Consider the following 53,100-nt stretch of genomic DNA (forward strand, 5'->3'; position numbering starts at 1 on the left):
GGCTGCTCGCGCCTGGCTGAAGCCTGCAAAGCGGACAACGGCAGGTGCTCTGCCCCGGAGCTGCCTCGCTTCCCGAAGTCAAGGCTCTGGCTATGGATGAGTTGTTTCCAATTGCATCAATTTTTCCGCGTTCCCGTAATACTCGAGGGGTGGGCCGTCCTGGGATGCAGGAAGCGGCCCCCTGACAGAACAGACACCATCCAGCCGAGGAGAACCATGCGCGCCAACCTTCCCGTCACCACCCAGGAATACCCCTTCCCGCGGGGCGAGACCCTGGTGTCCACCACCGACCTGCAGGGCCGCATCCTCTACTGCAATCCGATGTTCGTCGAGGTGAGCGGCTACGAGCGCGCCGAACTGCTGGGGCAGCCGCACAACATGATCCGCCACCCGGACATGCCGGAAGAGGCGTTCCGCGACATGTGGGAGACCATCGCCGCGGGGTGGCCATGGTCCGCTGCCGTGAAGAACCGCCGCAAGAACGGAGACTACTACTGGGTCATGGCCAACGTCACGCCGCTGATGGAGGACGGCCGCCCGGTGGGCTACATGTCGGTGCGCACCGAGGCCTCGCGCGAGCAGGTCGCGGGCGCAGAAGCGCTCTACGGACACATGCGCGCCGAGAAGCAGGCCGGCTGCATGGTGCATGCGCTGCAGCGCGGCCGCGTCGTGCGAAGGAACCTGTCCGGGCGCATTGCCCAGGCGCTGGATGTCGGCCTGGGCGGCCAGGTGGCCATGGCTTTCGCGGCCGTCTGGCTGGCCGCCTTCCTCGCCGGTCTCGTGGACCGGGTGTCCGGCATGTCCGCCGCGCTGGCCTGGCTGGCTGCCGCATGCGTGGCGCTGGGCGGGTTCGCATGGGTGCGCCGCGCTGCCGTGCGTCCGCTGGCCGCCATGGTGGGTGCGGCCAACCGCATGGCGGCCGGCGACCTCACGCAGAGCGTGTCCGTGACGCGCACCGGCCTGACCGGCGAGCTGCAGAGGGCGCTCGCGCAGCTCAACGTGAACCTGCTGTCCATCGTGCGCGATGCCCGCCAGGAGAGCGACAGGATGCGCCTGTCCAGCCGGGAGATCGCGCAGGGCAACCAGGACCTGTCCTCGCGCACCGAGAGCCAGGCGAGCAACCTGCAGCAGACGGCCGCCTCGATGGAGGAGATCACCGGCACCGTCAAGCAGACCGCAGACTCCGCACGCCAGGCCAGCGAACTCGCCCAGCAGGCCACGGGCGTGGCCGAGCGCACCAGCGGCGCGGTCGACGAGGTGGCCGCGACCATGCGGGAGATCCAGACCTCGTCCGGCCGCATCGGCGAGATCACCGGGCTGATCGACTCCATCGCTTTCCAGACCAACATCCTCGCGCTGAACGCGGCCGTGGAGGCGGCGCGCGCGGGCGAGCACGGCCGCGGCTTCGCCGTGGTGGCCGCGGAGGTGCGCAGCCTGTCGCAGCGCACCCAGTCCGCCGCCAAGGAAATCCGCCAGCTGATCGAGGAATCCGCGGCGCGGGTGGGCGAGGGCCATGCGTGTACCGACGGTGCCCGTCGGACCATGCAGGAATCGCTCGAACTGGTGCGCCGCGTCGGCGTGTTCATCGGGGAGATCCACAGCGCCTCGAACGAGCAACTTTCGGGCATCTCGCAGGTGAATGCGGCCGTGGCCCAGCTGGATACCATCACCCAGCAGAACGCGGCGCTGGTCGAGGAGAGCGCCGCCCTGGCCATCGAACTGGAGCGCCAGGCCCAGACCGTGTCGGAGTCGGTGCAGGTGTTCCGCCTGGACCGGGGGCCCCGCGCCGCCGCGCCCGATGCCGTGGCGCTGCGCAAGGCGGCCAAGGCCGGCAGGACCGGTGCCGCCGCGCTGCCCGCGCCGCATTGACGCCCGCTGTGGCAGCGGCTTTTTGCAACCTTGTGTATACCCCGCCCGGCCACGGCCGGGCGTCGCCCCGTTGCGGACCGCGCGGCTTGCATGGACACTGGCGCCAGGCCAGATGCCGTTCACCATCCAGCACCGGGAGGCTTCCATGACCGCCGTCGCAGACATCCTCAGATCCAAGGCCCGCCAGGAGGTCTTCACCATCGCGCCGTCCGACTCCATGCTCGACGCGCTGCGCCTGATGGCCGACAAGGGCATCGGTGCGCTGCTCGTGGTGGACGGCGGGCGCATCGCCGGCATCGTCACCGAGCGGGACTACGCGCGCAAGGTGGCGCTGCTGGGCCGCACTTCGGGCGACACCCGCGTGGCGGACGTGATGACCCGCGCAGTGCGCTTCGTGCGGCCCGTGCAGACCAGCGGCCAGTGCCTGGCGCTCATGAGCGAGAACCGCCTGCGGCACCTGCCCGTGGTGGAGGAAGATGGCACGCTCGTGGGCCTCATCTCGATCGGCGACCTCGTGAAGGACGTGATTTCCGAGCAGCAGTTCATCATCGAGCAGATGGAGCAGTACATCACCGGGGGCGGCCGGCCCGCATAGGCGCCTCGCCGGCGGCGCCCCGGAATACTGTGCTCCGCGTCAACGCGCAAGCGAGGTTCGCTGCTGGCCGAAGTGTCTTCCAAGTGCGGGAATGACCTGCAGGCCATAGAGCCGGTATGACGTCAGCAGGGCATTCCTGTCCAGGGTATTGCCCGTGAAGAAGCCCACCATGTGGCCAGCCCCCGTGCGGCGTGCCTGCTCGATGATCTGCTCCACGACATCGGCCGGCGACCCGGCGATGGTGTCCTGCTCCAGGATGGAGGGAATGCGCTGGCGCGCGATGTCGGCTTGTTCCAGCGCCTCGGCCCGGCCCGGTGCCACGAAAATGCACCGTCTTATCGCGAGCCGGGAAGACACTTCGTCTTCGGACCCGGCATGGATGGCGTTGCGGTATTCATCGAAGAGTGCGCAGACCTCGTCCACGGAGAGGAAGCCCGTACAGACCTTGTGTCCCTCGCGGGCGGCTTCCTGCGTGGCCCTGGCGCTGCGCACCGTCGCCCAGACCGGCGGGAAGGGCCTTTGCAGCGGCGAGGGAAGAGCGTGCAGGTTCCTCATCGTCCAGTAAGTGCCTGCGTGGTCCAGCGGGGCCGTGTCCATCGCTTTCCGGATGATCTGCCGGGCCTCATCGAACATCGGTTGCAGATGCTCCCGATCCATGCCCAGGGCAACCGCCTCGTCGGGATTGGATCCGCGTGCCAGGCCGACCTCCAGCCGTCCCCCGCTCAGGTGGTCGAGTACGCCGATCTCCTCCAGGACACGCCACGGCTGGCTGAGCGGAAGCACCCATCCCAGGATGCCGATCCTCAACCGCTTCGTCAGTGCCGCGGCCGCGGCTGCGACCAGGGCGGGCGCCGGAGAAACCCGTGCGCCGCCGAAATGGTGTTCGCTGAAGAAGATGCCTTCGTACCCGAGGGCTTCCGCATCGATCCAGCTCTTTCTTCGCCAGGCGAGTTCCGCCTGATAGTTGGCCGGGTCGAAAGCGGCAGGGTTTTCGTCAGTGGAAACGTTGAATTGTTCGAAGATCCAGGATTTCATCGTTGCAGGGTTTTCACTTCTTAAGGGAGATTCATGGGGCGCCGGGTGGGTGGCTGCCGGTCATGCACGCTTGCGCAATGGAGCGGAGACCCTGGAAACGCCGATGGGCCCGGGACGCGGGACAGATTTCCTGGCGGGGGCCGCGGGCTGTCCAGATGAGGCCTCTGCCGCGAGAAATGGGGCGAGATGGTGCAGTATTCTTTCCCGCGTGTCTGCAGGGTCGATCACTTCCGTGACGAGGCCTTTATCGGCCAGCCGGGCCGGTGCCGAGATCTCTTGGCGGAGCAGTTCCACCACCTGCCGCGTTTCAGGTGGAGCGTTTTCCAATATCGCTTCCATCGTTTTGACGCCAAAAACCCCAATGCCGGCGTGCGGATAGGCGAGGATCGCCACAGGGTCGAAGCCGGGCCCCTGCATGGCGTACAGTCCGCCGGTATAGGCTTTTCGCACGACGATGAGGATTTTGGGGACGGTGCTTCGGACATGGGCCGAAAACAATTCGGCCGCCGCGGAGAATATGCCGCTGCGCTCAGCTTCTCTGCCTATCATGAAGCCCGGCACATCCGCGAAGAAAACAATGGGAATGCGGAGCTTGTCCGCAATGCGGATGGCGCGGACCATTTTCCTGGCCGACGGTCCCTGGATGGCGCCCGACTGGTACCTGGGATTGTTGGCGATCAGCGCAATGGGATGTTTCCCCAGGGTCGCGAAACCGGTCAGGACTTCGGGTGCGTGGCGGGGGCTGATTTCCAGCAGGCTGCCTGCATCTGCGACCGCCTCGACCAGGTGGTGCGCGTCGTAGGGCCTGCCAGGGTCGCGAGGGATCAGACTGCCAATGTGCAGTGGTCTCGGCCCGGGACTCCTCGCGAGGCTGCGGGGTGCCTGCCGGCTGCCCAGGCTTATCAGCTTCCGCGTGCAGGCGAACAGCGTCTGCTCGTCATCGAAAACCAGCTGCACCGAACCGGCTTCGCTGTGCACTTGCGCGCCCCCCAGCGACTGCAGGTCGCATTCCTGTCCCAGCATGGCCCGGACCATGTCGGGACGGCCCATGCACAGGGCACCTTTGCGGGTCATCAGCACGACGTCGGCCAGCATGAGCGGCAACGCGAGGGGACCGGATGTCGGTCCCAGGATGGCGGAGACCATGAGATGGTGTTCTGCGAACCTTGCCAGGCAGGCACTGACACGTCCCATGCCGGAAGGCGACAGCAGCAGGGTAGAAAGATCTGCCGTGATCACGCGGGTGGTATCGAATCCGCCGTCCGGATCGCCCAGCTGATCCTGCACATAGAGCAGGGACGCTTCTGCCTGCGCCGCCTGCTTGATCGTGTGGGTGATATGCAGCGGGGTGTTCCGCTGCAGTCGATCTTCGAATTCGCAATCACGTCCCCGGTTCATTATCAGGAAAACGGTGCGTGAATCGATGAGGCCTTTGCCGCAGATGAAATGGCTTTCGATGGAAGGTTCCGTCTCTGTGAATGTTCCGGCATCGAAAATCAATCCTGTCCTGGTTGCGGCAATCGACAAGGGTTTCTCCTCGTATTTGTGCGGTATTGTTGGGTAAATAATTCTTGATGATTTCGATTTGAAAAAAATTTAATTTCTGCAGAGATTAATTATTTTGTATGCGGATGCGAAGTCACGGCGCTGCGTCCGACGTGCTGCCCGGGCATTTCCGACAGGGAATGGGCGGGATGCGGTGCTCCAATGCCAGAACTCGGCCGTGGCCCATCTGCTGTCGCGATGACCGAAGGCTTTATCCACCCGCCCCTGACCCGCCGCATGTCCGCCTTGCCCTCAAACACCTCCACACCAGAGCCCCGCGCTCACCATGCGGCGGCGCCCATCGAGGGCGCCGGCCCCATCGACGCCACGCCGGCCGCCCGTGCCGCCGCGGCCCGCAGCGTTCCGCCACCGGACACGCGCTCCCCTGCCGACCGCTACGAAGAGCTGTTCGTGGAAGTGCAGCGCCAGCGCGTGTTCGAGGATTCCAAGACCTTCGTGGACTGCGCGCCCCGCGTGCCGCCCGAAGACATCCTGGCCGCCTACCGTGCCGAGCGCGGCAGCCCCGGCTTCGACCTGGCCGGTTTCGTGCACCGCCACTTCGCCCCGCCGCGCAGCGGCTGCGAGCGCTCCACCGCGCCGCCGGGCCTGCCGCTGGCGGCGCACATCGACGCGCTGTGGGACGAACTGGCGCGGCACCCCTCCCACCATCCCCGGCGCGGGTCCCTGCTGGAACTTCCCCATGCCTACGTCGTGCCCGGCGGCCGCTTCGTGGAGATGTACTACTGGGATTCGTACTTCACCATGCTGGGCCTGGTGCCCAGCGGGCGCCCGCGGCTGCTGCATGCGATGACGGACAACTTCGCCTACCTCATCGACACCTACGGCCACGTGCCCAACGGCACGCGCACCTACTACCTGAGCCGCTCGCAGCCGCCGGTGTTCGCGCTGATGGCCGACCTGTGCGAATCCACGCGCGGGCAGGGCGCGCGCCGCTACCTGCCGCAGATGCTGCGTGAATACGCTTTCTGGATGGACGGCGCCGACGGGCTGGAGCCGGGCAGTGTCCACCGGCGCGCGGTGGCCCTGCCCGACGGCAGCGTGCTCAACCGCTACTGGGACGACCGCGACACGCCGCGGGAAGAATCCTGGCGCGAGGACATGGAGACCGCCGCCGCCTGCACCCGTCCGGCGAACGAGGTGTTCCGCAACCTGCGCGCGGCGGCGGAATCGGGCTGGGATTTCAGCTCGCGCTGGCTGGACGACCTGGACGCCGCCGCCACGCGCACCGCCTGCCTGGCGGGCATCTGCACCACGCGCATCCTGCCCGTGGACCTGAACGCGCTGCTGCATGCGAGCGAGACGATGATCGCCCGCCTGAGCCGCGAGGCGGGCGACACCGCCACCGCGAGCGAGTTCGACGGCCGCGCCGCGCGCCGTGCGGACGCGATGACCCGCTTCTTCTGGAACGACGAGGCCGGGGCCTTCCTGGACTACGACTGGGAGAAGCGCCTGCACCGGCCCGCCCTCACGGCCGCGACGGTGGTGCCTCTCTTCACGGGCACGGCCACGCTGGAGCAGGCGCACGCACTCGCTGCGACCGTGCGGCGGCGCCTGCTGGTGCGCGGCGGCCTCGCCACCACGGAAATCGCGAGCGGTGAGCAGTGGGACCGGCCCAACGGCTGGGCGCCGATGCAATGGATGGGCGCCGAGGGATTCGCGCGCTATGGCGACCGGGACGAAGGCTGCCGCCAGCTGGCCAGCGACATCCGCGAGCGCTGGCTCGCCACCGTGCGCCACGTGTACGACCAGGAAGGCCGGCTGGTGGAGAAATACGCGCTGTGCGAGAGCGACTGCGATGCGTCCGCGGGTGGCGACGGCGGCGAATACCCTCTGCAGGACGGCTTCGGCTGGACGAACGGCGTGGTGCGGGGCTGGCTGGATGATCCGGCGTGGAAGGGGCCAACCGCCGAGACCTGAGCCCACGGTTGAAAATACCCATCTTCGAGGAGATGTCAGAGTCGCACGGTCCAGAGGGTAGTCCTGCCATGTGGCTGACGGAGCAGACCTTGGGGTGCGCGTCTACTGCTCGTAGCCGCTGCTAGAGCTTCTGTCTGAGATCTGCGGGGTTCACCATTCTCGAGTGCTTTTCGCTTTGCTCGACATGGAGCACGATCCTGAGGGATCGGCATTCAAGTAATTGCTGGCTCGGCGCGTTTTCACCCGTGTCCTGGGCGTTCAGGCGGGCGGGCAGCATGGAAGCGAGAGTATGCAGAACCTTGGCCGCGACCGCATCGGCCAGCTTTCCGTATCCGGGTGCCGGTAGTCCTTCACTTCCACGAAATATGCATGCTTTTCGGGGGAGAGCGCGACGACATCCACCGCTTTCCTGGGAGCGTTGCCCACGGCGACTTCCGACTTGCTGTTCGTGGCAACGCTGAAGTCGATGTTCAACTCTGCGTCGGAGAAAAGCAGGGAGACATCGCACCGCTCTCGGCCCTGCCGCCTCCGGGCAAGGCGTCCCAGGCATTCCGGGCGGAACACATTGACGAGCTTGGTGGCAAGAAGGCTTTGCAGCGCAGATTTGGTCGGCGTCTCTGCAGTTGGTTTCCTGCCCTCGTCATGGCTGGCCGCCATGACGGAATAGGCGGCTTTCGGCAAATGCGTTTTGCCCGCGCCGTTCTCGCCAACGATCACATTCAGTTGAGCAGAGAAGTCCGGTTTCACGTCGGAAAACACCGTGAAATTTTTCAGATGCATCTGCTTCAGCATTGTTTTGCTCACCTGGCGTTGGGGTGGACGTAGCGCCTTTTTCTAGTTGAAGAGATGTCGTTCATGCCGATGGTAGCCAGTGCCCGGGCTTTCGATGCGACGTCCCTGCTTTCAGTCGTATCCTCTCTGGCGCAAGGGCAGGAGTGAGCGGCCGAGGCTCCCTCCGCGGCATATGCAGACATCGTCTGGCCATCGTCGCAGCACTCTGGCGGGCGTCCGGCACCTTCGCGGGGCTTTGTCATCCCCGCGCCATATGGGGATTCCATACTGGATGCATCTTGTTACATGCGTGGATCGCCCCTGCCATGACCGTCCGCTTGCGCATCACCCTGCTGATCGTTCTCGCCTTTCTCGCGCTGTGCTCCGTCGGAGGCTTCGCGCTCTACCGGTCGGCCGAGGGGGCCCGGCAGGTCAAGCGGGTGACCGAGGGCGTCGTGCCCAGCGCCATCCATTCCGTGGAGCTCATGGGCCAGCTCAAGGACGTGCAGATGGCTGCGCTGGGCATGGTGTCCGCGAACGACGCGGATACCGCGCAGAAGCTGCACGAGCAGCTGGTGGAGCGCAAGGCGGTGCTGCAGAAGGCACTGCAAAAGCAGCTGGAGGAGGCCGACAGCGATGCGCAGCGTGGCCTGGTGAAGGAAGCCGCCATGAGCCTGGAGAACTACTTCGCGGCCATCGACGACACCGCGCGCTTCAAGCTCGCCGGTCAGCAGGATGCGGCCGAGGCCTTCATGGCCGCCACGGTGGACCAGTACCTGCGCGAGCAGGGCCAGATGATCGAGGCCATCCAGGTGGAAAAGCGCCGCAGCAAGGACGAGGCCATCGGCTCGCTCAATGCGCAGCTGGAGCACACCACCGCCGCGCTGCTGGGCGTGGGCGCCGTGGCCCTCCTGGGCCTGGCCGCCGCGGGGACCATGCTGTATCGGCAGATCGTGCGTCCGATCCGCGAGATGGAGCTGAAGATGACGGAGATCGCCATGAGCCAGGATTTCTCGCACCGCCTGCCTGTCACCCGTATGGACGAGATCGGCCGCTCCCTCACGGCGTTCAACGCCATGGTGGAGAAAATCCAGGAAAGCTCCGAACTGGTGCGCCGCAAGACGGCCGACATCCAGGCCATGCTGCACACCATTCCCCAGGGCATTCTGACCCTGCAGGCCGGGCGCACCATCCACCCCGAGTACTCGGACCACCTCACGCGCATCCTGCAAGAGGGCGGCATTGCCGGCCGCACGCTCGATGCACTGCTGTTCGACCGCTCCGACCTGAGTGCCGATGCGCGTGCCCAGGCCCTCGCCGCGATCGACGCCTGCATCGGCGAGGACGAACTCAACTTCTCTTTCAATGCCCACCTGCTGCCGCAGGAATTGCAGGTGCGCTTCGATGGCGGCCGTGTGAAGGTGATCGAGCTGGGCTGGTCGCCCATCACGGCCGCCGACGGCACCGTGGAGCGCCTGCTGCTGAGCCTGCGAGACGTGACGGAGTTGCGCGAACTGGCGCGGGATGCCCAGGCGCGCAAGGAGGACCTGGCCATGGTCGGCGAACTGCTGGGCGTGGCGGCGGACAAGTTCCGGCAGTTCGCCGACAGCTCCGTGCGCCTACTGCAGGACAAGCGCGCGCTGCTGGAGACCGCGGCATCGCGGCCCGATGCGCGCCCGGATGCCCTCGCGGCGCTGTTCCGCCACATGCACACCGTCAAGGGAAACGCCCGCACCTACGGCCTCCTGCGCATCGCCGACGCGGCCCATGTGGCCGAGCAGCGCTACGCCGCGCTGCGGGACGACCCCGCCGGCTGGGACGATGCCGCCCTGCAGGCCACATTGCAGGCCGAACTGGAGGCGGTGGCAGGGGCCCTGCAATCCTACGTGCGCGTGAACGACGGCACCCTGGGGCGCGGCGCCGCTCCCGCGGCTGGCGATGCCCAGGCGGTGCGCCTGCCGCGCGCCCGCATCGATGCGTTGTGCGCGCGCATCGGCACCCTGGCGCAGGACCCCGGCTGCACGCCGGACCACCGCGCCGCGCTGCAGCGCATCGCCAACGCGCTCGCCGATGCCGACGCGGCCGGCCTGGACGAGGTGGTGGATGGCGTGGCCGCGTCCCTGCCGGCGCTGGCCCGGGACCTGGGCAAGGAGTCTCCGGAGGTCGTCCTGCAGTCCGGGGTGCCTGTGGCCGTGAAGCCGCAGGCCGCCGATGCGCTGCGCAATGCCTTCATGCACCTGTTGCGCAATGCGCTGGACCACGGCATCGAACCTGCGGCCGAGCGCGCGGCGCACGGCAAGCCCGCCGCGGGCCGCATCCGCATCGACACTGCACTGGACGCGCAGGAGCTGGAGATCCGGCTCGCCGACGACGGGCGCGGCCTGGACCTGGACCGCATCCAGGCCAGGGCCCGCGCGCAGGGGCTGATCGCGGAAGACGCCGCCCCGGCGCCCGAGGACGTGGCCCAGCTGATCTTCGCGCCGGGCTTTTCCACGGCCAGCGAGGTGACGGCCGTGTCCGGCCGCGGCGTGGGGATGGATGCGGTCAAGGCCTTCGTGGAGTCGCTGGGCGGCCGCATCCAGCTGGTGCTGGCCGGCGGTGCCCCGCGCGCGGCCACGCCGTTCGAGACCGTGCTGCGCCTGCCTGCCCATTGGGCGGTGGCGGCCTGAGGCGGGAGCAGGAGCGACATGATGGACGGATGGATGCAATTCCTGGCAGGCTGCGTGCTGGGTGGTGGATGTGTGGCGGCCGCGGCGGCCTGGCTGGCCGCGCGCAACCGCTCGGCGCTGGAGCAGGCGCGGCGGCAGGCCCTGGACGGGGCAGCGGCCGGGGAGGCCGCGGCGCGCGAGGCGGCCCGGGCGCTGGAGGCGCGCGGTGCGCAGCTGGAGGCCGAACTGGCCCAGGCCCGGCGGCAGCTCGACGATGCCGCTGCCGAATGGGAGCGCCGGCTGGAGGGTGAAGGGCGCGACTCCGAACACCGCCTGCGGGAGCGCACGGACCACACGCTCGGCCATGCACGCGAGCAGGCCGAGGCGCTGCGCGAACTGCAGGGCATCGGCAAGACCTTCGAGCGGTGGCACGCGGACATGAGCACCCTCGTGTCCCACAACCGCAGCCTGCACGACAAGAACGATGCCTTCTCGCAGATCGTGCGCAAGATGGTGATCGTGGCGCTCAACGCCTCCATAGAGGCCGCGCGCGCCGGTGTCGCGGGCCGCGGCTTCGATGTGGTGGCGATGGAGATGCGCGAGCTCTCGGCCAGCGCCGAGCGCCTATCGCGCGACTACCGCACCAGCCTCTACGAAAACGACCTGATCGCCACCACCACCTTCCAGGACATGCAGGCCGGCGGCAAGATGGTGATCAACGCCGCCATGGGACTGGAGCTGGCCAACCGACGCATCCAGGCCGCACTGGACGGGGCCGCGATGGTGGAGGGCGCATGAGCGCTCCGGCCTCGTTCCTCGGGCCCCGCGCCCGCGACAGCCTGGACCGCATGATGGTCTCGGCCCTGCACCAGAGCGTGGCGCGCGGCAGCGGCGTGGCCGTGCAGCCGGTGGACGCGCTGCCGGCCACCGGCGGCGCCACCCACATGGCCGTGCTCTCGATCGCCTCGTTCTCCTTCCGCGTTGTCGCGGCGCTGCATTTCGCGCACGGACCGGCCTGGCGCGCGTGGGTGGCGGCAACGGCCGGGCTGGATGCCGATGCCATGGGCGAGCAGGCCTTCCTCGACCGGATCTGCGAGATGGGCAACCTCTGCTGCGGCGCGATCAACCGCGACCTGGGCGCGTTCCAGGCCTTCCTGGGCCTGTCCACGCCGCAGATCCTCGATGCGCGCTGCGCGCCGTACTTCACGCGCGCGGGCTTCGAGCACGTGCGCCATTTCCGCATGGACGTGCGGCCCGACCTGGCGCTGCATGCATCGCTTTGCGCGCGCGCCTACGTCCCGCAGGATTTCCACTGGGCCGGCGCCGCCGCCGCGGCACCGGAGGCGGTGGCGTCCGGCGAGCTCGAACTGTTCTAGGTTTTGAATTTTTTCCAAGAGGAGCATTCCATGGCCAACATCCTTGTCGTCGATGATTCGAGCACCGTGCGCAGCGAAGTGGGCAACTTCCTGGGCAACAACGGCTTCCAGGTCGCGCTCGCCGTCGATGGCCGCGACGGGCTCGCCAAGCTCAGGCAGCACAGCGGCATCAGGCTGATCGTGTGCGACGTGAACATGCCCCACATGGACGGCTTGACCATGGCCGAGCGGGTGCGCAGCGAACTCGGCAACCACCGCGTGAACATCGTGATGCTGACCGCCGAAAGCTCGCCCGCCATGAAGGAGCGCGGCAAGGCCGCGGGCGTGAAAGGCTGGATCGTCAAGCCGTTCAACGGCCCCGCGGTGCTGGGTTCGTTCCAGAAGCTGGCCGCCTGAGCGTTGCGGACCGGCTGGCGGCACGACGGCGCCGCCGCCTACCGCCGGCCCGCCGCCGCGGGTTAGCCTTGGGGGGCTCCGAAAGAGCCACCTTGAAAATCGCCACCTTCAACGTCAACAGCATCCGCGCCCGGCTGCCGGCGCTGCTCCAGTGGCTGCAGGAGACCCGCCCCGACGTGGCCTGCCTGCAGGAACTCAAGTGCACCGACGACGCCTTCCCGGCCGAGGAGATCCGGGCCGCGGGCTACGGTGCCCTCTGGCACGGGCAGAAGGCCTGGAACGGCGTGGCCATCCTCGCGCGGGGTGCCGATCCGATCGAGGTGCAGCGCGGGCTGCCCGGCGACGAAGCCGACAGCCAGAGCCGCTACCTGGAGGCCGCCATAAACGGCGTGCTCATCGCCTGCCTCTACCTGCCCAACGGCAACCCGGCTCCAGGCCCCAAGTTCGACTACAAGCTCGCCTGGCTCGACCGCCTCGCGCGGCGGGCCGGAGTGCTGCGTTCCCGCCCCGAGCCGGTGGTGCTGGCGGGGGACTTCAACATCATTCCCACCGGGCGCGACGTGTACAAGCCCGATGCCTGGGTGGAAGACGCCCTGTTCCGCACCGAGGTGCGCGATGCCTTCCGCGCCCTGGTGGACAGCGGCTGGACCGACGCGCTGCGCGTGGTGCATCCCGACGAGACGGTCTATACCTTCTGGGACTACCTGCGCCAGCGCTTTCAGCGCAACGCCGGCCTGCGCATCGACCACCTGCTGCTCAACCCCGCGGCGGCGCGTCGCCTGCAGGACGCCGGCGTGGACCGCGACGTGCGCGGCAGGCCCCGGCCCAGCGACCATGCTCCGGCCTGGGCGCTGCTGGCGCCGGAGCAGGGCGGGGCCTGAGCCGCCGGCCGTCAGGTGTCTGGCTCTCCGGCCAGAGCCTGCGCCAGATAGGGCGCGGTGCGGCTGCCGCGCTGGCGCGCCACCTCGGCCGGCGTGCCGGTGGCCACGATGCGGCCACCGTCGCCGCCCGCACCGGGGCCCATGTCGATCACCCAGTCGCATGCCGCCACCACGCGCATGTCGTGCTCCACGACCACGACCGTATTGCCCGCCGCGGCCAGCCCGTCGAGTTGCACCAGCAGGCGGTCCACGTCCGCCGGGTGCAGCCCGGTGGTGGGCTCGTCGAGCACATACAGCGTGTCGCCCCGCTGCGGGCGCTGCAGCTCGGTGGCGAGCTTGATGCGCTGGGCCTCGCCGCCGCTCAGCTCCGTGGCCGGCTGGCCCAGGCGCAGGTAGCCCAGCCCGATATCGCTCAGCAGCGCCAGCGGCCGCAGCACCGCGGGCTCTTGCGCGAAAGCTTCGCAGGCCGCGTCCACCGTCAGGCGCAGTACCTCGGCGATGTCCAGGCCGTTCCAGCGCACCTCCAGCGTCGCCGGGTTGTAGCGCGCGCCGTGGCAGTCGGGGCAGGGCGCATAAACGCTCGGCAGGAAGAGCAACTCCACGCTCACCGAACCCTCGCCCTCGCAGGTCGGGCAGCGCCCCGCCGCCACGTTGAAGGAAAACCGCCCGGGCCCGTAGCGTCGCCGCCGCGCGGCGGGCGTGGCGGCGAACAGCTTGCGCACCCCGTCGAACAGGCCGGTGTAGGTGGCGAGGTTGGAGCGCGGCGTGCGGCCGATGGGCTTCTGATCCACGCGCACCAGGCGGCGGATGCCCGCCAGTTCCGCGATCCGCCCGGCCGTGGCGCCCAAGGGGGCGTCGGTGGCCCCGGGGTCGTCATCCCGCGGCGCGCTGGGGGGTGGCCCGCCCTGGGCTCCCTCCGCGGCGGAATCCCCATCGTCCCGCGCGTCCGCCACCGGCGAGCCCAGCGCCTGCGCCACCAGCTCCACCAGCGCGCGGCTCACCAGGCTGGACTTGCCCGAGCCGGAGACGCCCGTCACCGCAGTGAGGCAGCCCGCGGGAAAGGCCGCATCGATGTCCTTCAGGTTGTGGCGCTCGATGCCTTCCAGCCGCAGCCATCCTGCTGCCTCGCGCAGCGTGCGCGGCATGCTGGGTGCCGAGGCAGGCCCGTCCCGTCCGGGAAACAGGTAGCGCCGCGTCTGCGAAGGCTGCACGGCCGCCAGCCCGTCCGGCGGGCCGCTGTAGAGCACTTCACCGCCGTGCATGCCCGCGCCGGGCCCGACATCCACCAGCCAGTCGGCGGCCCGCATCGTGGCCAGGTCGTGCTCCACCACGAACAGCGAATTGCCGGCGCGCTTGAGCCGGTGCAGCGCGGCCCGCAGCGCCTCGCCGTCGGCGGGATGCAACCCGGCCGAGGGCTCGTCGAGCACGTACACCACCCCGAACAGCTGGGAGCCCAGCTGCGTGGCCAGCCGCAGGCGCTGCAGCTCGCCGGATGAAAGCGAGGGCGTGGAGCGGTCGAGCGTCAGGTAATGCAGCCCCAGTTGCGACAGCGCGGCGATGCGCGCGCCGATCTCCTGCGCCAGCCGCTGGGCGGCCAGCACCTTCTCTTCCGACAGGTCCGGCGTGCGGCGAACGTCCGGCGACGCCGCATGGGCCGAGCCGCCCGCGGCCACGCGGCGGGCGATATGGGCCCGGTGGCTGTCGGCACCCGGGCGTGCTGGCGCACGCGATCCGCCGGACGGGTGCAGGCTGTCACCCAGCCGGCCTTCCGCCGCGGGCTCCAGCAGCCGGGCCAGTTCGCCGAGCGGCAGGCGCCCCAGCTCGGCGATGTCATGGCCCGCGAAGGTGACGGACAGCGCCTCGGGCTTGAGGCGCTTGCCGCCGCAGGCCGGGCAGGGGCTGCCCACCAGGCAGGCGGCCGCGCGCTCGCGCATGCGGGCGCTCTGGCTGTGGGCGAAGCTGTGCAACACGTGGCGCCGGGCGCTGCTGAAAGTGCCCATGTAGCTGGGCGGCGTGCCGGCCTTGCGTGCCGCCTGCGCGGCCTTGCGGTCCAGGCCCGCATAGACGGGCACCACCGACTGCTCGTCGGTGAACAGAATCCAGTCGCGCGTCTTGCGCGGCAGGTCGCGCCAGGGCACGTCCACATCGTGGCCCAGCATGACGAGGATGTCGCGCAGGTTCTGGCCGCCCCAGGCGGTCGGCCAGGCCGCCACGGCGCGCTCGCGGATGGTGAGGCGGTCGTCCGGCACCAGGGACCGCTCCGTCACCTCGTACACCCGCCCCATGCCGTGGCAGTGCGGGCAGGCGCCCTCCGGCGTGTTCGGCGAGAAGTCTTCCGCGTACAGCATGGGCTGGCGCGCCGGATACTGCCCGGCGCGCGAATACAGCAGCCGCAGCAGGCTGGAAATCGTCGTCGCGCTGCCGACCGAAGAGCGTGCCGTCGGCGTGCCGCGCTGCTGCTGCAGCGCCACCGCGGGCGGCAGGCCGTCGATGGCGTCCACCTCGGGCGTGCCCGCCTGGTCGATCAGGCGCCGCGCATAGGGCGCCACCGACTCCAGGTAGCGGCGCTGCGCCTCGGCATACAGCGTGCCGAAGGCCAGGGACGACTTGCCCGAGCCCGACACACCCGTGAACACCACCAGCGCATCGCGCGGAATGTCCACGTCCACGTTCCGGAGGTTGTGCTCCCGCGCGCCGCGCACGCGCACGAAGCCGTCGGTGGCAGGCGCGGCAGGCGGCGCGGCCTGGGGCGCGGGTCGCGGCGGGGGCGATGGCGATGGCTCCACCGCGGGCCGGGGTTCGCTGCGCGATGTGCGCCGGGGCTTTGATGGTGACCGGGATGGGGGCTTGGACTTGGACTGGGAGGGCATGGAGGCCTTTCTTCCTCGGGGCTGGGGCCGCTGCCACCTGCCCGGCCTGCACCGCGGTGGCTCATCAGCGCGGCCGGCCCGGGCACCGACGCCGGGACGGCAGCCACCGAAGATCGAAGCTAGCACCGCCCGCCCGGCATCCACGCCAGCGGCGCGGACCGTCGTCGCGTAGGACGAGTGCACCCCCAGCACCGGGCCGGTGGCCGCGGCACCCAGCGCGCCAGGTCAGGCCCGGGCTTTCTTGCGCGTATCGGGCAGCAGGGCCGTCGCCAGCCCGAGCAGCGGCAGGAATGACGTCACGCCGTACACCCAGACGATGCCATGGATGTCCGCCAGGTCGCCCAGTCCGGCCGCGCCGATACCGCCGATACCGAACATCAGCCCGAACATGAGGCCCGACACCAGCCCCACGCGGCCCGGTACCGCCTCCTGCGCATACACCACGAGCGCGGCGAAGGCCGACGACATCACCAGCCCGATCACGATGGCGAGCACCGCCGTCCACGCCAGGCCCACATGCGGCAGTGCCAGCGCGAACGGCGCCACGCCCAGGAACGAGATCCAGATCACCGCCTTGCGGCCGATGCGGTCGCCCACGGGCCCGCCCGCGAACGTGCCCGCCGCCACCGCCGCGAGGAACAGGAAAAGGAACAGCTGGCTGGTCTGCACGCCCACGTGGAAGCGCTCGATCAGGTAGAACGTGAAGTAGTTGGTGAACGAAGCGATATAGACGAACTTCGCGAACATCAGCACGCAGATCACGGCCACGGCCCGCACCACGCCGGCCCGGTCCAGCCCCTCGCTGCCGCCCCGCGCCAGCCCCCGGGCCTTCGCTGCCCCATGGTGCCGCACCCACGCCGTGAGGCGGTAGAGCACGAAGATCGCCAGCAGCGCCGCCACCATGAACCACGCGACCGCCGGCTGCCCGTGCGGAATCACGATGGCCGCCGTCAGCAGCGGCCCGATCGCCGTGCCCGTATTGCCGCCCACCTGGAACGTGGACTGCGCCGTGCCGAACCGCCCGCCCGAGGCCAGCCGCGCGATCCGCGACGCCTCCGGGTGGAACGTGGCCGAGCCCACGCCCACCACCGCGGCCGCGAGCAACAGCATCGGATAGCTGTGCGCCACGGCCAGCAGCGCGATGCCCAGCAGCGTCATGCACATGCCTGCGGGCAGCAGGTAGGGCTTGGGATGCTTGTCGGTGTAGAACCCGATCCACGGCTGCAGCAGCGATGCCGTCACTTGATAGACCAGCGCGATGATCCCGATCTGCCCGAAGCTCAGCGAGAAATTCGTCTTCAGCATCGGGAAGATCGACGGCAGCATCGCCTGGATCATGTCGTTGAGCAGGTGGGCGAAGGCCGCGCCGCCGACGATGGGCAGAAGAAAGCCCTGGGGTGTGGCGTCCTGCATCGGCGGAGTGGCGGGGGCGGGCGGGGCGAAGGGCGCGGGTTGCGCGGTGTCTGCGGTCGTGGCGGTCATCGTGGGGGGGAAATGGCTTTACAGGCCGGCGTCCCTGGCCTGCCGGTGGGGGCAGGCCAGAGCGGCCGTGGAAAAGCACCGAGCGTAAGCCGTTGGCCTGTGGCAGGTTCGCGCGCTGCTGCCAATGTCTGTCGTGATCCTGCCATTGCGCATGGCGCCGATCCCCAGGAGGAAGGCATGGCGGGTCAGCGCGATGGAAGTCGGCTCGCCGCATGTACAGCGATGACACCGCGCTGCTCGCGCATCTGCAGGCTCTCGAAACAGAACTGCACCGGCCGGCGACCCGCAGGGACGCCGCGCGGCTCGGCGCACTGCTGCACGGGGATTTCGGGGAGATCGGGCGATCCGGCGTGGCTTACATCAAGGCCGGCGTACTGGCGCAGTTGTCCCTGGAGGCAGCGCATGCCTACATCGTCGCGGGCGGGTTTGAGCTGAAGCGGCTGGGCGCGGCGGTCGCGCTCCTCACCTGCCGCTCGGCGCATCGGATGGAGCACGGGATGTTGCAGCGGGTGACCCTGCATGCGTTCATCTGGGAAAGATCGGGAGCGCAGTGGCGCATGCGGTTCCACCAGGGAACCCCCGCCGCAGCTTCGGTGGCCAGCCTCGCCTATCTGTCGCAATTTCTGCCGCCAGGTGGTTCCTGACGCAATTGGGCGCCATGTGATTCCGGGGGGGGTCATCTGGACGGGCGGAAACATTGCGATACAAGAATTTGGAATTTACTTATTTCCTGTCGTTATACTGTCATGAAAACCGGCTCTCAGCGAAGCCGCAACGCAGGCCACGTTCCTGCATCGATCCCGGGACCGGACCGTGGATCGTTCGAATATTTCTTAGGGAGGGGGAGACACCATGAGAACCCATGGAAATGGGGCAGACGGTCTGGCAGTGGCCAGGGGCACGCGGGAGCGCTCCCGGTTGGATGTCGATCATTCCAGAAAGATCGCGCAACGCGCCCGAATCCGGTGCTTGACGGTAACGGCCGAAAGCCACTTCGGCCACCTGGGCCCCGATTTCTCCGCCATAGATATTCTGACGGTCCTCTACGGATCGGTCATGGCATCCCGTTCTTTCAACGACCCGTTGCGAGACCGTTTCGTCCTCAGCAAAGGGCATGCTGCCTTGGCCCTTTATTCGGTATTGATCGAATTGGGGCTTTGGGACGAAGACATGCTGCTGGATTATGGCCGTTCAGGGGGATTGCTCGGCGGCCATCCTTCTTCCTCCATTGTCGGAATCGAAACCTGTACCGGTGCGCTGGGGCATGGATTGCCTTTCGCCACGGGTGCAGCTGCCGCTGCATCGGCCAATGGCAGCAGGCACAGGACGTTTGTCCTTCTCGGAGACGGCGAATTGCAGGAAGGGAGTAATTGGGAGGCAGCGATGTTTGCGAGCGCACGGCGCCTCGGTGATCTGACGGCCATTGTGGATCGCAACGGGCTGCAGCAAGGGCGAGGCACGGAGCAGGTCAATCCCTTGGGGCCTCTGGCAGACAAATGGCGCGCTTTCGGTTGGGACGTCGAGGAAATCGACGGTCATGACCACGGCGCCATTTTTGACGGTCTCGCCCGGGGTGGGCGTTCAACGCAGCCGCGGTGCCTGATCGCGATGACAAAAAAGGGCAAAGGTGTTTCTTTCATGGAGGGGAATGCAGCATGGCACCACAAACTGCCTTCACCAGCGGAGGCTGCGCAGGCGCTGGAAGAGTTGAGCCGATGAACGTGGACGAGGGCTTGGAAGACCCCAAGGACGCATTCGCCGAGGAAGTGCTGAATCTCGCCAGGCACGACCCCAGGGTTTGCCTGGTAATCAACGATTGCCTGTCTTCCACCAATGCCAAATTCTTTCTGGAAGAGTTTCCGGATCGGGTTTTTGACGTCGGTATTGCCGAACAGAACATGGTGGGCGTGGCGGCAGGCCTGGCCAGTGGCGGAATGATCCCGTTTGTCTGCGCGGCGTCATGCTTCCTTTCGGGGCGGGCACTGGAGCAGATCAAGGTGGACATCGCCATGTCGAAGGCCAACGTGAAGCTCTGCGGTTTCAGCAGCGGGTTCACCTACGGCTCGCTCGGGGCAACGCACCACGCGATCGAGGACATCGCGTGGATCCGCGTCCTTCCGAATGTCCGCTTCGCCGCGCCATGCGACGCTCGCGAGGCGAGGGCTGTGGCCAGGGCCCTGCATGCGCACGAGGGGCCGGCATTCGTCCGGCTGGCGCGAGGTGGTCGGCGGAACATTACCAGCCGCGACGAGTATCGGTTCGGCCACGCCGAGAGGCTGCGTGACGGACGCGATGTCGCGCTGCTGGGTACCGGTTCGATGGTGCATAACCTCGTCCAGGCTGCGCGGCTCCTGGAAGATGACGGCATCACGTGCCGCGTGCTGAATTTCTCCAGCATCGCACCGCTCGATATAGCAGCCATTGTCCAGGCCTGCCGGGATACCAGGGGAATCGTATGCGCCGAGGAGCACCAGGTCGGGGGAGGCCTGTTCGGTGCCGTTGCGGAGGTGGTCGTCAGCCGCGCGCCGGCACCGATGCTGGCGCTCGGCGTGCCCGGTGTATTCGCGCCGGTAGGCGACAGCAGCGACCTGCTCAGGCATTTCGGGCTGGAGCCCGCGCAGATGGCATCGCGTGTGCGGCACTGGCTGGTTGCGATGAATCGTGAAAACAAGGAAATGGCCAGTGCATAAACAACCACTATTGCCGAAGGCTGCGCCCCAGGTCAGTTTCGACGACAAACCCACCAGCACTTTCTTCGTGGTCTCGGGACCCGGCGGTACGGGAAAAACCACCCTGATCAAACGTTGGCTTCGCGACTCTTCCGACCTGGGTTATGTCCCCAACGTCACGACGCGCGCCCCGCGTTCTTCCTCCGCCGTCGATGAGGCCGGATTCTACGAGTTCGTGTCGAGGCACGAATTCCAGGAAATGGTCAAGGCGGAGGCCTTCGCTCAATGGGTGAATCCTTCGGAAGGCAAGTACTACGGCACGCCGATCAAACCCTTGCAGGAGGCCATTGCGGCGGGAAAGGACCTGGTTTTCGACTACACGCCGCAGCTGTACATCAACCTTCGCCGCCAATTCAGGGAGCAGGTCGTCGGGATATTCGTCATTCCACCGACCTTCGAGGAGCTTCTTGTGCGCCTCGAGAAACGGGGAACGGAGCGGGGCGAGGAGCTTTATATCAAGCAGCAGATGGCCCTGCAGGACCTCAGCTATGTCGATGAACACGAATACCACCTCGTCAACAAAGACCTGGATGGCAGTCTTGCGGTTCTCAAGGCGATACAAATCGCCGAAAGGCACAGGCTCACCCGCTTGAGAAACGTGGGGCCGACCTGCAAGAAGCTCTCGCCGCGTTCGATGATGTTTTACTACGATCCATTGTTCGAGCGTGTCAACCGCATCGCACAACTGCAGCCGCAAAATGCCGATGCAGAATGAATACAGTGAATTGATCCCGCTGCTCACGGTGCAGGATGCCAAGATCCAGGCTTACCGGAGCGATTTCGTTTCGGAGGAAGCGTGGGACATCCTGTGCCGGGTCTGGGGCGATCGTGTGGGCGAATTCGTCTATGGGCATTCATTCGTGCTGATTAAGCCCGAGGCCCTGGCCAGGCGTTGCAGCCAGTCAGTGCTACTGTTCCTGCAAAAGAAGAGGCTGGTACCTGTTGCAGTGACACCGGTATCCGTTGACCGGAATGCCGCACACCTCATATGGCGTTTTCAGTGGAATGCAGCGACGGTGGATCGGGTGCGGTTGACCAATATGGTCAATGCGCAAAGCGATTCCATCCTGGTTATGGTGCGTGACGCTGACCACGGGGTGGTTCCCGCGTCGGTCAAGCTCTGGGGCATGAAAGGTTCCGCCCATGCCGATCGGCGCAATGAACAGCATTTACGCACCTTGCTGCGCATGCACAACCGGATGCTGGGTTTCGTCCACACACCCGACGAGCCAGCGGATCTCGTTCGAGACCTGTCGATTCTGCTCGGAGGTCCGGCCCTGGTTGCGCTGGTGCGCGACTGCGCCGCCGCTCCTGCGAGGTCCGCTGTCGATCTAGCCGCCAGCGTATGCGCCGAGGTGCTGCGCACCGAGGCTGCATCGCGGAAGAACGAAATCGATCCCGCGCGCTCCATGGCGCGGCTCCAGGATGCCTTGGGCCGGAGGTCTCCAGGGCTTCGCGCGCTCGCGGATGCCATGCAAAGCAATACCAAGCTACCGCTCGATGCGGTCCTCGAAGCGGTCGATGGCGGGTTGGCGCAGCCATGGGACGTGCTCACCATCGCGTCCGAAGTGATCCGGCACGACAGGCCCGGTGTCAAGCCCCTGATCGATGCACGCGCGGTCGGCGAAGTCACTTCGCGGTGGGCCGAGCACGGCGCGGTTCTGAAAAACGCACTCGATGAGTCAATTCATGCTTTCTAGAAATGAGGAACGCGGTCAGGTCTACAGCCTGCTCAACGGCAACGTGCACCTGTCCAGTGACTTCATTCTGGACAATGCCTACCTGCGGGATGGAGATGCGGCCTTCGTCGGCGGCTCGTTGATCGAGGGCATCGGAAATTCCATGTCCGACGTGGATGTCCATGTGGTGACCGATGAGCTTCGGCGGGAGCGGGACATCGCACTGGACAGGCACTACAGGACGCTCAGCACGGACCGTTCGATCCTGACGGGGGCGGCGCCGACGGCGGAGGTGTTCCTCATCCACACCGTCGTGCCCTCCACGCACATCAAGGTGGACATCGAATACCGCTCGAAGGCCGATATGGATGCCCTGGTGTCCCAGGTCCGCAGTACCTTCGATTACGCCACCCGATCGCTGGTGCTGCTCACGAAGTACATGAGTGCTCGCGACATGGCCTTCGTGCATCGGCTCTTTCATTCGCATGGACTGGCCGGCAAGGCCTATCTCGACGACCTGCGCGACCGCATGGGTCTCAAGGTATTCCAGTACCTGATGTACCGCTGGAAGGCTTCCGATTTCTCTGTGCTGCTCGACATCGTCGGCGCTTGGAATGAGGGCGAGTGGGCCCGCTGCGCCGACCTTGCGCGCGAGAACATGGTTACCCAGTTCCATGCATACACGCACCTGTGCGGAAACACCAATTACCACAGGAAGTGGATCGTCCGGTACGGCGCGAGGGCGGGTGTGGATGCGCTGCTCTACGGGCGCTATCTGCATTTGCTGCTGGCCGGTTGCGGACGGGATACCGGGGAGACGAAGGCGTACATACTCGCCACCATCGACTTCATCGATGAACTTTTCGAGGCCAGCCGCCTGCTGCTTCAGGCCGAACCGCTGTTTCCCTCCGGTGCGCTGGCGAAGGAGCGTGTCGCCGCGTTCTTCCAGCATGAGACGGAAGAATATTCGGACATGGAAATGCAATACCGTCTGAGAGTGTACGAACCCACCGGCAACGCGACGCGGGCATGGTTCGCATGAGTGAATTGCGGCCTCTCGTCGGCGTTTCGTGCTGCCTGCGCGGCATCGCGTTTGGTGACTACCCTCCGACGCCTCATCACACCGCATTTCACAAGTACGTGGACTATGTTCTCGATGAACTGCAGGCCGTACCGGTCCTGATTGCCGCTACACCGTCGCTTGGCGGGCCTGCCGGCGCACTTTCATTGCTCGCCGAACGTCTGGATGGGGTGTTGTTCACGGGCTCGCCGAGCAACGTGGGACTGCGGCGCCGAGGCGATGAACTGATCGAGATCGAACCTGTCGGCCAGCCGGACAGGGCGCGCGACGAGACCACGCATTGGCTGATCCGGCATTGCCTGTCGCAGGGAGTTCCCATGCTGGGGATCTGCCGTGGAATGCAGGAGATGAATGTGGCCTGTGGCGGGGGATTGCACGAGCAGGTCCACGAGCTGGGATGTTTCGAGGACCATCGGTCGGACAAGTCGCTTCCTTACCGGGAAAGATACAGGGCGCGCCATCCGATTCGCATCCACAGGGGAAGCTACTTGAGCGAATTGATCGAACGGTCGGGCCACATGGGCCTGGAGCAGAAGGTGAACTCCCTGCATTCGCAGGCAGTGTCGGATCTGGGGGAGGGGGTCGCCGTTCAAGCTACCAGCGAGGACGGCTTGACCGAAGCGATCGTCCTGACCCGTGCGCGTGAATTCGCGATGGGCGTCCAGTGGCACATCGAATGGGGAGCGAGCGCGGGCGATCTGGACAAGGTCATTTCCAGTGCCTTTCGTGCAGCGTGCGTCGGCCGGGCCCGGCGCACGGATCGCAAGGCGGTGCCATGAGCAGCGGGTTCATTCCGGGTGCTGCAGACCAGGGCCTGTCCGGCAAGGTCGCGATCATTACAGGTGCGTCCAGCGGCATCGGCATGGCGCTGGCGGGCAAGCTGGCAGACAGGGGAATGCAGCTCGTTGTGCATGGTCGCCGCGAAAGCCGTTTGAAATCGCTCGCATCCCGATATGCCGGCATCGAATGGATCGCTGGCGATCTGACCGAGGGCGACGCATGCTCGCGATTGCTCGAGCGAGCGGTGAGCTGTTTCGGCCGGGTCGATTTCGCCGTCAACAATGCCGGTGTCAACCATACCGGGACCATCGAGCAGATCGATATCGATCAGGTCTGCGCCATGTCCCGCATCAATGTCGAGGCAGCCTATCGGTTCACATACACCCTGCTGAAGCAGTTCCGTGGGCAGGGACATGGCCACCTGATACACACCACCAGCATCATGGGCCACAAGGTGCGGGAGACCGCCGGGGCCTATGCGGGTACGAAACATGCCATCGAGGCGCTGTGCGAAGCCCTGCGCATGGAGCTCGCCCGCAGCCGAATCAAGGTGTCGTGCGTCGCCCCGGGCCTCGTGGAGACGGAGCTGCACCGCGATGCGGCGGTGCGGCCGGCAGTCGCCCGGAACATTGCCCGGCCGCTCCAGCCGGATGATGTTGCCGAGAGGATTCTCTGGCTCATGCTGCAGCCTGCCCACATCAACGTACCTCAACTCATCGTGCTTCCCCAGGATCATCCGATCTGACGGAATTTCTCCAATCCCTGCCCGAAGAACTTCATCTTGGACACCGTATCACTAGGCCTCGTCATGCTCTCCGCGGTGATGCATGCGGCATGGAATCTCTTCGTCAAGAAGGATGAGGACAAGTTTCTTTCGCTGACCGTGATGGCGGCTACCTCCGGCGGTATCTGCCTGGCGATGCTGCCATTTTTCCCAGGCATGGACCCCGCGGCCTGGAAGTGGCTGGCGGTCTCCGCACCGCTGCATGCCGGTTACCGTATCTGTCTCAGCGCGGGCTACAAGCACGGAGACATGAGCCAGGTATATCCCATTGCCCGCGGTGCCACGCCGCTGATGGTGACGGCGATCTCGGTCCTGTTGCTGGGCACCGTGCTGGCACCCTGGAAATACGTGGGAATCGCCGTCATCGGGGCAGGCATCATGGGCCTGTCGTTCTCCCGGGGTCTTCCGAAAGGGAATGAAGGCCGGGCCATAGCGTTCGCACTGGGGACTTCGGCATTCATCGCGGTGTTCACCTTGCTGGACAGCGAGGGTGCACGCGTGAGCGGCCAGGCGCTCACCTATGTGCTGTGGTTGTTCGTCCTCGAAGGGATGCTGATGCTGATGGTCGCGGCAGCGGCGGGTTTCAGGAAGCTGCAATCCTACGTCGCGAGGAATGGCCGAAGTTGCCTGGTCAACGGCTTCGTGATGTCGGCAGCCCACGGGCTCGTGATTCTCGCGCTGTCGCGGAGCCAGCCCGCGCTGGTTTCGGCGCTGCGCGAGACAAGCGTTGTATTCGGGGCCCTCTTCGGTGCCGTCTTCCTGAAGGAGAAAGTGGTCGGGATGCGGCTGGCCTGCACATTGTTCGTGATGGTCGGCCTCGTGCTGAGCGTGCTGGGCTGAGCCCGGGCGGTGCCGGGGCCAGGCGGTTCGATGGCTGGAGCGCGCTATGCGTCGAAGGCCGATGACCAGGCGTTGGATACGTCCGCCGCCAGATCGCCTCCGTCTTCCAGGCCGAGCCAGAACCGCGCAATGCAGCCCGCCCCGGGATGGCTTCTTTTTAAATGTCGCGTGGAAGCATTCTCCTTGCCGTAGAACATGACCAGGCTGGTCGGACCTCCCCACGAGAAACCAAAGTGAAAGAGGGTCAAGGCTTCGAGAAACGCCTCTATTTTTTCGGTTTCGACCGATGCGTCGAAGGCAATGCTGAACAGGCTGGTGGCACCCGTGAAATACCGTTTCCAATGGTCGTGGCCCTGGCTGCCGCGGAAAGCCGGATGCATGACGGCCACGATCTCCTTCTTCTCCGAAAACCACTGCGCGAGGCGCAAGGACGCTTCCGTGTTGGCCGCGTACCGAAGGCTCAGCGTGGGCAGGCCCCTGAGCACCAGATAAATATCATCCGGCGAGACATGCATTCCGAGAAAATGGCGTGTTTCGCCAAGGCTGAGGGAGATGTCCTCGCGCACGCTGCCCACGCTTCCCATCACCAGATCGGCACCACCGGACTGGAGTTTCGTCAGTGCCTGGATGGACACATGGAAGCCGAGTTCAAACACACGCAGATGGAATCCTGCGCTGTATGTATTGTCGATCGCGGCGATGCATCCCTGTTCCTCTGCGAAGCCGGCAAGGCGCCGAAGATCCGGAACTTCCATGGTGACCGAGCCCGGTGCCTCGACGCACAACAGGCGGGTGGAAGGGGGAACGGCCCCGGCCCAGGTCTCGGGCGCCATGGGGTCATACAGCACAATTCCGATGCCGAAGCGGTGAAATACGTTCCGCAGCATTTGCTGCGCGGTGCCATAGCCGTTCGTCGGCATCGCGACGACGTCGCCGGGAGACAGCAGAGCCATGCAGATCAGCGCGTATGCCGCGAGCCCGGAAGACACCACGAGCGCTTGCCGGGCACCTTCGATGTGTGCAAGCCTGGTTTCCAGTTCGCATGCGGCGCGGGAACCATCTCTGCCGTAGGGTGGTTGGCTGCGGTTGCGCCAGTCGGCGCTTTTCAGCCGCGCGAGGGTCGGCAGGAAAATGGTGGACGCGCGGTGGACCGGGGGAAGCGTCGAGGCAGGATCGTCGGTTTCCGTGCCAGCGATGGGCTGGGACAGGAAGGTCGGGGGTGTATCGTGATGCATCCAGGAGCGAAAGTAGTATCTGCGTGGAAGGGTGACGAGGCTTGAGGCGATTCACGATAACTAAAAATTACCCGGTGCTTTCGGGCAAATGGGCGGATTCCCTCAAATTCTCCGTATGGGGCCTGGCCTCGTTTCTCGGCGGCCGGCGCTGGGGGCCGGCGCACGACGAGTGGCTGAGGCGATGGCTTCCCCTGCTTCGGCACAGTGCAGGGGGCGGGGTGATCGCAGAACTCGGCTGCGGCAATGGAGCAGATCTCGCGATGCTGGCAGCCGAAGGGTTTTCCGTGGTCGGCGTCGATCGATCACCGGCAGCCATCGCCGAGGCGGGGAAAAGGATTTCGCAGCAGTTCTTGTATCGACAGGATCTTCGCGAGCATTTTCCTATAGCCGCCCACAACGCGAGCGCCGTGATCGCAAGCCTGTCGCTGCACTATTTTTCCGTTGGGCAGACGGAGGAGGTGATGCATCGCATACGGGATTGCCTCGCTCCTGGTGGCATCTTTCTTTGCCGCGTGAACTCAACGCAAGACGTCCATTTCGGCGCGGCCGGTCATCGCCCGGTGGGAGAGGGCCAGTACCTCGTGCATGGCCAATTGAAGCGCTTTTTCGATGAAGCGTCGGCCCGCTCGTTGTGCGACGAAGGCTGGGACGTCATCAGCATTCAGGAGAAGACGATACAGCGCTATGCGCTGCCCAAGGTTGTCTGGGAAATTGTCGCGCGCCGCGCCGTTTGAATCGCAGGCACAGGGCCGGAATGGGCGACGGCGCCCCTCAAGCCACCTTCTCCACATGCCCCTGCCGCGTATACAGAAAATCGATCACCGCCTTCCGGCACTGCAGGTATACCGCATCCTCCGCCAGCTGCACGCGGCTGCGCGGCCGCGGAATCTCCACCGCCAGCACCTCGCCAATCGTCGCCGCCGGTCCGTTGGTCAGCATCACGATCTTGTCGGACAGCAGCACGGCCTCGTCCACGTCGTGGGTCACCATCACCACGGTGCTCTGCGTGCGCGCCACGATCTCCAGCAGCTCGTCCTGCAGCTTGGCGCGGGTGAGGGCGTCCAGGGCGCCGAAGGGTTCGTCCATCAGCAGCACCTGCGGCTCCATCGACAGGGCCCGCGCGATGCCCACGCGCTGCTTCATGCCGCCGGAGATTTCGCCGGGGCGCTTGTGCGCGGCATGGCTCAGGCCCACCAGCGCCAGGGCAGCGGCGGTGCGCTCCTTCAGGCGCGCCTTCGATTCCGTGGCGCCGAACACGCGCTCCACGGCCAGGTGCACGTTGCCTTCGCAGGTCAGCCAGGGCAGCAGGGAGTGGTTCTGGAAGACCACGGCGCGGTCCGGGCCCGGGCCCTTGATCTCCTTGTTGGCGCAGATCAGGGTGCCCGCGGTGGGGGTGGTCAGCCCCCCGATCAGGTTCAGCAGCGTGGATTTGCCGCAGCCCGAGTGCCCGATCAGCGAGACGAACTCGCCCTTGGCGATCGCCAGGTCGATGCCGCGCAGCGCCGGGAACAGGCCCTTGGTGGTCTTGAAGGTCTGCTCCACGCCCTGGATTTCGATGAACTTGGTGCTGAGAGAGGGTTGCATGGAAGTCTCCTGGGTGGGTCAGGCCTTGACCTCTTCGAACGAGAAGGCCGTGGCGAGCTTGACGAGGGCGTATTCGAGCAGCAGCCCGACGATGCCGATCACGAAGATCGCGATCAGGATGTTCTTGACGTTCAGGTTGTTCCACTCGTCCCACACCCAGAAGCCGATGCCGACGCCGCCGGTCAGCATCTCGGCGGCCACGATCACCAGCCAGGCGGTGCCGACGGCCAGGCGCACCCCGGTGAGCATGTAGGGCAGCACCGAGGGGAAGAGGATGGTGGTGGCGATCTTCCATTCGGAAAGATTCAGCACGCGGGCCACGTTCATGTAGTCCTGCGGCACGCGCTGCACGCCCACGGCGGTGTTGATGATCATCGGCCAGATGGAGCAGATGAAGATGGTCCAGATGGCCGCGGGATTCGCGCCCTTGAACACCAGCAGGCCGATCGGCAGCCAGGCCAGCGGCGAGACCGGGCGCAGCAGGCTGATGAGCGGGTTGAACATGCGCGAGAGGAAGGTGAAGCGCCCGATCACGAAGCCCGCCGGGATGCCCACCACCGCCGCGAGCCCGAAGCCGATGGCCACGCGCTCCAGCGAGGCCAGCACGTTCCACCCCACGCCCTGGTCGTTGGGGCCGTTGCGGTAGAACGGGTTGCTGAAGATCTCCACGGCCTGCTTCCAGGTGTCGGCCGGGGTCGGGATGCTCCCGCCGGTGGTGGCGGAGACCACGGCCCAGATCACCAGCAGCAGGCCCAGGCCGCAGGCGGGCGGCAGCACCGCCAGCCAGAAGCGCCGCAGGGCGGCGGAGGTGTCGCGCGGCACGGGGGTGGGGGCGGCCGCCGCAGGGGCGGGAGGGGATGCGGTCTTCATCGTGGAGGCGGTGGAGGAGGGGGCCGACGCGGAATGCGCGGCGGCGGTGGCGGCGGGCTCCGGGGGAGCATGGAAGACGGCGCTGACCATGATGGGCTCCTTCGCGGTGATCGGGGTGGGAGGGCCGGCGCTCAGACCTTGATCTTGAAGCCGTCCGCGTATTTCGCGGGGTCCTTGCCGTCCCAGACGATGCCGTCCACCAGCTTGCTCGTGCGCATGTCGCTCTTGGGCAGGGGTACCTTGGCGGCCGCTGCGGCCTGCTTGTAGAGGTCGATGCGGTTGACGGACTTCGCCACGCCGAGGTAGTCGGGGTGGTCCTTGATCAGGCCCCAGCGCTTGTGCTGGGTCAGGAACCACATGCCGTCCGACAGGTACGGGAAGTTCACGGCGCCGTCGTTGTAGAACTTCATGTAGTCGGGCTCGTCCCAGGTCTTGCCCAGGCCGTCCTGGTAGCGGCCCAGGATGCGCTGGTTGATCGCGTCCACGCCGGTGTTCACGTAGGCCTTGCCGGCGATGGTCTCGGCCATCTTGCTCTTGTTGGCCAGGCTTTCGTCGATCCAGCGGCCGGCTTCCAGGATGGCCGCCGTCACGGCGCGGGCCGTGTTGGGGTACTTCTGCACGAACTCCGAGGTGGTGCCCAGCACCTTCTCGGGGTGGTCCTTCCAGATGGCCTGCGTGGTGGTGGCGGTGATGCCGATGCCGTCCATGATGGCGCGGTGGTTCCAGGGCTCGCCCACGCAGAAGCCGTCCATGTTGCCCACGCGCATGTTGGCCACCATCTGCGGTGGCGGCACGGTGATGACCTTGGCGCCTTTCATCGGATCGATGCCGTTGGCCGCCAGCCAGTAGTAGAGCCACATGGCGTGCGTGCCGGTGGGGAAGGTCTGCGCGAAGGTGTATTCGCGTTTTTCCGTGGCCATCAGCTTGGCCAGGCTCGCGCCGTTGACAGCGCCCTTCTCGGCCAGCTTCTTGGAGAGCGTGATCGCCTGGCCGTTGTTGTTGAGGGTCATGAGCACGGCCATGTCCTTCTTGGGGCCGCCCACGCCCAGGTGCACGCCATAGACCAGGCCGTAGAGCACGTGGGCGAAGTCCAGCTCGCCGTTCACCAGCTTGTCGCGCACGCCCGCCCAGCTGGCCTCCTTGCTGGGGATGATCTTCACGCCGTACTTCTCGTCGATGCCCAGCACCGAGGCCATGACCACGCTGGCGCAGTCGGTCAGCGGGATGAAGCCGATCTTCACTTCCTTCTTCTCGGGCGCGTCGGAGCCCGCGGCATGCACGAGGGACCGCAGCGCCGGGCTGACGCCGGCGGCGCCCACGGCGGCGGCCTGCAGCACGGTGCGGCGTTGGAGGCTGGTTTTCGATAGGTCGGTCATCGGGGCTTCCTTGCGAAGGGGGCGGGCGCGGGCCCGGGGCATGCGTCGAAACGGAAAAAGGCGTCCGCACCGCCCCGCGGCCGGAGGGCCGCGAGGGGTGGGGACGCCTTTGTCCTGTGGTCGAGACCCCGTCCGCCGTTGGACGGGAAGCTCGGAGACCCTGCGATGGGTGCTGCGGCAAGCGTTGCAAGGCCTGTGCCAGCCAGGTGGCGCCAGGCACGGCTTTTCCGGGCCCGCGGCGCAGCGGGGCTTTCGGGGCGCGGTGCCCCGGGACGGGGCCGGATTGGTGCACTGCGGGCAGGCGGTGCACTTTCTTCGTGCGCAGGCGCCAGCCGCCTGTGCATGCGGGGCGGGGTTCGCCCCGCCGATGCTCGCTTCGGGCGCGCCCGGCCGCAGCGCGCCGCATCCGCGAGGATGGGCGCAGTGCTGCCCGCTGGCATCGTCCACGAGGGCGGCGGAATCAACCTTCAACTTTCAGGTACTACCCCATGTTCAACAGAGTTTCAGGAAACGGTGGAAGGAATCCCTACGCTACCTTCCAGGTGTCGCCGAACAGCTCGCCCGAGCGCGCGCAGGACGAATCCCCCGACAAGGTCACGCAGTGGGATCTTCCCGCGAGCCCGCCGCGCGCGGCGAACCGCCCGCCCAGGGCATCGGCGGAGTCGTCCTCTTCGATGGCGCCGCGCGGCGTGGCGTTTTCCGCGAGCACGCGGTACGAAGGCGGGCGCGGCGCGCTGGATGGGCGGCACGTCTCGGGTGATGGCGGCGATCCGAAGATGCGGGCGCAGTTCTCTCGCAACCAGAGGGCGGCGGCCTTGCTGGGGGAGTACCCTGATGGATTGACCGAGGCGCTGAAGAAGGCCGTCAAGTCCGGCAACCTGCTGAATTCGACCTCCAAGGAGGGCAAGGCCGTCTATGCCATCTACAAGCAAATGATGAAGGACCGTTGAAGCGGCCGGCGCCAGGCCTCAGCCCAGCAGGTCGAAGGCGTCGATCATGCGCCGGGCGACTTCCCCCAGCTTCAGGCCCTTGTCCATCGCGGACCGGCGCAGCTTGTCGTAGGCGGCCTGTTCGGTCAGGCCGTGGCGCTGCATGAGCAGGCCCTTGGCGCGGTCGATGGTCTTGCGGTCCTGCAGCGCGCCGCGCGCATCGGCCAATTCGGCCTTCAGGGCCTGTTCGTGCTGGAAGCGCGCCATCGCCACGTCCAGGATGGGGCGGATGCGCTGCGGTGCGAGCCCGGCCACGATGTAGGCGGTCACGCCCGCGGCCACGGCATCCTTCACGTGGGAGGTGTCCTCGTCGTTGGTGAACAGCACGATGGGGCGGGGCGCCTCGCGCGTGGCCATCACCACGTGTTCGAGCGCGTCGCGCGCGGCGCTTTCCGCGTCCACGATCACCATGTCGGGCTGCAACTGGGCGATGCGCTCGCTCAGGAACACGTCCGCCGGCAGCGTCGCCACCAGGTTGAAGCCGTTCTCCAGCAGGCCGATGCGCAGCGCGCGCGAACGCTCGGCCTGCTCCCGGGCGTGCTCGTCCTCCTCCCCGGGCGTGGACAGGTCCGGGGCCACCACCACGATGCGCAGCGACTCGTTCATACGCCCAGCCTAGAGCAAGAAACACGCCAAATTGGTGCAGCGGACCGCGTTGTTCCAGGATTGGAACTTGCTATCAGACAGGAGTTACCCGATAGCGTACGGGGCAAGGCTCTTATATACCTTGCGTCCCATCGATCAACCGAACTCAATGAATGGAACGACCGTGATGCAGACGACGAGGCAGGGGATGGACGGGGTGGCGGTGCGGGGCGGCAGGCGTGCGGCGCTGGCAGGGCTGGCGGGGGCATGCGCCGCGCTGGTGCTTGCGGGGTGCAGCCGCATGCCGGACACGGTGAAGATCGGCGTGGCCCAGCCGCTGTCGGGGCCGCTCGCGGCGCTGGGGCAGGACATGCTCAACGGCGTGAAGATGGCGGTGGACGAGCTCAATCAGTCCGGCTTCATGGTGGACGGCAAGCGCGTCACCCTGGAAGTGGTGGCCCAGGACGATCGCGCGGACGCCGCCACGGGCAAGACCGTGGCGCAGCAACTGGTCGAATCGGGCGTGGTGGCGGTGGTGGGGCACCTGAATTCCGGCGTCAGCATCGAGGCCGCGCCCATCTACGCCGCCCGGGGCATCCCCCAGCTGGCCATCTCCACCCATCCGCGCTTCACGCAGCTGGGGTTTCCCGGCACCTTCCGGCTCGTCGCCAACGATGCCCTGCAGGCGCGCGCCATGGGCTCGTTCGCCGCCACGCAGCTGTCCGCGTCCAGCTACGCCGTGCTCGACGACGGCACGCCGTACGGCAAGGGGCTGGCCGACGGTGCCGCGGCGCAGATCGCGCAGGACAAGCGCAATGTCTCCGTGCGCGAATCCTTCGACGACAAGACCACCGATTTCAAGGCGCTGGCCGGCCGCCTGCAGCAGGAGCGCGTGGACGTGATCGTCACGACCCTCAACGATTTCCAGGTGCTCGCCCTGATCGATGCGCTGGTGCAGGCGAACTACACCCGCGTCAGCATCCTGGGCGGGGACACCATCAAGACTATCGACATGCTCAAGGGCGACCGCAAGCTGGCGGGCATCTACGCCACCTCGCCCGTGCTGGAGGCGCGCGAGTTCATCGCGGGCCGGCAGTTCCTGGACCGCTACGACCGCGCCTTCAAGCGGGCGCCGGCCTATGGCGGGCACTACAGCTACGACGCGACCTATGTGCTCTCGGCCGCCATCCAGCAGGCCAAGTCGGCCGATCCGCGCGAGATCACGAAGGCGCTGCACGCCATCAACGGCTACGCCCCCGTCACCGGCACCATGAAGTGGGACGACAAGGGCGAGCAGCGCTACGGTGCGGTCGGCGTGTATGGCATGCGCGCGGGCCAGTGGGAGCTGCGCATGCGGTCCGACCGCTGGTGAGTGAGAAGCGGCCGCAGCGTGCGGACGACCCCGCCACTCAGTGGATGGACACGGGCACCGCGGCCTGGGCGGTGCGGCTCAGGGAGTCGCGCGCCACGATGGCCAGGGTGTAGTTGCCTGCCACGGGCGCGGGCCAGCGGGCGGTCACCGCCGTGCCCTGCATCGAGAAGCCCATGCCCAGCGGGGCGCCGGTGATCGTCACCGATACCCAGGCGGCGCCCGGCGCGGAGACCGTGACGGTGCCGGTGAGCGCCTGGCCGGCCGTTCCGGTCCAGGGCGCGGCGGTGACCGACAGCCCGGCCGGCGCCGTGCCGCCGCCGGCCGCCGCGATGCGCACGGTGTAGATGCCGCGGCCGGTGAGGCCGGTGCGCGTGTCCGTGGCCTCCACGGTCACCGCGTAGGTGCCCTGCACGGGGCGGGGCCAGGCCACGGCGCCGTCTGCGCCTATCGACATGCCGGAGGGCGTGCCGCTCAGCGCATAGCGCAGGGGATTCACCGCGGTGGCCGCGCCACTGAACGACAGCGGCACGCCCGCGGTGCCGGAGATGCTGCCGCCCGGCACGGCGGGCGGCGCAGGCGCCGCGATGGTGACCGTGCAGGTGCCCTGGCCGCTCAGGCCCGTTCGGGTGTCGCGCGCCGTCACGGCCACCGCGTAGCTGCCGGCCACCGGCGCGGCCCAGGTGACCACGCCGGTGGCGGACACTACCATGCCGGCCGGGGCACCGGCCAGGCTGAAGCCGACCGGGTTGGCCGATGCGACCGAGACGGTGAAGGACAGCGGCTGGCCGGCCATCCCGCTCACCGCGGCGCTGCCCACCACCGGTGGCGGCGCGGCCACGGTGGAGCCGGCCAGCAGCCCGAGCAGGTCCGCGGCGCGGGGTGTGCCCAGCCCGGTGAGCTGGTCATAGCCTGCGCGGGCGGTGCAGGTGGCGCAGGTGCCATGGCTGCCGGCCGCCACGTCGAGGAAGCCGGCCGCATAGCTGGAGGGTTGCGCGCCCACCGTGCCGTACAGCACGGCATGCGGCCGGCCCAGCGCCTCCTTGCCCGCCAGCGCGCGCAGCGCGCCGGCCACCGCCATCAGGCCCGACCACATCGGCGTGGACAGGCTGGTGCCGCCCGCGCTCAGCCACTGCGCGGCGCCGCCGGCCTGCGGGATCGCGGCCACGTACTGGCCGGTGGACGGATCGGCGTTCATGGCCACGTCCGCGACCGTGCGGCGGGGCACCGAGCCCAAGCCGGGCAGGCCGGCCTGCTGGTAGGCCGGCGTCGCGGCGTAGGCGCTGGTGCCTCCGCCCGTGCCCGACCACGCCACCTCGGAGCGGGGGCCCGCTCCGGAGTAGCTCAGCGAGGTGCCGCCCACGCCGAGCACGCCCGGCGATGCGGCGGGCCACATCACACCCGCGCCCGAATCCCCGGTGGCCGCGAGGTAGCCCATGCGCGCTCCGGTGAAGGCGGATTCGAGCCCGCCGGTCCAGCTGCCTTCCGGCGCGCCGAAGCTCATGGACACCTGTCCCTCCCCCATGGCGTTGGCCAGCCGCACGGCGGCGGTGAGCGCGTTGACCGATGCGTCCGGCGCCTCGATCAGCACGATGCGCGCGGCCGGGGCAATGGCGTGCGACCACTGCACGTCCAGCGCGATCTCCGTGGCCCAGCCCGCGTCGTAGGCGGGCGCGGTGCCCGCCAGCGCGCCTGCGGCCGTGGCGTAGGCCACCCACAGCTCGCAGCCGGCGGCGGCAGGCGCGGGCAGGGGCAGTGCGGTGGCCGCCGGCAGCACTTTCGCGGTGCAGGCCGGCAGGCCGAGTTTCTGGTTGAACGTGGCCAGTTCCGCCGCCACGTTCGGGTTGTGGCGTGCCGCCACGATGTAGATCGTCTGCCCCGCACCCATTTGCGCCGCCTGCTGCGCGCTCGGCATTGCACCCGGCGTGGGCAGGGCCGGCAGGCCGTACGCCGCGCGCACCTGGGCCGGGGTATAGGTGGTGACCACGCCGGCGGCACGGGCCTCCTGCGCACTGCCGGCGGAAGGCGCGCGCAGGCTCTGCGCAATGGCGGCCTCGATGCGGTCCGGTGTGAGCTGCCGCGTGGACAGCGCCGCCACGCCGGCATCGACCGGGGTCGTTCGCGGCTGCATCGAGGCGTCGGCTGCATCCTGGGGCGTGGGCTCGGGCAGCAGTACCGGTGCGATGTGGAACGTGGGCTGCGCCACCAGGGCGTCCGGTACGGGGGCGGACACATCGGTGGACGATGACAGCGTGGTCGCGCTCGCGGCGACGTCGCCATTGCGCGCGGCCACGCCCTCGGTGCCGGAGCCGCCGCCGCAGGACGTGAGCAATGCCGCGAGCGCGGCCAGGGTCCACCCGGGGCTGCCGCGCCTGCGGTGTGCCGGGAGGGAGGGGGCGTCGGCGGAATGGGGCATGGGCGGGTCTTCCGAAGGGGCGGTGGACGTACCGGTCCAATGTAAGCGGTTGTTTCTGTTGTGCCGATCAAATTTTTCAAATAGAACGTTTATCCAATTAAAAATGATGAAAATGATTTGGATCGGGCCCCGATTAAGCCGGCCCGGCGGTAGCGGCACCACTACACTTGCAGGCCCATGAGCCAGCTGATCCTCGGAATCGAATCCTCCTGCGACGAAACCGGCGTGGCCCTGGTGCGCGCGCCGGCGGACGGCGGCGTGCCGACGCTGCTCTCCCACGCGCTGCACAGCCAGATCGACATGCACCAGGCCTATGGCGGCGTGGTGCCCGAACTGGCCAGCCGCGACCACATCCGCCGCGTGCTGCCACTGACCGAGACCGTGCTGGCCGAGTCGGGCTGCCGCCTCGCGCAGGTGGACGTGGTGGCCTACACGCGCGGGCCGGGCCTGGCCGGCGCGCTGCTGGTGGGGGCGGGCGTGGCCTGCGCCCTGGGGGCGGCCCTGGGCCGGCCCGTGCTGGGCGTGCACCACCTGGAAGGGCACCTGCTCTCCCCGTTCCTGAGCGCCGACCCGCCCGAATTCCCGTTCATCGCGCTGCTGGTATCGGGCGGCCACACCCAGCTGATGCGCGTGGACGGCGTGGGCCGCTACGAGCTGCTGGGCGAAACCATCGACGACGCGGCCGGCGAGGCGTTCGACAAGTCCGCCAAGCTGCTGGGCCTGGGGTACCCGGGCGGTCCCGCGCTGTCCCTTCTGGCGGAGCAGGGCGACGCCACGGCCTTCAAGCTGCCGCGGCCCCTGCTGCACAGCGGCAACCTCGATTTCTCGTTCGCCGGCCTCAAGACGGCGGTGCTCACGCAGGCGAAGAAGCTGGGCGACGAACTGCCTGCTCGCAAGGCCGACCTGGCCGCCAGCACGCAGGCCGCCATCGTCGATGTGCTCGTGAAGAAAACGCTGGCGGCGCTGCAGCAGTCCGGCCTGCGCCGCGTGGTGGTGGCCGGCGGGGTGGGAGCCAACCGGCTGCTGCGCGCCCAGCTGGATGCCGCCTGCGCCCGCATGGGTGTGCGCGTGCACTATCCCGAACTGCACCTGTGCACCGACAACGGCGCCATGATCGCCATGGCCGCCGCCATGCGCCTGCAGGCGGGGCGCGAAGCCCCCAACCGCGAATACGCGTTCGACGTCAAGCCGCGCTGGCCGCTGGACGCGCTGGCATAGCCGCCTGCGGGCCGCCGCGCGCGGGCAGGCGGGCATGATAAAAAAAGCGCCCGGCCAGCGAAGGCACGGGCGCAAGGGCGACAACCGAGGGCGGAGCCGGATGCGCCGATCAGCCGATCGAGAGCTGGGTGGCGCGGCTTTGCGGCACCACCTTGGCGAGCACCAGCGTGAGCACGCCGTTCTCGAGCCTGGCGGAACTGGCGGATGCGTCGATCTCGTCGGCCAGTTCCCAGGCGCGCTGCACCTGGCGGGGCGCGCCTTCGACGCTGGAGAGCCGCACCTGCTGGCCCTCGATCGTCACGTTGAGTTGTTCGCGGGACAGGCCCGGAACATCGATCTGCAGGGTCACGGTCTTGTCGTCCTGCGACACCGTGGTCCCCTGGCTGGCCAGGGTGCTCTGCATGAAGCGCTGCAGGGCGAAATCGGCGGGGGCGGCGGGACGGGTGCCATAGGCGGCGCGGCGGATGACGGGGGCGAAGAACATGTCGGAACTCCTGGAAAAAGGGGCGGCGCACGGGGCGCCTGGAACGCTGTGGGACGCGGCGCCCGGGTTCGCCGCTTGGGATGCAGATGCGCACCGGCCGCCGCATTTCAAGAGCTGCGCCGCACGGAACCCGCGCCCCGCGACCGCGTCACATTCTCGCGGTTGCGAGGGGTTACAACCCCTTCGCAGGCGCGCCAAATCGCAACCAGCACAATGCAGGGTCAGGAATCCTGCCGCCATGCCCATGCCTTTTCGCCTCCAAGACATTCCGCGCCCGTATTCCAGCCGCCGTGCCTGCCCGTTGCGCGCCGCGGCGGCGTGCGCCCTGACCGCCCTGGCCGGTTGCACGGCGGTGCCCAACTCCATGCCGGGCCTGGACCGGGCGTCCCGCTTCGATCCCGACGACTTCAACACCAATGCCAGCATCTATACGCGCCATCTCGACGCGCCCCCCGCCAGGGTGTGCGAGGGCGCCCGCCGCGCGCTGCTGAGCCAGGGCTACCTCGTGGGCACCGCCAGCGCGGAGGTGGTGGCCGGACGCAAGTACTTCCAGCCGTCCACCGACATCCACTACCAGGTGGAGATGCGCGTCGTCTGCGCGTCCGAAGGACCGGAGAAGCAGCGCACGGCGGTCTTCGCCAGCGCCCTGCAGGACCGCTATGTCATCAAGAAGATCAACAATTCGGCCTCCCTCGGCGTGGGGGCCCTGGGCTCGCTGTCCCTGCCCGTGACGGCCAGCGACGACACCCTCGTGAAGGTGGGCAGCGAGACCGTCACCGACGCGCGCTTCTACGACCGCTTCTTCCAGGTCTTCGACCGCTTCATCCCGCCGCGCGAGGCACCCACGGAGGTGGGCCAGGCCTCGCCCAAGGTGCCGAAGACGCCCGATACCGAGGCCATGGTGCGCGAGGCGCGCGAGTCCGGCGAGGTGAAGGATCCAGCCGAAGGCAGGGCGACCGCCACGCCGGTCGCTCCGCAGCGCGCGCCGGCCTCCGACCCGCTGCCGGAGGTGCTGCCGTACCCCGTGTTCGCGACGCCGCCGGTCCCGCCCGCTGCCGCGGCCTCGGTGCCCGCGATTCCCTCGGGCCCGCCTACCATCTCTCCCTGACGGACCTGGCCGGGGCGGCACCGTCCGCACCGGTCCCGTCACCGGTCCGGGGCCCGGCGCTGCCGTCCCGGCAAGACACCCCCGTGCCGCACTGGCGCCCCTTCGCGCCACTCCCTCACCGTCTCCATGAACGCTTCCATTCCGCGCTTCCCGTTCCCGGCACCTGCCGTGGCCCGCCACACTGCCGCCGCGCTCGCGGCCGCCCTCTCGGTGCTGGCTGCGGCATCGCCGGCCGCCGCGGCCACCGCGTCCGCGCCTTCCGCGTCGGCCCCTTCGCCCGCCGCCGCGCCCATCAGGATCGCGCTGATCGAAAGCCTGTCCGGCCCGTTCGCCAACACGGGCGAGGCCGTGTACCGCAATGTGCTCTGGGCCACCGAGCGCGTGAATGCCCGCGGCGGCGTGAAGCTGCCCGCTGCGGCCGGCGGCGCGCGCCCGCTGGTGCTGGAGCGCTACGACAGCAAGGGCCAGAACGAGGAGGCGCTCTCCGCCCTGCGCGCGGCCATCGACGCCGGCGCGCGCGTGGTGCTGCAGGGCAACTCCTCGGCCACGGCCGCGGTGCTGATCGAGGCCATCAACAAGCACAACGAGCGCGATCCGGCGCGGCGCGTGCTGTTCCTGAACTATTCCGCGGTCGATCCCATCCTGACCAACGAGAAGTGCAGCTTCTGGCACTTCCGCTTCGATGCCCATGCCGACATGCGCATGGCGGCCCTGATGCAGGCCATCCGCGCCGACAAGGGCCTGCAGGGCGTGTACCTGATCGGCCAGGACTACAGCTTCGGGCAGGCCGTGCTGCGCGAGGCGCGGCGCCAGCTGGCGGCGCAACGGCCGGACGTGAAAATCCTCGGGGAGGAGCTGCATCCCGTGGGCCGCGTGAAGGATTTCGCGCCCTACGCGGTGAAGATCCAGGCCAGCGGCGCGCGGGCCGTCGTCACCGGCAACTGGGGCAACGACCTCACGCTGCTGGTCAAGGCCGCGCGCGAGGTGGGCTACGCCGGCACCTTCTACACCTTCTATGGCAACGCCCTGGGGGCGCCCGCGGCGCTGGGCGATGCCGGCGTGGACAAGGTCGTGGCGGTGGCCGACTGGCTGCCCAACGTGCCCACGAAGGAGAGCGAGGCCTTCTACCGGTCGTTCCGCCAGCGGTTCCCGAGCCCGGCCGACGACTATGTTCACATGCGCATGCAGCTCATGGTCGAATCGCTCGCCGAATCGATGGAGCGCGCCGGCACGACCGACACCACCGCCGTCGCGCGCGCGATGGAAAGCTCGCGCGTGCAGCTGGCCGGGCAGGCCGGCGCCATGCGCGCCGCCGACCACCAGTTCCAGCAGCCCCTGGTGGTCGGCGTGATGGAGCGTGCCGGCACGCCTGGCGTGCCGTTCGACGTGGAGGGCTCGGGCTACGGGTTCCGCGTGGTGCGGCGGATCGCGGCCGGGCAGGCTGAAATGCCCTCGCGATGCGAGATGCGGCGGCCGTGAGACACCTTCGCAGACCAGCCGGGCGGAGCATCTAACGCTGCGCAGAGGGCGTTCGCAAGGCTGGAAAGGCATTCGCGCCGTGCCGCCGGAGCCACCCGGCGGAGCGGGAAGATCAGGAAATTAGCATTTTGCATTCACTGCGATGGACTTTTTTCAGACCTCTCCCATTTTTTACGATCCCGCGGCCTATGCCGCTTTCCAGCGCCAGGCCGCTGCGCGCGGCAACTCCGCTGGATCGCCCCCGGCGTCGCCCCGGGGGGCCTCTTCTTTTTCCACCCATGCGCTGCGCGAGGCGTTGCCGCCCCTTCCGCGCCGCGCGGCCTCGCCGGAGCCCCACTGGCCTAGTGAACCGTGGTCCGCTTCCGGGCACGAAGGCCCGATAGCCTGGCAGGATGACCATGGCGGCAACGATGCCTGGCAGGGGGCCGTGGCAGGTGGGTTCCACGGCGCACCGGCAGGAGCTGCATGGGAAGTTCCGGCGTGGAGCGGCATTGCCGACCTGCACGCAGTGGCGGGCTCGCAGCCGTTTCCATCGCCCGCCTTGCTCCAGCAGCGGGCACAGGAATGGCAGGCGCTTTGCTCCACGACCTTGAAGCATGACGGGGACGACGGGCGGCTCGCCCAGGCGATGCGGGATCTTTTCGTGGTGTTCGTGGATTCCCCGACCTTCCGGCAGACCATCGCAACCGTCCGGGATGGCGGTCCTGTGGACATCCGGATCGATCCCGAGGTGGCCACGGCGTACTTCGACGGGAGCCGGCGCGCCGTGGTGGTGGGCGAGGTCAACGCGCGCAGCCGCGTCCACGCCATGGCCATGGTGGCTTTCGAGCTGACCAACGCTTCCCTGGCGAGCGCCTTATCTGCGCACGCCCAGGCCGCCATGGCGGGTATGCATCCCCGCGCTTATGCCGAGGGTGTGGAGCGGATCGAATACAACTCGGTGAGCAATTGCCAGGCCTACTACCGCGAGGCGCGGCAGTCGCTGCAGCGGGTGGGGCTCGACAATCCTGGGGTATGGTACAGCCGGGTTACCCCCGATGGAGATATCCAGCCGGTCATCGCCTCGGAAGACGAATCCCTGCGCAACGCCCAGGCCACGGGCCATTTCGGCCGTTACGAGCAGGATTACGCACGCATGCAATGACGGCCCAGCCGCGATACCGCTGCTGGACCAGGGCCGGGTCGGGTTTACCGCACTTCCACGGCCCCGATGTCGCAGCGGCTGGTGTCGCGCGCCACGCCGCGCTGGTCGGTGGCTTCGCAGCCGGCGGCCGGCTTCGGCAGGGCGCTGCCGGAGCCGGGCAGCATGGTCGGCGTGGGGCCGCCGTTGTCGGCCGGGGCGGCGAGCACCGGGTTGGCCGCGGTCACGTTCCGGATGCAGCGGTCGCCTCCGCCGTTGGCGGTGGACGTCTGCCATTGCACGACATGGTCGCCCGTGCCGGTGGTGCTGCACGACAGCGCCTGCTTCCACGGGTCGCCGGCGGTGTTGTCCACGAACACGGTATTGCGCAGCGTGAAGTTCTTGCCGTAGAGCGCGCCGCCGTGTCCGCCCGCGCCGTTGCCGGCGAAGGTGACGTTGCTGTCCTGGTGGCCGTCGCCGAAGATGGCCCCGCCACAGGACTTGGCGGAATGGCCCTGGAAGGTGCTGTTGCGGCCGTTGGGTTCCGCATGGTTGTTGGCCACGGTGGTGCGGCCGATGGTGATGCGGTCGGGCGGGTACACCCAGAGGTGGGCGCCGCCGCCATTGCCGCGTCCGGTGCTGCCGGTGATCTGCGTGCCGCAGATGCGCACCTCGCCGCCCTCGGCATCGTCCGGGCTGGCGGAGGCCCCGTCGGTGCCGATGGCGCCGCCGTCGCCGAGCCGAGCAGGCGGAGATGCCGCCGCGCTGCGACATGCGGCGCCCGGACTGATCCGGCGTGCCGCAGCTTCAGTCGGTGACGCGGAACGTGGCGTCGCTGCGCGAGGTCGCGTCGCCGCCGATGGTATCGAGGCGCAACTGGTAGGCATAGTGGCGCATGTAGTAGTTCGGCTGGCTGTAGGACTGGAACGATGAGCCCGTCGTGTCGGCCAGGCCGGGCACCTCCGCGAAGGTGGCATCGGCCGCGAACTGGGGCGATCCGTCATACGGAGCGAGTTCGAACGCGAAGTTCTTCTGGCGCAGGTAGTAACCTGGCTGGTTGACGGACGCGAAGGACACATAGCCGGCGTTGTCGGCGAGTCCCTTGACGATGCGGAACTTCGAATCGTCTTCGGGCGAGACATTTGCGTCGATGCGTACCGACGTGAAATTGGCGTGCCGCACGTACCGATCGGGGAAGTTGCCGGACTGCAGCCGGTTGATCGGGGTGGTGCCGCCCCACTGCGCCTGCAGGCGGCCCAGCTCCGCGTCGTTCAGGCTCAGAATGCCGCCGTGGCGCTTGTGGCTCGCGCCCAGGTGATATGAGCCTTCCGCGGCGATCTGCCAGTTCTGCGCACTGCCCATGTTGACCGAGGTGAGGGGCAGGTAGCCCTTGCCCGATGCATATTGGTCGACCCACAAGCCCCACTTCGTCTCGCCATTGAACTTGAAGAGGATGGGGCCTTCGACCATATGGCCCGTCAGGCCCACCTGCGACAGATCGCCGATGGTCGTCCACGCGCCCAGCACCGACTGGCTGCCTTCCAGCGTGATCTGGCCATCGCCGGAAGCGCGCACGTATTGGTATCCGCCCACGCTGCCCGCCACTTCGATGATCTGCGTGTCGATGATGGGTTGGTCGCCCGGCCGATCGATGTAGAGCTGGGGCGCCGTGAAGGTCACGAAGTCGGTGGTCTTGGCATGGTAGATGCGGGGCTTGTCCACGCCGTTGAGCGGCGAGATAGTGGTCCAGTACACGATGTAGGCGTTGGATACCGGGTCCCAGATGGCCTCGGGCGCCCAGGCGCAGCCCGCGTTCGGAATGGCGCCGGCCACGTCGGCCAGGCGCGGCGCGGACCAGTGCACCAGGTCGGAGGATTCCCAGATCACGAGTTTGGTGCTGCCCCGGTGCATGGCCGTGTCCCAGCCCTTGCCGTTGGCGATGCGCAGATCCGTGGCGAGGATCCAGTATCTGGAGCCGTCGGGAGAGCGCACGATGGAGTGGTCGCGCACACCCTTTTCACCCACGGTGGACCTGAGGACGGGCTGGCTGTCATTCAGGTCCGTCCAGTGCATGCCGTCGGAACTGACTGCCATGTAGGTCTGCTCGCCCGATGCCGACTCGCCGGTGAAGTGGACCAGCAGGTAGCCGCCGGACCGGGCCTGCGCGCTGCCGAAGGACACGGCCAGCGTGGCGGCCACGAAGAGCGCCCGAAGGGACTTCCGGGTTTTTTTCATGAGTGAACTCCTGTCTCCAATGTGTTGTCGTCTCAGGGCAGGCGGCCGGTGCCGGGTGCGTTCCGGGGCACCGGATGAAAGCCTGCCTTGCAGTTCCGCGCGCCCGGAACCCTTCGCGGAGAAAGGTGGTCCAGCGTGGCGGGGCCGTTGCTTCTCGATCAACTGCCGAGTTGGCGAGGCCATGCTAGGGAAGTTGCTGCGGCGGGACCAATCGTTTTTTGACGGCGTGCGATAACCGATTGGCGTGTGGATGGCGCTGCCGGGGCGTTCCGACAGCATTCGCTCAATCCGCGACACGCACGCGGCAGCAGGGCTACAACGGCCCGGGCCCGGCGACGCCGAGGCGGCAGGAGGGGCGGGGGCAGGCGCCCCGCAGGCCGCGCGCTACCGCGCCGCCGCCACTTCCCGCCCGAGCTCGATCACCGCCATTGCGTAGTAGCTCGACCAGTTGTAGCGCGTGACCACATAGAAATTGCGCGTGCCGGCCGCGTAGGCCGCGGGTGCGCTGCCGTTCTGCAACTCGATCAGCGCCAGCGGCCCGGCGGCGTCGGGCTGGATGGTCGCGCCGTCCGCCGTCAGGGGGCGGGCGCCGAGCTCCTGCATCCCGGCGGCGGTGAAGCTGGGCAGGATGTCGGGCGCGAGCAGTTCGGGCAGGCGCAGGCGTCCTTCGTCGAAGGCCACGGCGTAATGCGTGGGCAGCCCGCTCACCCAGCCGTGGGCCTGGAAGTAATTGGCCACGGATCCGATCGCGTCGGCGGGGCTGTTGAACAGGTCGATGCGGCCGTCGCCGTCGAAATCCACCGCCCAGCGCGCCCAGCTGGTGGGCATGAACTGGCCCATGCCCATGGCACCTGCATAGCTGCCGCGCAGTGCGAAAGGATCGGTGCCGGTGCGGTCGGCCAGGCTCAGGAACTGCTCCAGCTCGCCCCGGAAGAAGGCCTGCCGCTCCGCGGAGCGCGGGTGGGCGCCCGGGAAGTCGAAGGCCAGCGTGGCGAGCGCGTCCATCACGCGGAAGCCGCCCATGTGCTGCCCGTAGAGTGTCTCCACGCCCAGGATGCCGACGATGATCGCGGCCGGCACGCCGTATTCGCGCTCTGCGCGCGCCAGCGTGTCGGCCTGCTCGTTCCAGAAGCGCACGCCGGCGCGGATGCGCACCGGTTCCACGAACCGCGCGCGGTAGGCGGTCCAGTTCTTCGCCGTGCCCCGGGGCGCCGGCAGCATGAGGCGCGGCACCTGCGGCAGGAACCGGGCCTGTCCGATGGCCTGCCGCACCCATTCGCGGTCCAGGCCGCGGCGCCCGGCCAGGTCGTCGGCGAAGCGCAGGGCTTCGGGGCGCTGCGCGTAGAGCACTTCCGGCGCGGCCTGCTTCTCCTTCTTCCTGGCGGGTTTCCGGGCCATTGCGGCCGGCGGCAGGACCAGGGCGGCGGCGCAGGCGAGGGCGAGGAGGGCGGTGGGGCGGGCGAAAGGCATCGCGGAAGGCATCAGGTCGGAGACAGGAAAGAGGGCAGCGGGCCGGGCTCGCGGTCAGTGGCGCGCCGAAGGGTTGCCGGAGGTGGGCCAGCGCAGGCCGCGCAGCTCCCGCCGCAGGCCCGCCAGCGTGGCCCCGGGATCGCGGGCGTAGCGTGCCTGGTCCATGCGCAGCAGCCAGCCGGCTGCAGGTTCGGCGGCCTCCCCGAAACGGTCGCGCACCTGCTGTGCCATGGCGCGCGGCGGCAGGTGGCCGGGCAGGGGCAGGCCGGCGCGTGCCAGCCGGCGGCGCGCCCGGTCCAGCAGGCGCAGCCAGGGGTCCTGCCGGCGGCGCTCCCACAGGTTCCAGCCGACGCCGGCCAGCGCCGCAGCCGCGGCCAGCGCGCCGAGCACGCGTGCCAGGTCCTGCGCGTCGGGCGAAGCGATGCCCAGGGCCTTGAGCAGGTCCAGTTGCTGGCTCTGCGTGTAGTTGAGCACCCACTGGTTCCAGCGGTTGTTGACGGCCTCCCACACGGCGCGCGCGCGGGCGGCGATGCCGCGGCCGATGACGGTGTCCACCGCGGTGCCGAACACGCCGCGCGGTGCCTGCAGGCGCTGGAAGTTGCCGATGCGGGCCGGCGAGACGGCGCCGGTCGGGTCCACGCGCACCCAGCCGCGGCCCGCGAGCCAGACTTCGGTCCAGGCATGGGCATCCGCCTGGCGCACGGTCCAGTAGCCGTCCACGCCGTTCATCTCGCCGCCCTGGTAGCCCGTCACGATGCGCACCGGGATGCCGGCCGCGCGCAGCAGCACCGCGAAGGCGGAGGCGATGTGCTCGCAGAAGCCCGCCTTCTGGTCGAACCAGAAGGCATCGGCCGTGTGCTCGGCATAGACGCCGGGTTCCAGCGTGTAGCTGTAGCCGCCGGTGCGCAGCCGCTCCAGCGCGGCCTGCACGAAGGCCGCAGCGCCGCCCGCGGCCACCGCCGGCTCCGCCAGCATCTGGCGGGCCAGGGCGCGCGTGCGCGGATCGAAACCTTCGGGCAGCTCCAGATACGGACGCAGCCGCGGAGAGTCCTCCATCGGGCCGTGCGTGAAGCGCGGATAGCTGGCGGCCCGGTAGCGCAGCACCTCGTTGATGGGGCGGCTCGCGACCCAGGAGAGTTCGGGCGCCATCGACGCGCGCAGGCCCGGCGGCAGCACGGGTGACTCGGGCGCGGCATCGAGCGTGAGCAGCCAGGGCACGCGCAGCGCCTCCAGCGTGACCTCGTAGCGCAGGGGCTCGCCTTCCACCTGCAGCGCCGGGGGCGCGGGCGGACGCCAGGCGGCCGCCGGAGCGCCCGGCTGCCCGAAAGCGAACCATTCGCGCCCATCGAAGGCCGAGAACACCGGCCCCCGGAAATACAGCGCGCTCTGCGGCGGCGGCTCGCCGCCCGGCGTCTCGAAGCGCACCCGCAGCGCGATGCCGTCGTCCAGCGCGAGCGAGGCCACGTTGCCGATCTCCATGCGGCCCGACAGCCCGCTGCGGCCCGTCGGGTTCTCGCTGGGCATGCCCCAGAGCGGCGCCATGCGCGGAAACAGCAGGAACAGCGCGAGCATGACCGGCGCGCCCAGCAGCGCCATGCGCCCCGCCAGCCGCAGCGGCACGGACAGAGGCGGCCGGCCCACGGGCATGTGGGCGTTGACCAGCGCGGTCAGCAGGCCCAGCAGCGCCACCAGCATCGCGGTGGCCGTGGCGAGCGACTGCGAGAAGAAGAAGTTGCTGAGCATCGTGAAGAAGCCCAGGAAGAACAGCACCATGGCGTCGCGCCGCGCATGCACTTCCATCGTCTTGAGCGCGAGCAGCATCACGATGAGCGTGACGCCTGCATCGCGGCCGACGATGGTGCCGTGCGACACCACCGTGAGCGCGACCGATGCGGCCAGCAGCACGCCCAGCTGCCAGCGCCCGGGCTGCGGACGGCCGCGCAGCGCCAGCACGCCCCGCCAGACCAGCACGGCGGCGGCGAGCGCCGTGGTCCACGCTGGCAGGTAGGGCGCCAGCGGCAGCACCACCCAGCCCACCGTGGCGAGCAGGAACAGCGTGTCGCGCGTCTCGCGCGGCAGGTTCGAGAACGTCCGGCGCAGTGTGCTCATGCGGCCGGGCCTTCCGGCGGGCGGCCGGGGCGAAGAGGGAGGAGCGGTGGGGTCAGCATAGCGCCAACGCCTCCAGGCAGCGCCGCTCATGGGCCGGGCCGCTGCCCTGGGGGATCTCGCCCGAGGGCAGCCGCAGGCCATAGTCCAGGTCCTGCCGCTCGGCCTGCAGCACCCAGGATGCGAGGCGGGAGATGCGGGCCTCGGGATCGGTCAGGCTGGTGAGCGCCATGTCGAGCCACAGCTCCTGCCGCCGCGTCTGCTGCGCGTCGCGGCTCACGAGATCGTCCGTCCCGGTGGCGATCGACCGGGCGGCCTTCTTCCAGACCACCAGCTTGAGCGGATCGCCCCGCCGGTAGGCGCGCACGCCGTCGAACTCGCCGATGCCCTGCGCCGGCGCGCTGCCCGCGCCGCACGGGCTCGGCTCGCCCGCGGGCAGGGGCGGCGGCGGCAGCTCGGGGCGCGGATAGACCAGCACCTGCGCGGCCGGGCGCCAGAGCGTCCACACCCGGAAGGTGCCCAGCGGGAAGCGCGTCTCGGCCGTGATCAGCGGCACGTCGTGCAGGCCCCTGCGCTGCGGCTGGAATGCCACCTGAACGGACGCCGTGCCCTGGGCGGGCACGTCCGTCCACGCCCAGCGCGGCGCACCGCCGTCATGCACCGCCAGCGCGATGCCGTGGCGCGGTGACTTGCGCGTGCTCGACAGCTGGATCTCGAACACCGCGCTCTGCCCCAGGAAGCACGGCTCCGGCGGCAGCAGGTGCAGCGTCAGCCCCCGCAGCGTGGCGTGGCACACATGCATTCCCGCCACCGCGCTGCCCGCCAGCAGGAAGGTGAGCAGGTAGCCCAGGTTGAGCTGGAAATTGATCGACGCCACCAGCAGCACCAGCAGCGTGAGCGCCAGCATCCACCCGGCGCCCGTCGGCAGGATGTACACATTGCGCTGCGTGAGCAGCGTGGTGTCCGTGCGCGGCAGCCGCGCCTGCCACCAGCGCTGCAGCCGCCCGCGGAGCGCGGCGATCGGGTTCCGCGGTGATGCCGTGCGCGGTAGGGTATCGCCCGTAGCGGATGTCATGCCTGTACCTTCGACGATGCGCCACGCCCATGACACGCTTGGCACTCTACGTGCGCGCCGCTTGAAAGCCGCGCGGCCTTCGCCCGTCGATTGGCCGCGGAGCAGGCCAGGCCAGCAGACGCCGTGGAACCGGCTTCGCCGGGCCACTGGCGTCCGGCCCCCCGCCAGAGTCGGGGGGCGTTCGTCCCGTCCATGCCCGCGCAGGCGGGCATGGAGCCGCGGTCCTCACTCCGCACTGCCCGCCGTGCGCAGCAAGGCGGGAGCAGGGGGACGCGGCTCGGCCGCTCAGGGGGGTGCTCCCTCATTTCAGGGGGACGGCTTCCACCATTGCCACCACCTGCTCCGCCGCCCCCCGGCCGGCATCGCCCACGGGCACGAGGCGGTGGGCGATGGTCTGCGGCAGCACGGCCTGCACGTCGTCCGGCGCCACATAGTCGCGGCCGGCGATCAGGGCCTGGGCCTTGGCCGCACGGATGAGCGCGATGCCGGCGCGCGGCGACAGGCCCTGCAGGAACCAGCGCCCGGAGCGGGTCGCGGCGATCAGGTCCTGCACGTAGTCGAGCAGCGGCTCGGCTGCGTGCACGGCCAGCACCTGCTGCTGCAGCGATTCGAGCTCCCCGGGCGAGAGCAGCGGCAGCATGCCCTCCACCATGTCGCGGCGGTCGCCGCCGGCCAGCAGCTGGCGTTCGGCCGCGCGGTCGGGATAGCCGATGGAAATGCGCATGAGGAAACGGTCGAGCTGGCTTTCCGGCAGGGCGAAGGTGCCGAGCTGGTCGTGCGGGTTCTGCGTGGCGATCACGAAGAAAGGATGGGGCAGGGCGCGCGTCTCGCCCTCCACCGTGACCTGCTTCTCTTCCATGGCTTCCAGCAGCGCGCTCTGCGTCTTGGGGCTGGCACGGTTGATCTCGTCGGCCAGCAGCACCTGGGCGAACACCGGGCCGGGATGGAACACGAACGACTCGCGGCCGCGCTCGTACACCGAGACACCCGTGAGGTCGCTGGGCATCAGGTCGGCCGTGAACTGCACCCGCGAGAACTGCAGCCCGAAGGTGCGCGCCAGCGCATGGGCCAGGGTGGTCTTGCCTACGCCCGGCACGTCCTCGATCAGCAGGTGTCCTCCGGCCAGCAGGCAGGCCACGCAGTCCTGGACCTGCGGCTTCTTGCCCACGATCACCGTGTTAAGCTGATCCAGAAGCGACCGGATCTTGTGCTGTGTATTCATGAGACCCGAAGTTATCCGAAAAAAACCAGAGACAAGGGATTCATGGTGGGCGGCACAGGCTATTTCACGCACCGCGAATGCTGGAAGCACGAGATGGGGCCGGGTCACCCGGAATGCCCGGGACGGCTGGACGCCATCGAGGACCGGCTGCTGGCCACCGGCGTGGCCGACGCGCTGGAGCGCTTCGAGGCTCCCGAGGCCTCGCTGGCCGACGTCGAGCTGGCGCACGACCGCATGCACGTGGCCGCGCTGCGCGGGCTGTCCGACCGGCTCGCGGAAGAGATCCTGGCTGGCGGCCCTGCCCATGCGCAGATTGATCCCGACACCTCCATCAACCCCCACACCTGGCCGGCCGCGCTGCGGGCCGCGGGCGCGGCCCTGGCCGCCACCGACGCCGTCATCGCGGGCGAGCTCGAAAATGCCTTCTGCTGCGTGCGCCCGCCCGGGCACCACGCCACGCGCAGCAAGGCCATGGGCTTCTGCTTCTTCAACAACGTCGCCATCGCCGCCCGGTATGCCCTCCGGCGCCACAAGCTGCAGCGCGTCGCGGTGGTGGATTTCGACGTGCACCACGGCAACGGCACCGAGGACATCCTCGCGGGCGACCCGCGCGCGCTGATGGTCGGCATCTTCCAGCATCCGTTCTACCCGTTCAGCGGCGACAAGGACCCGGCGGCCAACATGCTCAACGTGCCCGTGGCCGCCTACACGCGCGGCATGGACATCCGCGAACTGATCGAGATGCTCTGGATACCGCGCCTGGAGGCCTTCAAGCCCGAGATGATCTTCGTCTCGGCCGGCTTCGACGGCCACCGCGACGACGACATGGGCCAGCTCGGCCTTACCGAGCAGGACTATGCCTGGATCACGCAGCGCATCAAGGACATCGCCCGCCGCTATGCCAGGGGACGCATCGTGTCCTGCCTGGAGGGCGGCTATGTGATGGACGCCCTCGCGCGCAGCGTGGAGGCGCACGTGCGCGTGCTGGCCGATCTCTGATGCGGATCGCCTGCCGCCAAAGTTCCGAGCCTTTTCCTTCGCCATGACCGAACCTGCCGCCTCCGCTCCCGATGCCCCCTTGCTCCACACCGCGCGCGATGCCCGCGGTGTCGTGACCCTCACGCTGGCCGATCCCGGGCGATTGAATGCGCTCGGCGACGGCATGCTCTCCGCGCTGCAGCAGGCACTCGATGCCGTGGCGCAGGACGCGCAGGCCCGCGTGGTGGTGCTGGCCGCGCAGGGCAAGGCCTTCTGTGCGGGGCACGACCTCAAGGACATGGCCGCGCACCCCGACGCCGCCTGGTACAAGCGCCTCTTCGCGCAGTGCAGCCGCATGATGGTGTCGATCCAGCGCCTGCCGGTGCCGGTGGTCGCGCGCGTGCAGGGCATCGCCACCGCGGCGGGCTGCCAACTGGTCGCGCAGTGCGACCTCGCGGTGGCGACAGAGGGCGCGCGTTTCGCCACCAGCGGCATCCATTACGGCCTGTTCTGCGCCACGCCCAGCGTGCCGCTGGTGCGCAATGTGCAGGCCAAGCGCGCCATGGAGATGCTGCTCACCGGCGACTTCATCGACGCGCGCACCGCGCTGGCCGAGGGCCTGGTCAACCGGGTGGTGCCGCCCGAGGCGCTGGATGCCGAGGTCGAATCGCTGGTGCGCTCCATCCTCGAGAAACCCCGCGCCGCCGTGGCCATGGGCAAGGCGCTCTTCTACCAGCAGCGCGAACTCGGCGTGGAGGCGGCGTATCAGCTCGCCGGCCAGGCCATGGCCGTCAACATGATGGACGAGGCCGCACAGGAAGGTGCGCGTGCGTTCGCCGAAAAGCGCGCGCCTGCGTGGAAGGCGGCGGCCGGCGCCCCGCTGCCACCACCTGCAGGGGCTTGACGGCGCCGCCGCGGCACAGCGGCAGGGTAAGCTCCAGGCCTCTCCTGCCGGGGCTCGCCGCCGCGCTCCGGATCCGCCGTCCAACGATGTCCTCCGATTCCCGCCCATGGAAGCCCTCCACGCGCTGATCCGCGATTTCAGCCAATCCCGCACCTGGCCCGAGGCGGCCGTGCTGGCCGCCTGCCTGGCGCTCGCCTATGGCGCGAGCCGCATCCTCGGCCGCCAGCAGCCGCCCGATTCGGTGTGGTTCGGCCGCCGCACGGTCGATGGCCTGATGTTCCCGCTGCTGGCGCTGGCCCTGGTCTATGCCGCCCGCGTGGGCGTGGAGACGGTGCTGCTGCAGCCCGTGTTCCTGCTGCGCGTGGCGGTGCCGGTGCTCAGTTCGCTGGTGCTGATCCGGTTCTTCGCGCGCATCCTCGCCAACGCGTTTCCGAAGTCGGCGGCCATGCGGCTGGTGGAGCGCATCGTCTCGTGGCTGGCCTGGGGCGTGGCGGTGCTCTGGATCGTGGGCCTGCTGCCCGCGGTGCGCGCGGAGCTGGCGGGCGTCGCCATCCATTTCGGCAAGTCGCAGGTCACGGCGCTCACGCTCATCGAGGGTTCGCTGTCGGCCACCGTGGTGATGCTGCTGGCGCTCTGGCTCTCATCCACTGTGGAGCGGCGCCTGCTGGACCGCACGATCGCGGACCTGTCCATGCGCAAGGTGGCCGTGAACGCCACGCGGGCGGGGCTGTTGCTGGTCGGCCTGCTGTTCGCGCTGTCGGCCGTGGGCGTGGATCTCACGGCGCTGTCGGTGCTGGGCGGCGCCGTGGGTGTGGGCCTGGGCTTCGGGCTGCAGAAGCTCGCTTCCAACTACGTGAGCGGCTTCGTGATTCTGCTGGAGCGCTCGCTGCGCATCGGCGACAACGTGCGCGTGGACGGCTTCGAGGGCCGCATCACCGACATCAAGACCCGCTACACCCTGATCCGTGCAGGCAACGGGCGCGAGTCCATCGTGCCCAACGAGACGCTGATCACGCAGCGCGTGGAGAACCTCTCGGACGCCGACCGCAAGTTCAACATCACCACCAACATCACCGTGGGCTACGACAGCGACGTGGCGCGGGTGCAGGCCATTCTCTGCGGTGCCGCGGCGGCGCAGCCGCGCGTGCTGCCCGACCCGGCGCCGGTGGCCTACCTGGTGAACTTCGCGCCCGACGGACTGGAGTTCAGCCTCAATTTCTGGGTCAGCGACCCTTCCGCCGGCACGGTCAATCTGCGCTCGGCGATCAACATCGCCATCCTGGACGGCCTGCGCGCCGAGGGCATCGACATCCCCTATCCGCAGCGGGTGGTGCGCCTGCAGGCCGACGGGCCACCGCCCGCGGGGCCCCTGCAGGTCGCGCATGTCGCGCATGTCGCGCAAGCGTCCGCGCCGCCGCCCACGGCGTGACCGGACGCGGATATACTCCGACAAAAAGCACGATCGTTCTTTTTTGTGCGCGGCGGGTCTGCCGGCACGATTCCACCTCCCGCGAGCCAGGCCGCGCACGGGGCGGGGCATAGAATGGGTCAGTTTACGTTACGTCAATCAATCAACCCCCTTTAGGAGCCGCAGCAATGAAGGTCTTGGTCCCCGTCAAGCGCGTGGTGGACTACAACGTGAAGGTCCGAGTGAAGTCGGACCACACGGGTGTGGACATCGCGAACGTGAAGATGAGCATGAATCCGTTCGACGAGATCGCGGTGGAAGAGGCCGTGCGGCTGAAGGAAAAGGGTGTGGCCACGGAAGTGATCGCGGTCTCGTGCGGCGTGGCGCAGTGCCAGGAGACGCTGCGCACGGCGATGGCGATCGGCGCGGACCGCGCGATCCTGGTGGAGAGTTCGGAAGAGCTGCAGCCGCTGGCCGTGGCCAAGATCCTGAAGGCCCTGGTGGACAGGGAGCAGCCGCAACTGGTCATCCTGGGCAAGCAGGCGATCGACGACGACTCCAACCAGACCG

46 protein-coding genes are annotated in these 53,100 nt (G+C 68.4%); 28 read left to right on the forward strand and 18 right to left on the reverse strand.

Annotated elements, in window-relative coordinates; translation table 11 throughout:
* Nucleotides 1-216 precede the first annotated feature (216 nt).
* On the forward strand, nucleotides 217-1,869 hold the full coding sequence (locus tag BLR05_RS18175; protein WP_092836934.1) for a methyl-accepting chemotaxis protein: 1,653 nt from the start codon (nucleotides 217-219) through the stop codon (nucleotides 1,867-1,869).
* 145 nt (nucleotides 1,870-2,014) lie between these two features.
* Nucleotides 2,015-2,464, forward strand: a complete 450-nt coding sequence (locus BLR05_RS18180) for a CBS domain-containing protein (RefSeq protein WP_092837048.1) — start codon at nucleotides 2,015-2,017, stop codon at nucleotides 2,462-2,464.
* 39 nt (nucleotides 2,465-2,503) lie between these two features.
* Here the strand turns inward: BLR05_RS18180 and BLR05_RS18185 are convergent, their stop codons facing one another.
* Nucleotides 2,504-3,499: an LLM class flavin-dependent oxidoreductase gene (locus BLR05_RS18185; protein ID WP_092836937.1), complete on the reverse strand. Its 996-nt coding sequence runs from the start codon at nucleotides 3,497-3,499 to the stop codon at nucleotides 2,504-2,506.
* 60 nt (nucleotides 3,500-3,559) lie between these two features.
* Entirely contained in the window at nucleotides 3,560-5,026 is a 1,467-nt protein-coding gene (locus tag BLR05_RS18190) for a carboxyl transferase domain-containing protein (protein WP_092836940.1), read from the reverse strand.
* Nucleotides 5,027-5,242: 216 nt separating this feature from the next.
* Here BLR05_RS18190 and treF point away from each other — a divergent pair, with 216 nt between their 5' ends.
* Nucleotides 5,243-6,982: an alpha,alpha-trehalase TreF gene (gene treF / locus BLR05_RS18195; RefSeq protein ID WP_225978912.1), complete on the forward strand. Its 1,740-nt coding sequence runs from the start codon at nucleotides 5,243-5,245 to the stop codon at nucleotides 6,980-6,982.
* Between the two features lie 258 nt (nucleotides 6,983-7,240).
* Here the strand turns inward: treF and BLR05_RS18200 are convergent, their stop codons facing one another.
* Entirely contained in the window at nucleotides 7,241-7,774 is a 534-nt protein-coding gene (locus tag BLR05_RS18200) for an AAA family ATPase (protein ID WP_225978911.1), read from the reverse strand.
* A 305-nt stretch (nucleotides 7,775-8,079) separates the two neighbouring features.
* On the opposite strand from BLR05_RS18200, the gene BLR05_RS18205 reads away from it, so the two are divergent.
* The 5 genes from BLR05_RS18205 (at nucleotide 8,080) to xth (ending at nucleotide 13,054) form a co-directional block, all read left to right on the forward strand.
* The gene (locus BLR05_RS18205) at nucleotides 8,080-10,422 is read left to right on the forward strand and encodes an ATP-binding protein (protein WP_092836945.1); all 2,343 of its coding nucleotides are present in this window, start codon (nucleotides 8,080-8,082) and stop codon (nucleotides 10,420-10,422) included.
* A gap of 33 nt (nucleotides 10,423-10,455) precedes the next feature.
* On the forward strand, nucleotides 10,456-11,199 hold the full coding sequence (locus tag BLR05_RS27530; RefSeq protein WP_279616027.1) for a methyl-accepting chemotaxis protein: 744 nt from the start codon (nucleotides 10,456-10,458) through the stop codon (nucleotides 11,197-11,199).
* Complete coding sequence (locus BLR05_RS18215; RefSeq protein WP_092836951.1) at nucleotides 11,196-11,777, forward strand: hypothetical protein; 582 nt, start codon at nucleotides 11,196-11,198, stop codon at nucleotides 11,775-11,777. Before BLR05_RS27530 ends, BLR05_RS18215 begins: the two co-directional genes overlap by 4 nt.
* A gap of 30 nt (nucleotides 11,778-11,807) precedes the next feature.
* Nucleotides 11,808-12,173, forward strand: a complete 366-nt coding sequence (locus BLR05_RS18220; protein ID WP_092836954.1) for a response regulator — start codon at nucleotides 11,808-11,810, stop codon at nucleotides 12,171-12,173.
* 92 nt (nucleotides 12,174-12,265) lie between these two features.
* Nucleotides 12,266-13,054 (forward strand): exodeoxyribonuclease III, encoded by a 789-nt coding sequence (gene xth / locus BLR05_RS18225; protein ID WP_092836957.1) that lies wholly within the window; start codon nucleotides 12,266-12,268, stop codon nucleotides 13,052-13,054.
* Nucleotides 13,055-13,065: 11 nt separating this feature from the next.
* On the opposite strand, the gene BLR05_RS18230 is transcribed toward xth, so the two are convergent.
* Together BLR05_RS18230 and BLR05_RS18235 are read right to left on the reverse strand one after the other, a co-directional pair.
* A complete protein-coding gene (locus BLR05_RS18230) occupies nucleotides 13,066-15,924 on the reverse strand; it encodes an excinuclease ABC subunit UvrA (protein WP_225979168.1) in 2,859 nt (952 codons plus the stop codon).
* Between the two features lie 225 nt (nucleotides 15,925-16,149).
* A complete protein-coding gene (locus tag BLR05_RS18235; protein WP_092836962.1) occupies nucleotides 16,150-17,406 on the reverse strand; it encodes an MFS transporter in 1,257 nt (418 codons plus the stop codon).
* A gap of 212 nt (nucleotides 17,407-17,618) precedes the next feature.
* Here BLR05_RS18235 and BLR05_RS18240 point away from each other — a divergent pair, with 212 nt between their 5' ends.
* The 9 genes from BLR05_RS18240 (at nucleotide 17,619) to BLR05_RS18280 (ending at nucleotide 25,299) form a co-directional block, all read left to right on the forward strand.
* The gene (locus tag BLR05_RS18240; protein WP_092836964.1) at nucleotides 17,619-18,050 is read left to right on the forward strand and encodes a nuclear transport factor 2 family protein; all 432 of its coding nucleotides are present in this window, start codon (nucleotides 17,619-17,621) and stop codon (nucleotides 18,048-18,050) included.
* 208 nt (nucleotides 18,051-18,258) lie between these two features.
* Nucleotides 18,259-19,125 (forward strand): transketolase, encoded by an 867-nt coding sequence (locus BLR05_RS18245; protein WP_092836967.1) that lies wholly within the window; start codon nucleotides 18,259-18,261, stop codon nucleotides 19,123-19,125.
* Nucleotides 19,122-20,096 (forward strand): transketolase family protein, encoded by a 975-nt coding sequence (locus BLR05_RS18250; protein ID WP_092836969.1) that lies wholly within the window; start codon nucleotides 19,122-19,124, stop codon nucleotides 20,094-20,096. The genes BLR05_RS18245 and BLR05_RS18250 overlap by 4 nt, the downstream gene beginning before the upstream one ends.
* Nucleotides 20,089-20,850, forward strand: coding sequence for a guanylate kinase (locus tag BLR05_RS18255; protein WP_225979167.1), 762 nt, complete (start codon nucleotides 20,089-20,091; stop codon nucleotides 20,848-20,850). The genes BLR05_RS18250 and BLR05_RS18255 overlap by 8 nt, the downstream gene beginning before the upstream one ends.
* Nucleotides 20,840-21,835, forward strand: coding sequence for a nucleoside-diphosphate kinase (locus tag BLR05_RS18260; RefSeq protein WP_167361294.1), 996 nt, complete (start codon nucleotides 20,840-20,842; stop codon nucleotides 21,833-21,835). The genes BLR05_RS18255 and BLR05_RS18260 overlap by 11 nt, the downstream gene beginning before the upstream one ends.
* Entirely contained in the window at nucleotides 21,813-22,856 is a 1,044-nt protein-coding gene (locus BLR05_RS18265) for a hypothetical protein (protein ID WP_225979166.1), read from the forward strand. The genes BLR05_RS18260 and BLR05_RS18265 overlap by 23 nt, the downstream gene beginning before the upstream one ends.
* Complete coding sequence (locus tag BLR05_RS18270; RefSeq protein WP_092836981.1) at nucleotides 22,844-23,674, forward strand: gamma-glutamyl-gamma-aminobutyrate hydrolase family protein; 831 nt, start codon at nucleotides 22,844-22,846, stop codon at nucleotides 23,672-23,674. Before BLR05_RS18265 ends, BLR05_RS18270 begins: the two co-directional genes overlap by 13 nt.
* Nucleotides 23,671-24,420: an SDR family oxidoreductase gene (locus BLR05_RS18275; RefSeq protein ID WP_092837051.1), complete on the forward strand. Its 750-nt coding sequence runs from the start codon at nucleotides 23,671-23,673 to the stop codon at nucleotides 24,418-24,420. The genes BLR05_RS18270 and BLR05_RS18275 overlap by 4 nt, the downstream gene beginning before the upstream one ends.
* 36 nt (nucleotides 24,421-24,456) lie before the next feature.
* Nucleotides 24,457-25,299: an EamA family transporter gene (locus BLR05_RS18280; protein WP_092836983.1), complete on the forward strand. Its 843-nt coding sequence runs from the start codon at nucleotides 24,457-24,459 to the stop codon at nucleotides 25,297-25,299.
* Nucleotides 25,300-25,343: 44 nt separating this feature from the next.
* On the opposite strand, the gene BLR05_RS18285 is transcribed toward BLR05_RS18280, so the two are convergent.
* Nucleotides 25,344-26,534 (reverse strand): PLP-dependent transferase, encoded by a 1,191-nt coding sequence (locus tag BLR05_RS18285; RefSeq protein WP_092836986.1) that lies wholly within the window; start codon nucleotides 26,532-26,534, stop codon nucleotides 25,344-25,346.
* A 191-nt stretch (nucleotides 26,535-26,725) separates the two neighbouring features.
* Between BLR05_RS18285 and BLR05_RS18290 the strand changes: the two genes are divergently transcribed.
* Nucleotides 26,726-27,268 (forward strand): class I SAM-dependent methyltransferase, encoded by a 543-nt coding sequence (locus BLR05_RS18290; RefSeq protein ID WP_279616028.1) that lies wholly within the window; start codon nucleotides 26,726-26,728, stop codon nucleotides 27,266-27,268.
* A 37-nt stretch (nucleotides 27,269-27,305) separates the two neighbouring features.
* Here BLR05_RS18290 and BLR05_RS18295 read toward each other — a convergent pair whose 3' ends face one another.
* Genes BLR05_RS18295 through BLR05_RS18305 form a run of 3 tightly spaced genes read right to left on the reverse strand, consistent with a single transcriptional unit; the run spans nucleotide 27,306 to nucleotide 30,364 of the window.
* Nucleotides 27,306-28,118, reverse strand: coding sequence for an ABC transporter ATP-binding protein (locus BLR05_RS18295; protein ID WP_092836992.1), 813 nt, complete (start codon nucleotides 28,116-28,118; stop codon nucleotides 27,306-27,308).
* Between the two features lie 18 nt (nucleotides 28,119-28,136).
* Nucleotides 28,137-29,078, reverse strand: coding sequence for a nitrate ABC transporter permease (gene ntrB, locus BLR05_RS18300; RefSeq protein WP_092836995.1), 942 nt, complete (start codon nucleotides 29,076-29,078; stop codon nucleotides 28,137-28,139).
* Between the two features lie 41 nt (nucleotides 29,079-29,119).
* Nucleotides 29,120-30,364, reverse strand: a complete 1,245-nt coding sequence (locus BLR05_RS18305) for a CmpA/NrtA family ABC transporter substrate-binding protein (protein ID WP_092836998.1) — start codon at nucleotides 30,362-30,364, stop codon at nucleotides 29,120-29,122.
* A gap of 488 nt (nucleotides 30,365-30,852) precedes the next feature.
* Between BLR05_RS18305 and BLR05_RS18310 the strand changes: the two genes are divergently transcribed.
* Nucleotides 30,853-31,314, forward strand: a complete 462-nt coding sequence (locus BLR05_RS18310; protein WP_092837001.1) for a hypothetical protein — start codon at nucleotides 30,853-30,855, stop codon at nucleotides 31,312-31,314.
* An 18-nt stretch (nucleotides 31,315-31,332) separates the two neighbouring features.
* Here the strand turns inward: BLR05_RS18310 and BLR05_RS18315 are convergent, their stop codons facing one another.
* Nucleotides 31,333-31,959 (reverse strand): ANTAR domain-containing response regulator, encoded by a 627-nt coding sequence (locus tag BLR05_RS18315; RefSeq protein WP_092837004.1) that lies wholly within the window; start codon nucleotides 31,957-31,959, stop codon nucleotides 31,333-31,335.
* Between the two features lie 166 nt (nucleotides 31,960-32,125).
* Here BLR05_RS18315 and BLR05_RS18320 point away from each other — a divergent pair, with 166 nt between their 5' ends.
* Nucleotides 32,126-33,310 (forward strand): branched-chain amino acid ABC transporter substrate-binding protein, encoded by a 1,185-nt coding sequence (locus BLR05_RS18320; RefSeq protein ID WP_092837054.1) that lies wholly within the window; start codon nucleotides 32,126-32,128, stop codon nucleotides 33,308-33,310.
* A 37-nt stretch (nucleotides 33,311-33,347) separates the two neighbouring features.
* Here BLR05_RS18320 and BLR05_RS18325 read toward each other — a convergent pair whose 3' ends face one another.
* Nucleotides 33,348-35,723, reverse strand: a complete 2,376-nt coding sequence (locus BLR05_RS18325; RefSeq protein WP_143015954.1) for a peptidase S53 — start codon at nucleotides 35,721-35,723, stop codon at nucleotides 33,348-33,350.
* A gap of 177 nt (nucleotides 35,724-35,900) precedes the next feature.
* On the opposite strand from BLR05_RS18325, the gene tsaD reads away from it, so the two are divergent.
* On the forward strand, nucleotides 35,901-36,941 hold the full coding sequence (gene tsaD / locus BLR05_RS18330; protein ID WP_092837007.1) for a tRNA (adenosine(37)-N6)-threonylcarbamoyltransferase complex transferase subunit TsaD: 1,041 nt from the start codon (nucleotides 35,901-35,903) through the stop codon (nucleotides 36,939-36,941).
* 109 nt (nucleotides 36,942-37,050) lie between these two features.
* On the opposite strand, the gene BLR05_RS18335 is transcribed toward tsaD, so the two are convergent.
* Nucleotides 37,051-37,425 carry an Hsp20/alpha crystallin family protein gene (locus BLR05_RS18335; protein WP_092837010.1) on the reverse strand — a complete coding sequence of 125 codons (375 nt, stop codon included), beginning with the start codon at nucleotides 37,423-37,425 and terminating at the stop codon, nucleotides 37,051-37,053.
* Nucleotides 37,426-37,669: 244 nt separating this feature from the next.
* On the opposite strand from BLR05_RS18335, the gene BLR05_RS18340 reads away from it, so the two are divergent.
* The 3 genes from BLR05_RS18340 (at nucleotide 37,670) to BLR05_RS27280 (ending at nucleotide 41,156) form a co-directional block, all read left to right on the forward strand.
* Complete coding sequence (locus BLR05_RS18340; protein ID WP_092837059.1) at nucleotides 37,670-38,533, forward strand: DUF2242 domain-containing protein; 864 nt, start codon at nucleotides 37,670-37,672, stop codon at nucleotides 38,531-38,533.
* A gap of 126 nt (nucleotides 38,534-38,659) precedes the next feature.
* The gene (locus BLR05_RS18345; RefSeq protein WP_092837013.1) at nucleotides 38,660-40,012 is read left to right on the forward strand and encodes a branched-chain amino acid ABC transporter substrate-binding protein; all 1,353 of its coding nucleotides are present in this window, start codon (nucleotides 38,660-38,662) and stop codon (nucleotides 40,010-40,012) included.
* Between the two features lie 589 nt (nucleotides 40,013-40,601).
* The gene (locus BLR05_RS27280; RefSeq protein ID WP_230681243.1) at nucleotides 40,602-41,156 is read left to right on the forward strand and encodes a hypothetical protein; all 555 of its coding nucleotides are present in this window, start codon (nucleotides 40,602-40,604) and stop codon (nucleotides 41,154-41,156) included.
* A gap of 44 nt (nucleotides 41,157-41,200) precedes the next feature.
* Here BLR05_RS27280 and BLR05_RS18355 read toward each other — a convergent pair whose 3' ends face one another.
* The 6 genes from BLR05_RS18355 to BLR05_RS18380 form a co-directional block, all read right to left on the reverse strand.
* Nucleotides 41,201-41,803: a choice-of-anchor Q domain-containing protein gene (locus BLR05_RS18355; RefSeq protein ID WP_225978908.1), complete on the reverse strand. Its 603-nt coding sequence runs from the start codon at nucleotides 41,801-41,803 to the stop codon at nucleotides 41,201-41,203.
* 136 nt (nucleotides 41,804-41,939) lie between these two features.
* The gene (locus BLR05_RS18360) at nucleotides 41,940-43,367 is read right to left on the reverse strand and encodes a glycoside hydrolase family 43 protein (protein ID WP_092837019.1); all 1,428 of its coding nucleotides are present in this window, start codon (nucleotides 43,365-43,367) and stop codon (nucleotides 41,940-41,942) included.
* Between the two features lie 384 nt (nucleotides 43,368-43,751).
* A complete protein-coding gene (mltB, locus tag BLR05_RS18365; protein ID WP_092837021.1) occupies nucleotides 43,752-44,849 on the reverse strand; it encodes a lytic murein transglycosylase B in 1,098 nt (365 codons plus the stop codon).
* 42 nt (nucleotides 44,850-44,891) lie between these two features.
* Complete coding sequence (locus BLR05_RS18370) at nucleotides 44,892-46,946, reverse strand: transglutaminase TgpA family protein (protein ID WP_092837024.1); 2,055 nt, start codon at nucleotides 46,944-46,946, stop codon at nucleotides 44,892-44,894.
* 52 nt (nucleotides 46,947-46,998) lie between these two features.
* Entirely contained in the window at nucleotides 46,999-48,018 is a 1,020-nt protein-coding gene (locus BLR05_RS18375) for a DUF58 domain-containing protein (protein ID WP_092837027.1), read from the reverse strand.
* A gap of 301 nt (nucleotides 48,019-48,319) precedes the next feature.
* Nucleotides 48,320-49,240 carry an AAA family ATPase gene (locus tag BLR05_RS18380; protein WP_013595375.1) on the reverse strand — a complete coding sequence of 307 codons (921 nt, stop codon included), beginning with the start codon at nucleotides 49,238-49,240 and terminating at the stop codon, nucleotides 48,320-48,322.
* A 42-nt stretch (nucleotides 49,241-49,282) separates the two neighbouring features.
* On the opposite strand from BLR05_RS18380, the gene BLR05_RS18385 reads away from it, so the two are divergent.
* From BLR05_RS18385 to BLR05_RS18400, 4 genes are all read left to right on the forward strand, one after another.
* The gene (locus BLR05_RS18385; RefSeq protein WP_092837030.1) at nucleotides 49,283-50,239 is read left to right on the forward strand and encodes a histone deacetylase family protein; all 957 of its coding nucleotides are present in this window, start codon (nucleotides 49,283-49,285) and stop codon (nucleotides 50,237-50,239) included.
* A gap of 43 nt (nucleotides 50,240-50,282) precedes the next feature.
* Entirely contained in the window at nucleotides 50,283-51,122 is an 840-nt protein-coding gene (locus tag BLR05_RS18390; RefSeq protein ID WP_092837033.1) for an enoyl-CoA hydratase, read from the forward strand.
* 106 nt (nucleotides 51,123-51,228) lie between these two features.
* Nucleotides 51,229-52,551 carry a mechanosensitive ion channel family protein gene (locus BLR05_RS18395; RefSeq protein WP_092837036.1) on the forward strand — a complete coding sequence of 441 codons (1,323 nt, stop codon included), beginning with the start codon at nucleotides 51,229-51,231 and terminating at the stop codon, nucleotides 52,549-52,551.
* Nucleotides 52,552-52,718: 167 nt separating this feature from the next.
* The coding region (locus BLR05_RS18400; RefSeq protein WP_143015955.1) for an electron transfer flavoprotein subunit beta/FixA family protein at nucleotides 52,719-53,100 on the forward strand (382 nt) is incomplete at its 3' end.

Origin of the sequence: Paracidovorax cattleyae, from assembly GCF_900104515.1 — a bacterium.
Lineage (GTDB): Bacteria > Pseudomonadota > Gammaproteobacteria > Burkholderiales > Burkholderiaceae_C > Paracidovorax > Paracidovorax cattleyae.

Excerpts from the sequence above, each read along its gene's own strand:
- BLR05_RS18220 (WP_092836954.1), top strand. The coding sequence starts at position 11,808 with ATGGCCAACATCCTTGTCGTCGATGATTCGAGCACCGTGCGCAGCGAA.
- BLR05_RS18250 (WP_092836969.1), top strand. The coding sequence starts at position 19,122 with ATGAACGTGGACGAGGGCTTGGAAGACCCCAAGGACGCATTCGCCGAG.
- BLR05_RS18200 (WP_225978911.1), bottom strand. The coding sequence starts at position 7,774 with ATGCTGAAGCAGATGCATCTGAAAAATTTCACGGTGTTTTCCGACGTG.
- BLR05_RS18265 (WP_225979166.1), top strand. The coding sequence starts at position 21,813 with ATGAGTCAATTCATGCTTTCTAGAAATGAGGAACGCGGTCAGGTCTAC.
- BLR05_RS18230 (WP_225979168.1), bottom strand. The coding sequence starts at position 15,924 with ATGCCCTCCCAGTCCAAGTCCAAGCCCCCATCCCGGTCACCATCAAAG.
- BLR05_RS18340 (WP_092837059.1), top strand. The coding sequence starts at position 37,670 with ATGCCTTTTCGCCTCCAAGACATTCCGCGCCCGTATTCCAGCCGCCGT.
- BLR05_RS18395 (WP_092837036.1), top strand. The coding sequence starts at position 51,229 with ATGGAAGCCCTCCACGCGCTGATCCGCGATTTCAGCCAATCCCGCACC.
- BLR05_RS18315 (WP_092837004.1), bottom strand. The coding sequence starts at position 31,959 with ATGAACGAGTCGCTGCGCATCGTGGTGGTGGCCCCGGACCTGTCCACG.
- BLR05_RS18370 (WP_092837024.1), bottom strand. The coding sequence starts at position 46,946 with ATGAGCACACTGCGCCGGACGTTCTCGAACCTGCCGCGCGAGACGCGC.
- BLR05_RS18295 (WP_092836992.1), bottom strand. The coding sequence starts at position 28,118 with ATGCAACCCTCTCTCAGCACCAAGTTCATCGAAATCCAGGGCGTGGAG.
- BLR05_RS18180 (WP_092837048.1), top strand. The coding sequence starts at position 2,015 with ATGACCGCCGTCGCAGACATCCTCAGATCCAAGGCCCGCCAGGAGGTC.
- BLR05_RS18285 (WP_092836986.1), bottom strand. The coding sequence starts at position 26,534 with ATGCATCACGATACACCCCCGACCTTCCTGTCCCAGCCCATCGCTGGC.
- BLR05_RS18335 (WP_092837010.1), bottom strand. The coding sequence starts at position 37,425 with ATGTTCTTCGCCCCCGTCATCCGCCGCGCCGCCTATGGCACCCGTCCC.
- BLR05_RS18320 (WP_092837054.1), top strand. The coding sequence starts at position 32,126 with ATGCAGACGACGAGGCAGGGGATGGACGGGGTGGCGGTGCGGGGCGGC.
- BLR05_RS18240 (WP_092836964.1), top strand. The coding sequence starts at position 17,619 with ATGTACAGCGATGACACCGCGCTGCTCGCGCATCTGCAGGCTCTCGAA.
- BLR05_RS18375 (WP_092837027.1), bottom strand. The coding sequence starts at position 48,018 with ATGACATCCGCTACGGGCGATACCCTACCGCGCACGGCATCACCGCGG.
- BLR05_RS18270 (WP_092836981.1), top strand. The coding sequence starts at position 22,844 with ATGGTTCGCATGAGTGAATTGCGGCCTCTCGTCGGCGTTTCGTGCTGC.
- BLR05_RS18385 (WP_092837030.1), top strand. The coding sequence starts at position 49,283 with ATGGTGGGCGGCACAGGCTATTTCACGCACCGCGAATGCTGGAAGCAC.
- mltB (WP_092837021.1), bottom strand. The coding sequence starts at position 44,849 with ATGCCTTCCGCGATGCCTTTCGCCCGCCCCACCGCCCTCCTCGCCCTC.
- BLR05_RS18345 (WP_092837013.1), top strand. The coding sequence starts at position 38,660 with ATGAACGCTTCCATTCCGCGCTTCCCGTTCCCGGCACCTGCCGTGGCC.
- treF (WP_225978912.1), top strand. The coding sequence starts at position 5,243 with ATGACCGAAGGCTTTATCCACCCGCCCCTGACCCGCCGCATGTCCGCC.
- BLR05_RS18215 (WP_092836951.1), top strand. The coding sequence starts at position 11,196 with ATGAGCGCTCCGGCCTCGTTCCTCGGGCCCCGCGCCCGCGACAGCCTG.
- BLR05_RS18185 (WP_092836937.1), bottom strand. The coding sequence starts at position 3,499 with ATGAAATCCTGGATCTTCGAACAATTCAACGTTTCCACTGACGAAAAC.
- BLR05_RS18205 (WP_092836945.1), top strand. The coding sequence starts at position 8,080 with ATGACCGTCCGCTTGCGCATCACCCTGCTGATCGTTCTCGCCTTTCTC.
- ntrB (WP_092836995.1), bottom strand. The coding sequence starts at position 29,078 with ATGGTCAGCGCCGTCTTCCATGCTCCCCCGGAGCCCGCCGCCACCGCC.
- BLR05_RS18235 (WP_092836962.1), bottom strand. The coding sequence starts at position 17,406 with ATGACCGCCACGACCGCAGACACCGCGCAACCCGCGCCCTTCGCCCCG.
- BLR05_RS18175 (WP_092836934.1), top strand. The coding sequence starts at position 217 with ATGCGCGCCAACCTTCCCGTCACCACCCAGGAATACCCCTTCCCGCGG.
- tsaD (WP_092837007.1), top strand. The coding sequence starts at position 35,901 with ATGAGCCAGCTGATCCTCGGAATCGAATCCTCCTGCGACGAAACCGGC.
- BLR05_RS18260 (WP_167361294.1), top strand. The coding sequence starts at position 20,840 with ATGCAGAATGAATACAGTGAATTGATCCCGCTGCTCACGGTGCAGGAT.
- BLR05_RS18325 (WP_143015954.1), bottom strand. The coding sequence starts at position 35,723 with ATGCCCCATTCCGCCGACGCCCCCTCCCTCCCGGCACACCGCAGGCGC.
- BLR05_RS18380 (WP_013595375.1), bottom strand. The coding sequence starts at position 49,240 with ATGAATACACAGCACAAGATCCGGTCGCTTCTGGATCAGCTTAACACG.
- BLR05_RS18390 (WP_092837033.1), top strand. The coding sequence starts at position 50,283 with ATGACCGAACCTGCCGCCTCCGCTCCCGATGCCCCCTTGCTCCACACC.
- BLR05_RS18245 (WP_092836967.1), top strand. The coding sequence starts at position 18,259 with ATGAGAACCCATGGAAATGGGGCAGACGGTCTGGCAGTGGCCAGGGGC.
- BLR05_RS27530 (WP_279616027.1), top strand. The coding sequence starts at position 10,456 with ATGCAATTCCTGGCAGGCTGCGTGCTGGGTGGTGGATGTGTGGCGGCC.
- BLR05_RS18310 (WP_092837001.1), top strand. The coding sequence starts at position 30,853 with ATGTTCAACAGAGTTTCAGGAAACGGTGGAAGGAATCCCTACGCTACC.
- BLR05_RS18305 (WP_092836998.1), bottom strand. The coding sequence starts at position 30,364 with ATGACCGACCTATCGAAAACCAGCCTCCAACGCCGCACCGTGCTGCAG.
- BLR05_RS18360 (WP_092837019.1), bottom strand. The coding sequence starts at position 43,367 with ATGAAAAAAACCCGGAAGTCCCTTCGGGCGCTCTTCGTGGCCGCCACG.
- BLR05_RS18275 (WP_092837051.1), top strand. The coding sequence starts at position 23,671 with ATGAGCAGCGGGTTCATTCCGGGTGCTGCAGACCAGGGCCTGTCCGGC.